48 protein-coding genes and 1 tRNA gene (1 of these 49 running past the window's edge) are annotated in these 57,671 nt (G+C 61.6%); 22 read left to right on the top strand and 27 right to left on the bottom strand.

From position 1 onward, the window contains the following. Together VVD49_RS12760 and VVD49_RS12755 are read left to right on the top strand one after the other, a co-directional pair. On the top strand, window positions 1-157 hold the 3' portion of the coding sequence (locus VVD49_RS12760) for a hypothetical protein (RefSeq protein WP_327599560.1). 245 nt of this gene lie to the left of the window's left edge; the window shows 157 of its 402 coding nt (coding positions 246-402); the start codon falls outside the window, past its left edge; it ends in the stop codon at window positions 155-157. Window positions 158-449: 292 nt separating this feature from the next. Then, window positions 450-1,994 carry a WD40/YVTN/BNR-like repeat-containing protein gene (locus tag VVD49_RS12755; protein WP_327599559.1) on the top strand — a complete coding sequence of 515 codons (1,545 nt, stop codon included), beginning with the start codon at window positions 450-452 and terminating at the stop codon, window positions 1,992-1,994. Window positions 1,995-2,054: 60 nt separating this feature from the next. Here the strand turns inward: VVD49_RS12755 and VVD49_RS12750 are convergent, their stop codons facing one another. After that, window positions 2,055-3,356, bottom strand: a complete 1,302-nt coding sequence (locus tag VVD49_RS12750; protein WP_327599558.1) for a tryptophan--tRNA ligase — start codon at window positions 3,354-3,356, stop codon at window positions 2,055-2,057. A 300-nt stretch (window positions 3,357-3,656) separates the two neighbouring features. On the opposite strand from VVD49_RS12750, the gene VVD49_RS12745 reads away from it, so the two are divergent. From VVD49_RS12745 to VVD49_RS12725, 5 genes are all read left to right on the top strand, one after another. Next, the gene (locus tag VVD49_RS12745) at window positions 3,657-4,835 is read left to right on the top strand and encodes an S-methyl thiohydantoin desulfurase domain-containing protein (RefSeq protein WP_327599557.1); all 1,179 of its coding nucleotides are present in this window, start codon (window positions 3,657-3,659) and stop codon (window positions 4,833-4,835) included. Between the two features lie 121 nt (window positions 4,836-4,956). Then, entirely contained in the window at window positions 4,957-6,735 is a 1,779-nt protein-coding gene (locus tag VVD49_RS12740; protein ID WP_327599556.1) for a putative bifunctional diguanylate cyclase/phosphodiesterase, read from the top strand. A gap of 144 nt (window positions 6,736-6,879) precedes the next feature. Beyond that, a complete protein-coding gene (locus VVD49_RS12735; protein WP_327599555.1) occupies window positions 6,880-7,521 on the top strand; it encodes a glutathione S-transferase family protein in 642 nt (213 codons plus the stop codon). Window positions 7,522-7,712: 191 nt separating this feature from the next. Next, complete coding sequence (locus VVD49_RS12730) at window positions 7,713-8,540, top strand: hypothetical protein (protein ID WP_327599554.1); 828 nt, start codon at window positions 7,713-7,715, stop codon at window positions 8,538-8,540. Window positions 8,541-8,709: 169 nt separating this feature from the next. Continuing rightward, window positions 8,710-9,189: a VOC family protein gene (locus tag VVD49_RS12725; RefSeq protein ID WP_327599553.1), complete on the top strand. Its 480-nt coding sequence runs from the start codon at window positions 8,710-8,712 to the stop codon at window positions 9,187-9,189. Between the two features lie 115 nt (window positions 9,190-9,304). On the opposite strand, the gene VVD49_RS12720 is transcribed toward VVD49_RS12725, so the two are convergent. Further along, window positions 9,305-10,474 carry a pectate lyase family protein gene (locus tag VVD49_RS12720; RefSeq protein ID WP_327599552.1) on the bottom strand — a complete coding sequence of 390 codons (1,170 nt, stop codon included), beginning with the start codon at window positions 10,472-10,474 and terminating at the stop codon, window positions 9,305-9,307. A gap of 289 nt (window positions 10,475-10,763) precedes the next feature. Here VVD49_RS12720 and VVD49_RS12715 point away from each other — a divergent pair, with 289 nt between their 5' ends. The 3 genes from VVD49_RS12715 to VVD49_RS12705 all read left to right on the top strand — a co-directional run bounded on the left by VVD49_RS12715 (window position 10,764) and on the right by VVD49_RS12705 (window position 14,870). Further along, window positions 10,764-11,786 carry an extracellular solute-binding protein gene (locus tag VVD49_RS12715; protein WP_327599551.1) on the top strand — a complete coding sequence of 341 codons (1,023 nt, stop codon included), beginning with the start codon at window positions 10,764-10,766 and terminating at the stop codon, window positions 11,784-11,786. 241 nt (window positions 11,787-12,027) lie between these two features. Then, window positions 12,028-13,803 (top strand): ABC transporter permease, encoded by a 1,776-nt coding sequence (locus VVD49_RS12710; protein WP_327599550.1) that lies wholly within the window; start codon window positions 12,028-12,030, stop codon window positions 13,801-13,803. Then, window positions 13,800-14,870: an ABC transporter ATP-binding protein gene (locus tag VVD49_RS12705; RefSeq protein WP_327599549.1), complete on the top strand. Its 1,071-nt coding sequence runs from the start codon at window positions 13,800-13,802 to the stop codon at window positions 14,868-14,870. The genes VVD49_RS12710 and VVD49_RS12705 overlap by 4 nt, the downstream gene beginning before the upstream one ends. A gap of 19 nt (window positions 14,871-14,889) precedes the next feature. Here VVD49_RS12705 and VVD49_RS12700 read toward each other — a convergent pair whose 3' ends face one another. After that, on the bottom strand, window positions 14,890-16,098 hold the full coding sequence (locus tag VVD49_RS12700; RefSeq protein ID WP_327599548.1) for a hypothetical protein: 1,209 nt from the start codon (window positions 16,096-16,098) through the stop codon (window positions 14,890-14,892). 39 nt (window positions 16,099-16,137) lie between these two features. Next, the gene (locus VVD49_RS12695; protein ID WP_327599547.1) at window positions 16,138-16,455 is read right to left on the bottom strand and encodes a hypothetical protein; all 318 of its coding nucleotides are present in this window, start codon (window positions 16,453-16,455) and stop codon (window positions 16,138-16,140) included. Between the two features lie 754 nt (window positions 16,456-17,209). Here VVD49_RS12695 and VVD49_RS12690 point away from each other — a divergent pair. The 3 genes from VVD49_RS12690 to VVD49_RS12680 all read left to right on the top strand — a co-directional run bounded on the left by VVD49_RS12690 (window position 17,210) and on the right by VVD49_RS12680 (window position 19,431). Then, entirely contained in the window at window positions 17,210-17,716 is a 507-nt protein-coding gene (locus tag VVD49_RS12690; RefSeq protein WP_327599546.1) for a DUF6803 family protein, read from the top strand. 179 nt (window positions 17,717-17,895) lie between these two features. Beyond that, a complete protein-coding gene (locus tag VVD49_RS12685; protein ID WP_327599545.1) occupies window positions 17,896-18,555 on the top strand; it encodes a peroxiredoxin in 660 nt (219 codons plus the stop codon). A 192-nt stretch (window positions 18,556-18,747) separates the two neighbouring features. Continuing rightward, window positions 18,748-19,431 carry a hypothetical protein gene (locus VVD49_RS12680; protein WP_327599544.1) on the top strand — a complete coding sequence of 228 codons (684 nt, stop codon included), beginning with the start codon at window positions 18,748-18,750 and terminating at the stop codon, window positions 19,429-19,431. Window positions 19,432-19,435: 4 nt separating this feature from the next. On the opposite strand, the gene VVD49_RS12675 is transcribed toward VVD49_RS12680, so the two are convergent. Then, window positions 19,436-20,050, bottom strand: coding sequence for a DUF4124 domain-containing protein (locus tag VVD49_RS12675; RefSeq protein ID WP_327599543.1), 615 nt, complete (start codon window positions 20,048-20,050; stop codon window positions 19,436-19,438). A 350-nt stretch (window positions 20,051-20,400) separates the two neighbouring features. Between VVD49_RS12675 and VVD49_RS12670 the strand changes: the two genes are divergently transcribed. Then, window positions 20,401-21,042, top strand: coding sequence for an RpiB/LacA/LacB family sugar-phosphate isomerase (locus VVD49_RS12670; protein WP_327599542.1), 642 nt, complete (start codon window positions 20,401-20,403; stop codon window positions 21,040-21,042). A 124-nt stretch (window positions 21,043-21,166) separates the two neighbouring features. On the opposite strand, the gene VVD49_RS12665 is transcribed toward VVD49_RS12670, so the two are convergent. The 4 genes from VVD49_RS12665 to argG all read right to left on the bottom strand — a co-directional run bounded on the left by VVD49_RS12665 (window position 21,167) and on the right by argG (window position 25,448). After that, entirely contained in the window at window positions 21,167-22,243 is a 1,077-nt protein-coding gene (locus VVD49_RS12665) for an alkene reductase (RefSeq protein WP_327599541.1), read from the bottom strand. A 56-nt stretch (window positions 22,244-22,299) separates the two neighbouring features. Next, the gene (locus VVD49_RS12660) at window positions 22,300-22,659 is read right to left on the bottom strand and encodes an ArsR/SmtB family transcription factor (protein ID WP_327599540.1); all 360 of its coding nucleotides are present in this window, start codon (window positions 22,657-22,659) and stop codon (window positions 22,300-22,302) included. A gap of 231 nt (window positions 22,660-22,890) precedes the next feature. Further along, window positions 22,891-23,931: a PEP-CTERM sorting domain-containing protein gene (locus VVD49_RS12655; RefSeq protein WP_327599539.1), complete on the bottom strand. Its 1,041-nt coding sequence runs from the start codon at window positions 23,929-23,931 to the stop codon at window positions 22,891-22,893. A gap of 173 nt (window positions 23,932-24,104) precedes the next feature. Then, the gene (gene argG / locus VVD49_RS12650; protein ID WP_327599538.1) at window positions 24,105-25,448 is read right to left on the bottom strand and encodes an argininosuccinate synthase; all 1,344 of its coding nucleotides are present in this window, start codon (window positions 25,446-25,448) and stop codon (window positions 24,105-24,107) included. 261 nt (window positions 25,449-25,709) lie between these two features. Between argG and VVD49_RS12645 the strand changes: the two genes are divergently transcribed. Next, window positions 25,710-27,197 (top strand): sensor domain-containing diguanylate cyclase, encoded by a 1,488-nt coding sequence (locus tag VVD49_RS12645; protein WP_327599537.1) that lies wholly within the window; start codon window positions 25,710-25,712, stop codon window positions 27,195-27,197. Window positions 27,198-27,284: 87 nt separating this feature from the next. Here the strand turns inward: VVD49_RS12645 and VVD49_RS12640 are convergent, their stop codons facing one another. Next, on the bottom strand, window positions 27,285-28,928 hold the full coding sequence (locus tag VVD49_RS12640; RefSeq protein ID WP_327599536.1) for a right-handed parallel beta-helix repeat-containing protein: 1,644 nt from the start codon (window positions 28,926-28,928) through the stop codon (window positions 27,285-27,287). Window positions 28,929-29,162: 234 nt separating this feature from the next. Continuing rightward, window positions 29,163-30,464 carry a TolB family protein gene (locus VVD49_RS12635; protein WP_327599535.1) on the bottom strand — a complete coding sequence of 434 codons (1,302 nt, stop codon included), beginning with the start codon at window positions 30,462-30,464 and terminating at the stop codon, window positions 29,163-29,165. Window positions 30,465-30,754: 290 nt separating this feature from the next. On the opposite strand from VVD49_RS12635, the gene VVD49_RS12630 reads away from it, so the two are divergent. Continuing rightward, window positions 30,755-31,795 (top strand): MBL fold metallo-hydrolase, encoded by a 1,041-nt coding sequence (locus tag VVD49_RS12630; protein ID WP_327599534.1) that lies wholly within the window; start codon window positions 30,755-30,757, stop codon window positions 31,793-31,795. Between the two features lie 254 nt (window positions 31,796-32,049). After that, window positions 32,050-33,009 (top strand): alpha/beta hydrolase, encoded by a 960-nt coding sequence (locus VVD49_RS12625; protein WP_327599533.1) that lies wholly within the window; start codon window positions 32,050-32,052, stop codon window positions 33,007-33,009. A 77-nt stretch (window positions 33,010-33,086) separates the two neighbouring features. Here VVD49_RS12625 and VVD49_RS12620 read toward each other — a convergent pair whose 3' ends face one another. Next, window positions 33,087-35,657: an autotransporter outer membrane beta-barrel domain-containing protein gene (locus VVD49_RS12620; RefSeq protein ID WP_327599532.1), complete on the bottom strand. Its 2,571-nt coding sequence runs from the start codon at window positions 35,655-35,657 to the stop codon at window positions 33,087-33,089. Between the two features lie 300 nt (window positions 35,658-35,957). Here VVD49_RS12620 and VVD49_RS12615 point away from each other — a divergent pair, with 300 nt between their 5' ends. Genes VVD49_RS12615 through VVD49_RS12605 form a run of 3 tightly spaced genes read left to right on the top strand, consistent with a single transcriptional unit; the run spans window position 35,958 to window position 40,114 of the window. Then, a complete protein-coding gene (locus VVD49_RS12615) occupies window positions 35,958-38,066 on the top strand; it encodes a tetratricopeptide repeat protein (RefSeq protein ID WP_327599531.1) in 2,109 nt (702 codons plus the stop codon). Beyond that, window positions 38,063-39,241, top strand: a complete 1,179-nt coding sequence (locus VVD49_RS12610) for a hypothetical protein (protein ID WP_327599530.1) — start codon at window positions 38,063-38,065, stop codon at window positions 39,239-39,241. Before VVD49_RS12615 ends, VVD49_RS12610 begins: the two co-directional genes overlap by 4 nt. Window positions 39,242-39,277: 36 nt before the next feature. Next, entirely contained in the window at window positions 39,278-40,114 is an 837-nt protein-coding gene (locus VVD49_RS12605; RefSeq protein ID WP_327599529.1) for an alpha/beta hydrolase, read from the top strand. 75 nt (window positions 40,115-40,189) lie between these two features. Here the strand turns inward: VVD49_RS12605 and aspT (VVD49_RS12600) are convergent, their stop codons facing one another. The 9 genes from aspT (VVD49_RS12600) to pelN all read right to left on the bottom strand — a co-directional run bounded on the left by aspT (VVD49_RS12600) (window position 40,190) and on the right by pelN (window position 51,128). Then, window positions 40,190-41,875, bottom strand: a complete 1,686-nt coding sequence (aspT, locus tag VVD49_RS12600; protein WP_327599528.1) for an aspartate-alanine antiporter — start codon at window positions 41,873-41,875, stop codon at window positions 40,190-40,192. Next, window positions 41,875-43,530, bottom strand: a complete 1,656-nt coding sequence (gene aspD / locus VVD49_RS12595) for an aspartate 4-decarboxylase (protein WP_327599527.1) — start codon at window positions 43,528-43,530, stop codon at window positions 41,875-41,877. Before aspD ends, aspT (VVD49_RS12600) begins: the two co-directional genes overlap by 1 nt. 57 nt (window positions 43,531-43,587) lie before the next feature. Beyond that, complete coding sequence (aspT, locus tag VVD49_RS12590; RefSeq protein ID WP_327599526.1) at window positions 43,588-45,273, bottom strand: aspartate-alanine antiporter; 1,686 nt, start codon at window positions 45,271-45,273, stop codon at window positions 43,588-43,590. A gap of 294 nt (window positions 45,274-45,567) precedes the next feature. Continuing rightward, the gene (gene fucP, locus VVD49_RS12585) at window positions 45,568-46,836 is read right to left on the bottom strand and encodes an L-fucose:H+ symporter permease (protein ID WP_327599525.1); all 1,269 of its coding nucleotides are present in this window, start codon (window positions 46,834-46,836) and stop codon (window positions 45,568-45,570) included. A gap of 150 nt (window positions 46,837-46,986) precedes the next feature. Further along, the gene (locus tag VVD49_RS12580) at window positions 46,987-47,460 is read right to left on the bottom strand and encodes an SRPBCC family protein (RefSeq protein ID WP_327599524.1); all 474 of its coding nucleotides are present in this window, start codon (window positions 47,458-47,460) and stop codon (window positions 46,987-46,989) included. A gap of 33 nt (window positions 47,461-47,493) precedes the next feature. Further along, complete coding sequence (locus tag VVD49_RS12575) at window positions 47,494-47,841, bottom strand: GFA family protein (RefSeq protein WP_327599523.1); 348 nt, start codon at window positions 47,839-47,841, stop codon at window positions 47,494-47,496. 56 nt (window positions 47,842-47,897) lie between these two features. Then, complete coding sequence (locus VVD49_RS12570) at window positions 47,898-48,242, bottom strand: ArsR/SmtB family transcription factor (RefSeq protein ID WP_327599522.1); 345 nt, start codon at window positions 48,240-48,242, stop codon at window positions 47,898-47,900. Window positions 48,243-48,249: 7 nt separating this feature from the next. Continuing rightward, a complete protein-coding gene (locus VVD49_RS12565) occupies window positions 48,250-49,224 on the bottom strand; it encodes an SRPBCC domain-containing protein (RefSeq protein ID WP_327599521.1) in 975 nt (324 codons plus the stop codon). Window positions 49,225-49,457: 233 nt separating this feature from the next. Then, the gene (gene pelN / locus VVD49_RS12560; RefSeq protein ID WP_327599520.1) at window positions 49,458-51,128 is read right to left on the bottom strand and encodes a pectate lyase PelN; all 1,671 of its coding nucleotides are present in this window, start codon (window positions 51,126-51,128) and stop codon (window positions 49,458-49,460) included. A gap of 301 nt (window positions 51,129-51,429) precedes the next feature. Here pelN and VVD49_RS12555 point away from each other — a divergent pair, with 301 nt between their 5' ends. Continuing rightward, window positions 51,430-51,951: a glycine cleavage system transcriptional repressor gene (locus tag VVD49_RS12555; RefSeq protein WP_327599519.1), complete on the top strand. Its 522-nt coding sequence runs from the start codon at window positions 51,430-51,432 to the stop codon at window positions 51,949-51,951. 42 nt (window positions 51,952-51,993) lie between these two features. On the opposite strand, the gene hflX is transcribed toward VVD49_RS12555, so the two are convergent. Further along, window positions 51,994-53,343, bottom strand: a complete 1,350-nt coding sequence (hflX, locus tag VVD49_RS12550; protein WP_416384898.1) for a GTPase HflX — start codon at window positions 53,341-53,343, stop codon at window positions 51,994-51,996. Between the two features lie 305 nt (window positions 53,344-53,648). On the opposite strand from hflX, the gene VVD49_RS12545 reads away from it, so the two are divergent. Beyond that, complete coding sequence (locus VVD49_RS12545; protein WP_327599517.1) at window positions 53,649-54,215, top strand: DUF3568 family protein; 567 nt, start codon at window positions 53,649-53,651, stop codon at window positions 54,213-54,215. Between the two features lie 119 nt (window positions 54,216-54,334). Here the strand turns inward: VVD49_RS12545 and VVD49_RS12540 are convergent. The 5 genes from VVD49_RS12540 to VVD49_RS12520 form a co-directional block, all read right to left on the bottom strand. Continuing rightward, window positions 54,335-54,411, bottom strand: a tRNA-Pro gene (locus VVD49_RS12540). 58 nt (window positions 54,412-54,469) lie between these two features. Further along, window positions 54,470-54,850 (bottom strand): MerR family transcriptional regulator, encoded by a 381-nt coding sequence (locus VVD49_RS12535; protein ID WP_327599516.1) that lies wholly within the window; start codon window positions 54,848-54,850, stop codon window positions 54,470-54,472. After that, on the bottom strand, window positions 54,825-55,136 hold the full coding sequence (locus VVD49_RS12530) for an integration host factor subunit alpha (protein ID WP_327599515.1): 312 nt from the start codon (window positions 55,134-55,136) through the stop codon (window positions 54,825-54,827). The genes VVD49_RS12535 and VVD49_RS12530 overlap by 26 nt, the downstream gene beginning before the upstream one ends. A 28-nt stretch (window positions 55,137-55,164) precedes the next feature. Further along, complete coding sequence (pheT, locus tag VVD49_RS12525) at window positions 55,165-57,540, bottom strand: phenylalanine--tRNA ligase subunit beta (protein WP_327599514.1); 2,376 nt, start codon at window positions 57,538-57,540, stop codon at window positions 55,165-55,167. A gap of 1 nt (window position 57,541) precedes the next feature. After that, on the bottom strand, window positions 57,542-57,671 hold a 130-nt coding region (locus tag VVD49_RS12520; protein ID WP_465189026.1), incomplete at its 5' end, for a tRNA ligase subunit PheS family protein.

Genomic DNA, 57,671 nt, shown 5'->3' with positions numbered 1-57,671 from the left:
TCCGCCGCCAAAGAGGGAGTGTGTTGATCTGGATCGCGAGATCGTTGCGCTGGATGTCAATCTCCGACAACCGCATGATCCACAGACAGGGGATTACTGGACTGCGCAACGCAGACGCGCGACGGACAGAAGATATACGCTCGGCTGTGGGCGATAGCCAACAAGCTGTCAGTTGGCCGGATACAAGCACAGTCAGAATCCGGGGAGGTGCATCACCGTCTGCAGCGCTCCGGATTCCGCTACGCTGCATTCGGACTGCAACTGTGCAACCTTGGCTTTCACTCGAATATCATTCCAGACAAACAACTTCTACGGGGACACCTAACTTGATTCGCCATTTCATTGCACTTCTGTGCCTCGCGTGCGTCGGTCTTTCCGGGTGTGCGACCGGACCCGCTCCAAAACCCGTGTTGCCAAGCAGCTTTGAAGCCGGCAAGGGGCTGGTGCTGATGCGCACGATGACCAACACAGCATCACTGGATCGTGGAAACACGGTGTATTTCAATCAATGGCAGAGTGTCCGTCTGACGGATGCGCAGGGAAAGCAGGTTGAGCTGCTTCCCTGGGGGCAAAGCGGTCAGAGCAATACGCAGATTTTCGCGGCCCAGTTACCAGCAGGCCAATACAAGCTGCATTCACTGTACGCGCGCCTCATCGGTGGCATCACCGTACCGCTGGAGAGTCTTCAAGAGTCCTTCGAGGTTCAGGCTTCGCGTACGACGGGCTTGGGTACCGTCATCGTGCAACCCACGGGAAATCGCGAAACAACTGTCTTGCGCGATTACAACAGCAGTTCGCTGGCGCGTATCTATCGTGAGGCCTATGGGCCGCTGGCGCGTTTGCCAGGCTCCGGTGACCTGCTGGCATCCAGCGGTGCAGGCGGCAACGACGTGGGGGGCGTCAGGAAGGGCGGCGTAGTGGTCGTGAGCAATTCCGTCAGCGTTGGAGCGATCGGCACGCTGTTCCTGGCTGGCATGCAGAGCCTCGTGGACCATGCATCGGCCACCGAGGTAGTGGAGGCCTGGCGCAAGGAGAAAGACCCCAACAAACGCATTGAAATGGCGAAGGACTCCACATACCGATTCAATAGTCCGAAGATGCTGCCCGACGGCTCGCTGATCGCCGGCAGCGGCTTGGGCCAATTGCTACTGCGCTCACCTGATGGCAAGTGGAAGCGTCTGGATACTGGCGATATGCGCGACCTGACAGCGGTGACCCCGCTCGACAACGACCATATTCTGGTGGGCGGTGAGGAAGGATTCGTAATTGAAACTGGGGATGGCGGTAAGTCCTGGCAGGCTCTACCCCCACTCCCCGTCAAGAGCGTAGTAACCAACCTGCAGCGTTATCGAGACTCGACAATGGCACTGGTTGTTGAGGGTGATGATGACGCGGTGCTGTACGAGTTGAAGCCTGGTGCCGCCTGGATCGAACTGAAACGCGAGGCGAAAGTATTTGCCTGGCCGGGTCACCCGCCCACCGCGAACGCTGGCGCCTTGCTGCTGGAAAATCGGTACATCATGCTCACAGGCAACAGCTCTTTGAACATCCTGGATATGAACACGCGCCAATGGACAACCCGCAAGACGCCGTTCAATGCGGCACAGTGGGGACCAAGCTATTCTCTCCGCGCGACGAACAAGGGCGTTGTCTACGCACTAGGGGCACGCACGTCTTATCTGACGAGTGACTGGGGAGCGACTTGGCAAGATCGAGGCAATGCCTGTCTTCGTTTAATGGATGCATGGATCACGGGCACGGATACATCGTTCAACTTCTGTGCAGCCGGTAGCTTCGTCGTATCTACCACGATCGAGCGCAAGCCAACGCCACAAGGTAGCTGGAGCACCGCATCCACCACGCCAGTCCTCACGGGCGGATGGTTCGTGAGCGACGACGCCAAGCTCATCGTCATAGCGGGAACAGAAGGCGTGCTGTACTCAAGTAGCGACAGCGGTGAAACCTGGAAGCTGGAACGCACGCCGTTGAATTGACTTGTGCAGTGATGCGAAAGCGTGGGTGGGCCCTACCCCACCCACACTGTCGTCTCGCAATCAGCCCTGTGCCAGTGCGGTCAACGCCGCCGCCACATCATCCGCGCTCACACCTTCCGCCAGCGATGCGGGCACATCCGGCAATGCAGCCGCCCCATCAGCCTTGAGACGACCGATCCACTGCCCGGCCTCACGGCCCTGTTCGAAGCCTTCGCTTTGCAGCAGCAGGCGGCCGTCGGCGGCGCTGAGCTTGAAGTAGAACTTGCCGTCGGCTTCGCGGTATTGCTTGAACACGGGTAGCGCGGCGCTGGTATCGGCTTTCTTCTCCGCGGCTTTCGCTTCGGGTTTGCGGAAGCGGCGTAGGCCGATGGCTTCGCGCAGTTCGGCGAGCAAGGGCGCTGCGGTGGCGCGCGCCTTCTTCGCACCTTCCTGCAGGATTTCTTCGATCGCGTCGGGCTTGGCGATGAGCTCGTCGTAACGCGCGCGCATCGGTGCGAGATCGCGTTCGAGCACTTCCAGGAAGCGTTGTTTGGCTTCGCCCCAGGCGAGCCCGGCGCGCAGGTCGGTGCGGAACTGTTCGCGCTCCGCAGGCTGTGCGAAGGCGTCGAACAGCGTCACGAGGTGGCTGCTGTCGGGGTCTTTCGCTTCGCCCGGCGCGCGCGAGTCGGTGACGATGCGCGCCACGGCGCTCTTGAGTGCCTTGGCCCCGCCTTCGAACAGTGGAATCGTATTGTCATAGCTCTTGGACATCTTGCGACCGTCCAGCCCCGGCAGCGTGGCGACGCCCTCTTCCACTGCGGCTTCGGGCAGGATGAACAGTTCCTTGCCCGCACCGAACAGGTGGTTGAAGCGCTGTGCGACGTCGCGCGCCATTTCGATGTGCTGGATCTGGTCGCGGCCCACCGGCACCTTGTGCGCCTTGAACATGAGGATGTCGGCCGCCATCAGGATGGGGTAGCAGTAAAGGCCCATCGTCACGCCGGCGTCCTGCTCTTCGCCCGCCGCTTCGTTGGCGTCGGTGGAGGCCTTGTAGGCGTGCGCGCGGTTCATCAGGCCCTTGCTGGTCACACAGGTCAGCAGCCAGTTCAGTTCGGGAATCTCGGGGATGTCGCTCTGGCGGTAGAACACCACGCGCGAGGTGTCGAGCCCCGCGGCCAGCCAGGTTGCTGCGATCTCCAGCCGCGAGCGCTCGATGCGCGCGGGGTCGTCGCACTTGATCAGCGCGTGGTAGTCGGCAAGGAAGAAGAAGCTCTCGACGCCGGGCTGGCGACTGGCCTGGATCGCCGGGCGGATCGCGCCCGCGTAATTGCCGAGATGGGGAGTGCCCGTGGTGGTGATGCCGGTGAGAACGCGATGGGACATAGGCTTGGGGGTCTGGACGGGTAAGAGCCGATGGGCAGAAGGAGCAAAAGTTTACCTTGGGTAGAGGGTCACCGGGCGGATCTGATGTGCGTCATCGCACAGAACCGGGCGGCAAGGCTGCGCGAAGTGCCGCGCGAGGCAGCGCGGCCGGCCCGGCAGAGGCGGGCTGAGGCGCGGCGCCTTCGTTCTCACCACCCTGCCCTTACGGTCAGTCAGGACAGGTTTTCTTAAAGTTTCAGCCCCTCCATCCGCTACGAGGAGTTAGCCAGGATCAAGACCGACAACCAAAAGGGGAACGCATTGCCGGCCAGTACATGGGAGTTGAACGATATTTTCGATGCTGCGTCAGGCGCAGCGATTCTGGGTAGCGGAGGTGGCGGGGGTTATCAGGATGCATTGCTCATCCTTGAGCAGTTGGGGCAGAGCCCCAACTGGAGCGGTACGGTCACCCTCAACGACTATGACGGCACCAGCCCCTGCAGTGTGATCTTCATGATGGGCTCGCCCGATGCGGCGGGCCAGATGAGTCTGGCCGAGTTGTCAGCCTGTATCGGCAATGCCTTGACTGTGCAGAGCGATGTCTGCGGTTTCACGCCTAGCTGCACGATCCCCATCGAGACGGGCCCGATCAACTCCCTGGTGCCAGTGATTGCAGCGGCGCTGAATCTCGGCGGCGTGAGCTGGGTGGTGGATGGCGACGGTGCGGGCCGTGCCGTGCCCGAATTACCGCAGACCACTTTCGCGGGCTCGGCCTTGCCGGTGTCGCCCTGCGTGGTGGCCGACAACGCCGTCATCGCCAGCCAGATGCAGTCCGGCGTGCTCACCACGACCAGCACGCCCAAGGTCGAGTCGCTCGCCGGCGCTGCCGTCAGCGCGTTCGGCTCGTTTGCTGGCGTGTCGATGTGGCAGTCGGCCTCCGGCAACGGCTATGCGCTCACGGGCAACTACATTCCCGGCACGCTGCAACAATGCCGCGCTTTGGGCCAGTACCTGCGCACGGCATCGGCGACGGATACGGCCAGCGTTGCCGCGCAGATCGCGACCTTCACCGGTCGTAGTGCGCGTGCCGTAGTAAGCAACTACTACATCACGCAAGTCACGCAGGCGACCAGCTCGGCCTCGCTCGATGCGGGCGTCATTCGCCTCGACACCGATCCGAACCCGCTCAACAGCACCAATACGGTGTTCCTCTACAACATGAACGAGAACCTGATCGCCTATTCGACGAGTCAGGCGACGCCGCTGATCATTGCGCCGGATTCGATCTGCTACTACTCCGAAGACGAGGTGGCTGGCTTCTCCAATGCCACGCCCGACCTCGCGGTGTACTACGACTTCTCGACAAACCAGAGCACTGGCAAGAAAGTCAGCCTGATCCAGGTGACAGCAGCGGCCCAGCTGGTGGACACTCCGGGAGTGATGCAGTCGTTCACGACCCTGCTGCGCGGCATCGGCTATGCCGGCGCATTGCCTGCATGATCTGATTCGTGAATCAGACGCTCGTGTCGTCATCCTGGCGAGAGCCGGGATGACGATGAATGCTATCGATCCTCCAAGTGAGAAGTGAACGGCAGTGCCCCGCAACCAGGAGTAGAAGTACATGAGTGCCAGCGACGATTACAAACGCCTGCAACTCGCCCTCGAAGCGGCGGGGCTGGACCTGTGGGAGAACGATCTCGTTGCTGGCAAGGTCACCCACCCCGCGACGCGCACCTTCCAGGAGCTGGGCTATACGCTGGAGGAGGTCGGCGACAGCCTCGCGTTCTGGATGGAAATCCTCCACCCCGATGACCTGCCCGGTGTCGGGGCGGCGCTGGAAGCCTACCGCGATGGCCGTGCCGACAACTACCGTAGCGAGTTCCGCTTGCGCAGCAAGGATGGCCAGTGGGTGTGGTATGCCAACTACGGCAAGGTCATGAGTGGCACGGCCGATGTCGGCATGCACCGCTTCATCGGTGTCACCTTCAACATCGATGACCGCAAGCAGCGCGAGGAAGAGCTGACGCGTATCAATCAACTGCTGTCCGCACAGAACCAGCAGCTGGACCAGATGAACGGCCATCTGGAAAAGCTCTCCACCACCGACCCGCTCACCCAGCTCTGCAACCGCCGCGCGATCAACGAGCGCCTGCACCGGCTGGTCAGCACGGGCCAGCCTCCCTCTGCCCTGCTGTTCATCGATCTCGACAACTTCAAGAAGATCAACGACCTCTACGGCCACGATGTGGGTGACATCCTGCTCTGCCAGGTCGCGCAGCGACTGCAAAGCTGCGTCGATGCGGGTGATCTGGTCGCGCGCTTCGGGGGTGACGAGTTCGTGCTGGTGATACGCGAAACGGGGAACTCGGCCTCCCCTTTCCGCACCCGCATCGAATACCTCTGCGCGCGCATCCTGTCCATCCTCGCCCAGCCCTACCTCGTTGGCGACCTGATGCTTTCCACATACGGCAGCATCGGCGTGGTCTGCTTTCCGGATGACGGCTGGACGGTGGACGAACTGACCAAGCGCGCCGACATTGCGCTCTACCGCGCCAAGCACAAGGGGCGCAATCGCTACTGCTTCTTCCAGCCCAACATGGAAACCGAGCTGCAGTACCAGAACAATATCGAGACAGAGCTGCGCACGGCCCTCAAGACACGCCAGCTGGAGCTGCTTTACCAGATCCAGGTCGACCGCAACCTGCGCCCGGTCGGCGCAGAAGCCTTGTTACGCTGGCATCACCCGGTGCGCGGCCTGCTGAGTCCGCTCGCATTCCTGCCTGACGCCATCGCCGGCGGCCTGATCCACGACATCGACGAGCTGGTGCTCGACACCGCTTGCGCCACCCTCGGCAAATGGCAGCAGGACCCCTTGCTGCGCGACCTGACGCTGGCCGTCAACATCACTGCGCGCTCTTTCGAGCATCCCGCGTTCGCCGACACCGTCATGCGCATGCTGGAAAAATACCGCCTGCCCGCCGGCAAGCTGTGCCTCGAACTCACCGAGCACCTCAAGGCGCAATCCTTCCCGGATGCCGCACACATCATCGACCAGCTCCGCGCACATGGCGTGCGCTTCGCGCTCGACGATTTCGGTACGGGCTACTCCTCGCTTGAGGCCCTCAAGCACCTGAAGTTCGACCAGATCAAGCTCGACGCCGCCTTTGTCGCCGACATCACCGACAACACGACCAGCCAGGCCATCGCCACCGGCGTGATCGCGATCGCCAGCGCCATGCAGATCGAGATACTCGCCGAGTGCGTCGAGCGTCACGAACAGCTCGAGCACCTCATGCGCCGGGGTGTCGACCGCTACCAGGGCTATCTCTTCGGCAAGCCTCTGCCGCAGAGCGCCATGGAGGCGGCGATGCACAGCACGCTAGGCGCGCAGATGGCGTAGCGGAGCACGCTCCCGCCAGCCACATCACGGCGCAGGAAGCCCTCTGCCCGTCTCTTACCCAGCATTGCTCCCGGGATTCCGCTAGGCTGCAGCGGGGCGACGCGTTTGCGCGCGCTGCCGGGACTTGATGGAAGGAGCGACACGATGAGCATCACGATTACGGCCTTTGAACGCTCGCCCGATGGCGGCAAGGGGCTGGCGCGCGATACGCGCGTTCGCTGGGCGCTGGAGGAAGTCAGTCAGCCCTACGAGGTGCGCCTGGTGCCGTTCCCTGCGTTGAAGCAAGCGGCACATCTGGCGCTCAACCCTTTCGGCCAGATTCCCACCTACGAGGAAGGCGATCTCGTGTTGTTCGAAACCGGCGCCATCGTCTTCCATATCGCCGAGCAACATGCCGGCTTGATGCCGGGAGATGCCAATGCGCGCGCCCGCGCGGTGATGTGGATGTTCGCTGCGCTCAACTCGGTGGAGCCCGCCATCCTTGAGCTGGTAACGGCCAGGCTGCTGGAGGGCGACAAACCCTGGCGCGAGGCGCGCATGCCGCTAGTCGAGAATCGCCTCCGCAGCCGGCTGGACCAGCTCGCCTCCCGCCTGGGAGAAGCCGACTGGCTGGACGGGGCATTCAGCGCGGGCGACCTGCTGATGGTGTCGGTGCTGCTCAGGCTGAGGCCGTCGGGCATGCTGGATGAGTTCCCGAACCTGGCGGCCTATGTCGCGCGCGGAGAAGCACGGCCCGCCTACCAGCGAGCCTTCGCCGCGCAACTGGCGGTGAATACCCGCGCGTAGCCTGGATGCCGCAGGGAGTCTGAACCCGGGGCCCTTGCCGCATCCATGCGCAGACAGACTCCGCAGCGCTACGACCTTGCAGGCAGATTATCCGGACGGAATTTCACGCAGATTTCCCGATGCGTGGTCGGGTGCGCTTTTTGTCTCACCCGCTAGACTGCTTCTCCTCAAGTCAACGCGTGGAGCGCACCATGGCAACGGGCCCGAAGGAACTCAAACAACTGCTGGATCAACTCATCGCGCGCAAGAACCTGCCATTCGAGGAGGTGCTGGCGATGTTTGCTGGCAAGGGCGGCAAGTTCAATCAGGGCGCTGTGATGGAACGCCTGAACTTCCTGTGGAACAAGAACCTGTTCGTGCTGCTCGACGCCACCGGCCAGGAGGTCTCGTGGAACGACGATGCGCCGTACCGCACGCCCGCCGACTACACCTTGCGCTTCGTGCATATCGCGGGCAAGGAGGAAGTCATTGCCGGCATGAGCGCTGACCGTCTCGACTTGCAGGACATCCAGGAGGTCGTGCCGGGCTATGTGTGGGCCGGCGTTCAGCGGCGACAGGAGTTGCGCATCGTCGGCGAGCAGAAGACCGCCACGCTGCTCGCCGAACGCCTGCGTGCCTTCACGCACCAGTTCGCCTTTCATCTGGTCACGCGACAACACGCGCAGATTGCCGGCCTCTTCTCGCCCCATGCACTCAAGGGCCAGACCCTGGACACCTTGCTCACCCGTATCGCCAACCTGGAAAAAGAATACGGCAGCTTCGACTACTTCGACCGGGTGCAGGTCAATCAGGTCCTCAATGGCGACACCTCGGCCGTGAAGGACTCGGACGGCAATGTGCGCATGGATATTCCGAAGGCCATTCCGCGCGAGGCCATTCGCGGCTGGTCGGAGTTCCAGATGATCAGCGTCCGCACGCCGCACGGCCTGGCCATCCACGAGATCACCGTGTCGCTGAAGATCGTGGAGGAAGACGGCTACTTCCGCATCGCCGACGCATCCGCGAACTCCACCTGCTGAGCCCGGCCCCCGGGGCCTTGCGCCCCCACCTCTGCTTCCACTTCGCTTGTTCCTCGGCGACTGGCTATAACTGTGTAGTCCTGCGACAAACAAATGCGCCCCATGCGATCACACTGATGCGCGAGGCACGGCCTTCGCTCCGGGGGCTGGCAGAACGAGGAGATGCGCCATGAGCAAGAACACGATCTGTCTGTGGTACGACCATGATGCGGAAGAGGCTGCAAACTTTTACGCGCGCACCTTTCCCGACAGTGCCGTCAAAGCACTGCACCGCGCGCCCGCCGACTACCCCGGCGGCCAGGCGGGCAATGTGCTGACAGTGGAGTTCACGGTATTCGGCGTGGCGTGCCTCGGCCTCAACGGTGGCGACACCTTCAAGCACAGCGAGGCCTTCTCGTTCCAGATCGCCACGGAGGATCAGGCAGAGACCGATCGTTACTGGAACGCCATCGTCGGCAACGGCGGCGAAGAGAGCCAGTGCGGCTGGTGCCGGGACAAGTGGGGCCTGTCATGGCAGATCACGCCGCGCGTATTGACCGACGCCATGGCCCAAGGCGGCGAAGTGGCGAAGCGCGCGTTCGAAGTCATGATGGAGATGGGCAAGATCGATGTCGCGAAGATCGAGGCGGCCGTGCGAGGCAAGGCCTGAAGCCGACCTCGATGGCGACGGCATGAGCTCGTCGCCGCGCCCTTCAACATCCGCCCTGCCCGGCGAGTAAGCGGGCGTTTTCTCACCGCCCGCACGACATTCCAGCGGCCCGTCGCTATTGCGGCCCTGCGCCCGCCTTGACTGCCGCCATCAGGCCTTCCGTCTTGTCGGGAGCATAGGGGTAAGGTGGTTTCCAGCCCGCTGGCTGCAGGCCCGCACCGTAGTCCTTGCAGGCGGCCTGCGTATCCATCGGCAGGCCATTGATGAGGCTGCCACGATCCTCGTAGCGCGTGCCGCCAAAGCTCTTCACGACGTCACATACGCTTTTTGTGCCGTCGATCTCGAACAGGTTGGCCTCTGAAATCAGGCTGGACTCGACCCCCAGCCCGTGGCTGTACTGGTAGCGATACACCGCATGCGTCTTGCTGCCGATGTGCACGTTGTTGTACAGATGCACCTGCCCGTATCGCACCCGCGGCGCGCGCTGCGTGACGTTCTCGAACAGGTTGTGATGAAAGGTGGTGCGCAGGTGCCCTGCGTCAGCGCTCTCCTTGTCGCTGTGCCCGATCAGGTTGTTCTTGTCGTGCAGGCGGAAGACGCTCCATGACACAGTGATGTAGTCGCTGGCCTTCTTGATGTCCAGCGCGCCATCATGGTGTTGCACTTCCTGTCCGTTGGCCGTGCCGTTCTGGTCATCCGTGTGACGGCCGTCGGTGATCAGCACATGGTCGACCCACACATGCCGGCTGTCGTCGATGGTGACGCCGTCATACTCCGAATTCCAGTGACCGGTCGGCCCGTCTTTCGGGTCCCACACCGGATACGCATCCCACGGCGTCTCGATGCTCAGGTTGCGGACGATCACGTTCTGCACGCCCTTGAGCACGAGATTCGCGTTGACCAGCCCTGATGCCTTGTCCAGCCCGACAAGGGTGGTGTTCGACGGCACGCGGATCTGTACGCGCGTCGCCTGGTCCTCCGCACTGGCGAAAGGGATGCCACCCGTGCCGTCAATCGTGCCCTCGACCACGACGATGCGTGCCGCGCCGTCCTTGCCTGCCAGCGCCTGACGCAAGCCGGCAATGTCCTTCACGCGGAAGACCCGCTCTGCTGTCGCTGCGGCGCCCCCGCTGGTGCCGCCCTCGGCCGAGGCCCAGCCATCGGCCGGCGCGGTCTTGCGCCAGTCGGCTTCCGTAGAGGCCAGCGCCATGGCGGGTCTGGCCGCAGCGGCGCCGATCAACACCAGGGCAACTGCCCCGCACACCCGATTCCTGACCATGTTCATTTTCAAGTTTCCTGACGACTGTTACGCGCATCCGCCCGCCACGCTGGGGAGGCTTCTCCCCTGTTCGAGACGCCTGGCGCCAGGCGGTTCCCTCGTGGCGCGCACTCAGATAGAAATAATTCGCATTTGAGAGAACTTTTCATTTGGCGCCCTCACTAAAGCCTGAGTTTTTGCAGAGTCTGTTCGTCTGCAGACGCTGCGCGGCGAACCTGCCAGCCCTGCTCTCACGACTCTTTGCTGCTTTTCGGCCTTGCTTCAAATCCAGCCTCACAACCTATCGGGAGACCTCATGAAAGCGCTGTTCCGCCATACCGCACTTGTCCTCGCCAGCACCTCTGCCCTCGCCGGCAGCCTCGCCCACGCAAGCGAGATCAACCTTTACACCACGCGCGAACAAGGCCTGATCCAGCCTTTGCTGGAAGCATACACAGCGAAGACCGGCGTCAAGGTGAACACCGTGTTTCTCAAGGATGGCCTGCCTGAGCGCGTTGCCAGTGAAGGGGCGAAATCGCCTGCCGACGTGCTGATGGCGGTTGATGTGAACGCCCTCGTCGATTTGACGGAAAAAGGCGTGACGCAACCGATCAAGTCGGCCGTGTTGGATAGCGCCATTCCCGCCAACCTGCGCGATGCGCAAGGCAACTGGTTCGCGCTGTCGATGCGCGCCCGCACGCTTTACACCGTGAAGACCGGCGGCCCGACGGCCTTTACCTATGAAGACCTGGCTGATCCGAAATACAAGGGCAAGGTGTGCATCCGCTCCGGCCAGCACCCTTACAACACGGCGCTGATCGCCCACATCATCGCCAAGGATGGTGAAGCAAAAGCCGAGCAGTGGTTGCGCGGCGTCAAGGCCAATCTGGCACGCAAGGCCGGTGGCGGCGACCGCGAAGTCGCGCGCGACATCATGGGCGGCGTATGCGACCTGGGTCTTGCCAACTCCTACTACGTGGGCCTGATGCGCAGCGGCAAGGGCGGCGCCGACCAGCAGAAATGGGGCGACGCCATCAACGTCGTGCTGCCCACCTTCACCAAGGGCGGCACGCACGTGAACGTTTCCGGCGCGGCGATTGCCAAGCACGCACCGAACAAGGACAACGCCGTGAAGCTGCTCGAGTTCCTCGTCTCCGACGAAGCACAGGCCATCTATGCCAAGGCCAACTACGAGTACCCCGTGAAGAAGGGCGCGGCCATCGACCCCATCATCGCCGCACTCGGCCCTCTGAATGTCGACTCGATTCCGCTGACCGAAGTGGCCAAGCACCGCAAGGCTGCCAGCGTGCTGGTGGACAAGGTCGGTTTCGACAACTGATCGCTTTCTGCTCCGAGGTTTCGAGAGCGCGGGGCACAAAGCTGACCGGCAAAGGGCTTGCGCGCTGCGTACACGTCAAGCCCGTCATTCCCGCGTAAGCGGGAATGACGAAACGTAAGCAGGCGGCCCTTCGCAGGTGAGCCACGCAGGGTGCACTTGAAGCGAAGCGCATTGCGTCCCACGCATCTGGCAGACTTGCTGTCGTGCCCGGCAAGGGATGATGAAAAGGTTCTGAAAGGTCATGCAACACGGCCCCGCACTTCCCGCTCACGGCGTAGCGTTCAACTGGCGCTACGCCGTTTCAGTTCGTCTGTCGGGTGGCCTCGGTGCGGGCTGGCTACTCATCGCCGCAATCGTCGCCCTGCTCGTCCTGCTGCCCGTCTTCTCGTTGGGGCATCACGCCCTGCAAGGCTCGGGCGAGCTGTGGTCACACCTCGCCGCCTACGTCCTGCCGCAAGCCCTGCGCGACAGCCTGTTGCTGCTATCGGGCGTCGGCATCATGGTCGTCACGCTTGGCAGCAGCCTCGCCTGGCTCGTCACCGCCTACAGCTTTCCCGGGCGTCGCCTGCTCAGCTGGGCGCTGCTGCTGCCGCTGGCCGTGCCGACCTACATCGTGGCTTTCGCCTATCTCGATCTATGGCACCCGGTCGGCGCGCTGCAGACCGGCCTGCGCGGCCTGCTCGGGTATGAGAGCCCGCGCGACCTGCGCTTGCCCGACATCCGCTCCATGTGGGGCTGCATCCTGCTGCTCGGCCTCGTGCTCTATCCCTATGTCTATCTGCCTGCCCGCGCACTGTTCCAGATGCAGGCCGGCGGCCTCATCGACGCATCGCGCACGCTCGGCGCCGGGCCGTGGCGCAGTTTCTTCCGCGTGGCCCTGCCCCTCGCGCGCCCGGCCATCGCCGTCGGTGCCAGCCTCGCCCTGATGGAAGCGCTCAATGACATCGGCGCGGCAGAGTTCCTCGGCGTGCGCACGCTCACCGTGTCCATTTATGCCACATGGGTCAATCGCTCTAGCCTGCCCGGCGCGGCGCAGATTGCGCTCTTCATGCTCGCCATCGTGCTCTCGCTCATTGCGCTGGAGCGCTGGGCACGACGTCATCAGCGCTACGCCACCAGCGGCCGCCAGGCCAGGCCGCTTGCAGCGCAGCCCCTCAAAGGTTGGCGCGGCCTGCTCGCCTGCGCCTTGGCCAGCGTGCCCCTCCTGCTCGGCTTCGCGCTGCCCGTGGGCTATCTTGTCGTGGAAGCCACCAAGCGTTTCAACTTTGCCGGGCTGGAGGCAAGCATCCTGCGCGAAACGCTCAACACCGTAGGCATGTCTGCACTGGCCACGCTCGTCGCCACCGCCCTGGCCTTCCTCATGGCCTTCATCCTGCGGGTCACGCGCGGGCAAGCGCCACTTGTGAGCATGCTGGTGCGCTGTGCCAGCCTCGGCTACGCCATCCCCGGCACGCTACTCGCCATCGGCCTGCTCGGCCCGCTTGCAGGGTTCGACAACGCGTTCAGCAGCTTCCTCGAACAGTCATTCGGCATCTCCACCGGGCTGCTGCTGTCGGGCTCCGGCGCGGCGCTGGTGTATGCCTATGTCGCACGCTTCCTGGCGGTGGGCAGCGGCAGCATCGAAGCCGGCTTCAGCAAGATTCCGCACTCGCTCGACGATGCCGCGCGCGCGCTCGGCGAACACGCGGGTGGCGTCGCACGCCGCATCCATCTGCCGCTCGGCATGCCGGCCATTGCCGCCGCCATGCTGCTCGTCTTCGTCGACTGCATGAAAGAGCTGCCTGCGACACTGCTGCTGCGCCCGCTCAATTTCGAAACGCTCGCCACGCACCTGTATGGCGAAGCCGCGCGCGGCACCTACGAGAGCGGTGCCATTGCCGCGCTGCTCATCGTCCTCGCCGGCCTGCTGCCCATCATCCTGCTGTCGCGCATCGGCCAGGCCCCTGCGTCGCGCAAGACTGCGCAAGCAGCAGATGCCGCCGCCGCACTTCCTGACCTGCACGCCTACCGCACATGAATACCGAATCCCCCCGGGCGCCGCGCCTCACCGTCAGCGGCGTACATCATCGCTATGGCAACAGCCACGTGCTGCGCGACATCTCGCTCAATGTCGCACCGGGCGAGATCGTCTGCCTCGTCGGCCCCTCGGGCTGTGGCAAGAGCACCCTGCTGCGCCTCATCGCAGGGCTGGAGCTCTTGCAGGCCGGCGAGATACGCATGGACGCGGACTGCGTCGCCTCGGCGCAGCGGCATGTGCAACCGGAGAAGCGCAACACCGGCCTCGTCTTCCAGGACTTCGCGCTGTTCCCGCACATGTCGTTGCAGGACAACGTGGCGTTCGGCCTCGCCCACAAGCCACGCGCACAACGCGAGGTGATTACACGCACCATGCTCGCCCGGGTCGGCCTTGCAGATCGCGCCAGCGACGCGCCGCACACGCTCTCCGGCGGCCAGCAACAACGCGTCGCCCTCGCGCGCGCACTTGCCCCCGGGCCGGGCCTTGTCCTGCTCGACGAACCCTTCTCCAATCTGGACGTGCGCCTGCGCCACCGTCTGCGCACAGACACGCTTGCCCTGCTCCGCGAGCGCAATGCCGCCAGCATCCTGGTCACGCACGACCCGGAAGAGGCCATGTTCATGGCAGACCGCATTGCCCTGATGCACGAAGGCCGCATCGTGCAGATCGGCAGCCCGGCCGAGCTCTACTACCAACCAGTGAGTCCGTTCGCGGCGGAATTTTTTGGCGATGTGAATCGCATCCAGACCCACATCATCGACGGCCATGCCGTCACGCCGGTCGGACGCTTTCCTTCATCTGGATTGGCAGAGGGCAGTCGCGCGGCAGTGCTGATACGGCCGGAGGCCATCACACTCGGTGCGCATGCCGAGGCCGGCAGTATCGCCGCGGAGATCATCGACAGCCATATGCTGGGCGCCACCACGCTTGTCAGCCTGCAGGTATCGGACAGCAGCGGGGGCGACATGACGCTGCAGTCACAACTCACCAGCGGCATCGCTTGCATGGCGGGCGACACGGTATGGCTAAGGATCGATTCCGCCGGCGCGTTTGTCTTCGCGGACTGAGCGCCACCCCGGCGCTGTGCTAGGTCACTGCTTGCGCTGAATACCACTGTGCGGGATCTGGCGACCAGTCTTCGTCGCCCATGTCTTCCAGCAAGACGGAGGCCACTTCGCCGAGATCGGCGCCGAATGCCTCATGCGCTGCTGCAGCGCCGCCATCTTCTCGCTGCGCGGTGTTCACGAACCGTACGAAGCCATCCCACTGCTTGCCCATCTGCTCGACGATGATGCGACCCAGATCGTAGGAAAGCAGGTTGCCGTCATCCGTGCGATCGAATGACTCGCCAGACCAGAACTGCTGAATCATCCCGGCGTTCCAGAACCCCAGGTGCTTGGCATGTAACTCGCGCGGCGTGTAGAGCTGGCCACGAAAGCCGGCAACGCGACGCTCCGTGTTGACGGCAATGCCTTCATCCAGCCACTTGGGAAGATTCAGGCGCGACAGCGACAGATGGGTCATTTCGTGTGCAATGACCGGTTCGACCGCACTCAACTCATTGCGCACGGTCAGAAAGTGCGGGCAGCCCGCATCGATGAACATGCCCCCGCTCATCGCGAACTCGCCGTCTTCGGGATAGAAATTGGCGACGTATTGGTAATAGTCCTCTTCACTATCCATCACGATGAGGATCGTTTTCTCACCCGCCGGCAGTTGCGCAATCCCCTTGAGCACCTTGAGTATCCTCTGCCGCGTCGTGCTGACGTATTCGGCAAGCGCCGCGGCAACGGCAGGCTCCATCGACGTGAGGATCAACGCATCCTGCGTCTCGACCAGCCGCGCATGCGGCCCTGTCGCTTCGCGCAAATGCATCAGCCATATCCGTCGGCCCTGCTCGATGGCCACTTTCGCGGCTGCGGCGTCGAAATGCTCGGCGGCCCAATCGGACAAGGCCTTCCAGTCCATCATCGGCACATTGTTTGCCAGAAACATGTGGGCCAGTACTGGAAAGTCATTCCCCTGCGGTCCCGCAATTTTCTCGGGAATGGGCGTCGCCCCGGGTGATGCCGCTGGGGCAGCAGGTGCGCCCTGCGGCCGGGGTGCACGCACATTGACGTAGGCAGAAAAGGCGCCCATGAACGGCAATAGCCAGATGGCTATCGTAAACAGCAGCTTCTGCGCGCCATGCTCGTCAGCATGCGCTCGCACGTGTCGGGTGGCAGCCACGTTCAGCGCCAGCAGAATGACGATAGCAATGAGCCAGTAAGACATCTGGGGGAAACTACTGTTCATGCGCGAGCCCTTGCACGCCTGCCCGTCGCAACACCCATTTTACTCACGATCGGTTGTACCTTCATCCCGCCTGGCGTGCTCCCGCATCCGACGCTGGTGCTCGGCACGGCGGGCAAAGCGGAACTTCATGATGGCGGCCAAAGTGAAGACGCCGAACAGTCCCCATGAGATCGGTTTGAGAACTGCGGGCAGCTGTGCGAGCACGGGGCTCTGGCGCAACCACACCGGCAACATCCACAAGCCGATCACGGCGACTACGAATGCGAGCGCGACGGCGATCCGCCAGTCACCTTTCTGGACAAGCGCCAGCAAACCCACGTTCTTGCGGCCATGCCTGCCAATGCGTCTATGTGCCATGCCTCCCCCCACTTTTCTTGTTTTGTCTGCGGCCTCTGTCTGTCGCGAGGCTCGCGCGTCATGCCTGGTGTCATCGTGCAGCGCCCTCACGCCGTCAGCGCTGGCTGCATTCCTCCAAGATACGGCATAAACCCGGGCAGAGGAAACTGGCGGAGGAGGAAATCGATCACGCTTCGCGATACCTCTTTCCGCAATGGCGAAGGCCTGAGAGTAGCGGAGCGCGCCGCGCCGAAAAGGCCGCCTCACAGGCGGCGCATGGCCGGCGGGGTTTGATCTGGCTCAGCTCGCGCGGCCACGCAGCGGGTTAGCCTGCCTGACATGAAGCGCCCCGCTCTTGTCGCTCGCCTGCTGATGCTTGCCCTGTGCCTGTTGCTGCTCAGCACGGCCGGTCACGTCATGGGGCAAGCGACGGATCAGTCCCCCCCTGTAGTGACCGCGCATGCGGTGAACTGTCACGCAGAGGGTGGAGACCTTGCTCCCGCTGCCACGACGACTTCCCGAGCTGCCACACCTTGTGCGGATTGCGCGGCCTGCTCCACTTTCCTGCAGCCCGACATGCGGCATCTCCACCGGGTCACACCGGACGCTCGCGTGATGATGCCGCGACTGACTACGCTGCTGGCTGACGCCATCGTCATGCCAGAGCGCAAACCCCCCAGACACTGACCACTCTCCCCCTGCTGCTATTGCCGAGGCGCTTGCGGGCAGATAGCCGCTCGCGCATCGCCTGAATCCACACTTTGGAGAATATGTCATGTCAATGACGCACTACATGGAATTGCTGGCCACCAACCAGCCCTGGAACCTGATCCTGTTCATGGCGATCCCGGTCGTCCTCGCGGAGACGGTGGCCATCACCGAGTTGTTCATTCTTTTCACACGCGCATTCAATGGCACATTGCGGCTGGTCAATCGACTGGCGAGCATCGTCGGCGGCGCGTACTTCTGTGGCGTCTTCATCTGGCTGATGTGGACTGCCGTAATTCCGCTCACGACGGGCGCCGGCTGGCGCGGGCCGGCCGATGTCATCGCGGTCGGATTCTATCTCTCCGGCATAGTGCCTCTCGGCGGTCTTGCACTTCTCGACCTGGGCCTGATCGGCAAGAAGCGGAACGAGGAAGGCAAGCTGAAACTGCATGCCTGCTTCGTCGCGATCTTTCTCGTCGTGGCGCACATCGCGATGATCTTCGGCATGCTCGACCCTGCCGTGCTTGGCGCTGGCCAGCCGATGGATGCCGCCATGCCGGGCATGCATCACTGAGGTCTGCGCAGCGATGGAGCGCTCACTCCATCGCCTTTCACGTGCGCTCGTGCGAAGCGCAATCTGACGGCTACAATAAGCTTCCCGGGCTGCCTGACTGCTTTGCATGAAAAGAGATAAGGATAGTCGCGGGCACGATTTCAGATTTGCAGGCACCCCACTATTCCCAGGAGTTCACCATGTCTTTGCGCATCAACGATACCGCACCGGATTTCACCGCCCAGACGACGCAGGGCACGCTCAAGTTCCACGAGTGGATCGGCGACCAATGGGCGATCCTCTTCTCGCACCCGAAGGATTTCACGCCGGTGTGCACGACCGAACTGGGTTACATGGCGAAGATCGAGCCTGAATTCACCAAGCGCAACGCCAAGCTGATCGGCCTGTCGATCGACCCGGTCGAGAACCACAGCAAGTGGGCTGCAGACATCGAAGAGACGCAAGGCGCAGCCGTGAAGTACCCGATGATCGGCGACACCGATCTGGCCGTGGCCAAGCTGTACAACATGCTGCCCGCCGACGAAGCCGGCACCTCCGAAGGCCGCACCGCTGCCACCAACGCCACGGTGCGTTCGGTGTTCATCATCGGTCCGGACAAGAAGATCAAGCTGATGCTGACCTACCCGATGACCACGGGCCGCAACTTCGATGAAATCCTGCGCGTGCTCGATTCGATGCAACTGACCGCCAAGCACAAGGTGGCGACGCCGGTGAACTGGAAGAAGGGCGATGACGTCATCATCGTTCCATCGGTCAGCGACGATGATGCGAAGACCTTGTTCCCTGAAGGCTTCAAGACGATCAAGCCCTACCTGCGCACCACCAAGCAGCCAGGCTGATCACCCGCGTCGCTGTGTAACGAAGAGCCCGGATGCAGGCCACTGCTTCCGGGCTTTTTCATGGCTGGCAAACCTGGCCAACCTCGCACGGCATGAAACGCCATCGTCCTTCCTGTGCGCCGATACAATGCGGCAGACCCGCGAGCGGCTGTTGCCGCACGCTACCTCCTCCGACCAGGAGCCCGGACGCGCATGCACGCCACCCCCACCAGCCCGACCGACTTCGTGAACCCGCCCGTCAGGAAGCGTGTGCTCGACCCGGTCCGCCGTGTCTCTGAAATGATCTTCGGCCTGCTGATGGCGCTGACCTTCATCGGCGCCCTCAACGTGGCGAGTGCGGGCCAGCAGGAAGTGCGCACGATGATGTTCGCCGCCATCGGCTGCAACCTTGCCTGGGGCCTGACCGATGCGCTGATGTATCTGCTCGCCACCTTCACCGAACGCACACGCAAACGCACGCTCGTCACTCGACTGAAATCGGTTTCCGCCGCCGAAGGCAGTCTGTTATTGCTGGAAGCTTTGCCGCCCAGCCTGGCGGAAGCGGTCGGCCGCCACGGCGTCGAAGGATTGCGACAGGCGCTCATCCACATTCCGGATTCGGCACAAGGTCCGCGCCTGGGAGTGGCGGATGCCCAGACCGCTGCGGGCGTCTTTCTTGTCGTGGTGCTCAGCACCTTCCCCGTCGTATTGCCCTTCATTTTCGTGGACGAGCTGGCGACGGCGATGCGCTTTTCCAACGCCATTGCACTCGTCATGCTGTTTGGCGGCGGCTGGTCGCTGGCGAAGTATTCGGGCGCATCGCCCTGGCAAATGGGGTCCCTGCTGGCCTTGCTGGGCTCGGCACTCACGGCCGCCGTCATCGCGCTCGGCGGCTAAGCGCCTAGAGCATTGGCTTGATCGCCGGCGCGCTCGATTGAGACTGCGACTGCTGCTTGCCCGGCGGCGGTGCCTGTTTGGCTTCCTTGAGGGCGGGTTCGTGTGGCTTCGGCACAGGCTTGTGCGCAGGGGGCGTTACAGGCGCTACCGGACGGTTCGGGCGAATCGGCGGCTGGCTCCAGCCTGGAATAACCCCGCCCTGCACGTAACCCACGCCACCCTCTCCGCTCAGCTGGGCGTCAGCTTCGGCCTCGCAATCGGTGCCCCTGTTGGCCTTGCACCGATCGATCGCCCGCTGACGCGCCTCGGCTCGCGCTGCAACCGCCTGGTCAGCCGGCGTTGGGGCTTGCGCTGTCTGCGAAGCCTGATTCGCTTGCGGGTTCGCATCGCCCTTCGCCGCATTCGCTGCCCCACCCGCCTCGCCCTTGGGGGGCGGTGGCTGGGGCACGACCGTCGCCGGCACCACGGTCACGCCACCCGACACGACCTTGGCCTTGACGTTCTTCGGCGGCGCATCGCCGTACTGGACCTTGCCATCTGCGTCGATCCATTTGTAGACCTCGGCTTGGGCTCCCAGGGCACAACTACACAAGGCGATGAGCAACAGGCTTCGTTTCATGATCATTTCCGGCTCGGATGTCGGGGGATATCGTGACCTGGTGAGGCGAACGGGATGACGTGGAATCATGCTACATGTTCATCGTAGATGCTGAACCTTCCGTAAGGCAGGTTCAGGCGATGATCTGACGGCCGGCACAATTCGTGTCAGACCCTTGCCAGGCCTTTGATTGCTCGCAAGTCCACTTCGGAGAACATGCACCGGATTTGCGTTTACCCGACCCAAAAGGTTACCCTCGCGATCTCCCCGCTGTGTCCGATTCGCCCCTGCAGGTTACGGGCGCGCTGTCCGGCACGTGGCACGATTACCCCCGATTGACGCGAAGCGTCGCTCTTACAAAGGAAAGCCCCATGAAAATCGCAATCATCAGCGAAAACAGCCAAGCCGCCAAAAACGGCGTCATCGAAACCGCTCTGAAGACCGTTGTCGAGCCGCTGGGTCACCAGGTGTTCAACTACGGCATGTACAGCGCCGAAGACGCATGCTCGCTGACCTACGTGCAAAACGGCATCCTGGCCTCCATCCTGCTGAACTCGAAGGCTGTTGACTTCGTCGTGACCGGCTGCGGCACGGGCATGGGCGCGATGCTGGCTTGCAACTCGATGCCAGGCGTGTTCTGTGGTCTCGTTGTCGACCCGACCGATGCATTCCTGTTCGGCCAGATCAACGATGGCAACGCCATCTCGATGCCTTACGCCAAGGGTTTCGGCTGGGCAGCTGAACTGAACCTGCAAGACGTGTACCGCAAGCTGTTCGAAGGCGAGCGCGGTCTGGGCTACCCGAAAGAGCGCGCAGCGATCATGGCGAAGAACCGCGGCATCCTGCGTGACGTGAAGGCTGCTTCGTGCAAGGACCTGATCACCGTTCTGAAGGCAATCGACCAGGACCTGCTGAAGGCTGCAATCGCTGGCGACAAGTTCCAGGAATACTTCTTCAAGAACAGCCAGGACGACGCAATTTCGTCGTACATCAGCGGCGTGCTGGGTCGTTAATCGACGCCAGTGCCTGCCGGCTCCGGCCGGCGACAAAAAAAGCCCCGCGATTGCGGGGCTTTTTGTTTGCGGCGCGCGCCGCACTTCATATGGCGCACGTCATCCGGCGCACTTCATCCAGATTTCAGGCTTCGGCGAGCTGCAGGCTCGGGTAATCCACGTAGCCGACGCGGCGGTCGCTCTGGCCGTAGCCGTAGAACGATTCTGCGCGTTGCGGGTTAAGCGGTGCGCCTTGCAGGAAGCGAGCGGGCAAGTCGGGATTGGCGATGAAGTCCTTGCCCCAGGCGACTGCATCCGCTTCGCCATGGCTCAGCAGCGCTTCTGCCTTGTCGCGGCTGAGACCCTGGTTGGCGATATAGACGCCACCAAAAGCATCCTTCAGCGCCGGTCCGATACGTGGGTCGTCCTGCGATTCCCGTGCGCAGATGAAGGCGATCTTGCGACGGCCGAGCTCACATGCGACATAGCTGAAGGTCGCCAGCAGATTGCTGTCGCCCATGGTGTGCGAATCGCCACGTGGTGCGAGGTGCATGCCGACACGGCCAGCGCCCCACACACCGACGACGGCGTCCGTCACTTCCAGCATCAGGCGGGCACGGTTCTCGATGCTGCCGCCATAGTTGTCGGTACGCTGGTTGGTGCTGTCCTGCAGGAACTGGTCGAGCAGATAGCCGTTGGCGCCATGGATTTCCACGCCATCGAAACCAGCCAGCTTGGCGTTCTCCGCGCCCTTGCGGTAGGCCTCGACAATGGCCGGCAGCTCGGACGTTTCGAGCGCGCGTGGCACGACGTAGTCACGCATCGGACGCAACAGGCTGACGTGGCCTTGCGCAGCAATGGCACTCGGCGCGACAGGCAACTCGCCCCCCAGATGCTCAGGGTCGGAGATGCGACCGACATGCCAGAGTTGCAGGAAGATGCGACCACCGGCGGCGTGCACGGCCTTGGTCACGAGCTTCCAGCCTTCGACTTGCGCGTCGGACCAGATGCCCGGCGTGTCGGGGTAGCCCACGCCCATCGGCGTCACGGAAGTCGCTTCGGAGAGGATCAGGCCGGCGCTGGCGCGCTGGGCGTAGTACTCGGCCATCAAGGCATTGGGCACACGACCTTCGTCGGCGCGGCAACGGGTCAGCGGCGCCATTACGACGCGGTTGGGCCAGGTCAGGTCACCGACCTGGATGGGATCGAACAGCTTGCTCATCGGGTGTTCCTTTTTTGTTGGGGGAGAGAAAACGGAAATGCGATGGAGGCGGTGCGCTACAGCTCCTGCTGCATCTGCTGCAGGAAGGCGGCAATCACCGCTTCGTTACGCGAATAGAAAATCCACTGCCCGACCTTGCGCGTGCTGACGAGGCCGGCACGCTGCAGGCAGGCCAGATGGGCCGAGACGGTGGATTGAGAAAGCTCGGCTTTCTCGTAGATCTTGCCGGCGCAGACGCCGAGATCGAACGGATAGTGTTGTTCGGTGAACTGCCCGGCCGGATCCTTGAGCCAGGCGAGAATCTCCCGCCGCGCCGGACTGGCCAGGGCCTTCATGATTTCGTCCATGGAGGCTTCATCCGGGGCGGGCCCGGATGGCAGGACAGATTCGTCTTCGCTCGAAATTTGATTCGTCATTTAACGAATCTTATTTCGTAAATTAACGAAATACAAGCACTCTGACACTTTGTGACGAAAGCGCCCCTCCCGAGCGCCCTCGCCAATCAGGCAGTGACCGCCTCAGGCTGCCTGTTGCAGCAACCTGATCAGATTGCGCCAAAGCCGGCCCCAGGCATGCAGCCGGGGCTGGTTTGCCCGAAAAAAAAGCCTGGCGCACGGCCAGGCTTTTTCCTTACAGCACGACATGCCTCAAGACAGTCTGCGGCGAACCGTCACGCCGATCAGGCCGAGACCGGCCAGCAGCATGGCAATGTTGGAAGGTTCCGGTACGGGAGAAATCGTCCAGCCCATATCCTGCAACTGCCCCAGAGTAATCGCGTCGGCCCCCATCGCCACGCCCTTGGCAGGAGAACCATAGGACATCAGGTTGCCCACGGTCGGGTCGGTATAGACGATGACATTGCCGTTGATGGTGCCGTCTGAATTGAGAGGCATGGAGTTGAGCTTCACATAGTTGCCGCCGTTGGCCGCAGCTGCGTTCGCCCCCGTCCAGTACAGGTTGGTGCCGGTCACTGCAGCAACGCGCTGGCTATCGGTCATGCTGGTCAGCGCTACGAAAGTATTGTCGGCTTGCCGCTCGGCGAGGAAGCGATCGTAGATGCTCGGCATCGGAGCCTGACCGCCCACCACACCATCATATTGCTTCTGGAATCCGCCCTGCTGCGTACCATCGCTTGCATCCAGTGCGCGGTCGATCTTCGTGTTGAAGCCCAGCGCCCGGACAATGCCGCGCTCGGCGTAGGTCAGAAAATCAAACTGGTTTGCACCGGGGTTGCCATCAAGTCCCAAGTACACAGAAGACGTCATGGCCGGCGTAGAGCTGAAAGTCAGCTTGAAGTCCGCATTCAGGCCGTTCGGATTGACGCCGGAAAGTTGCTCTGCGAGCGCTGCCGTGTAGGAAGTCTGCTGCAGGGCACCCGGCACGGCAGACGTAAAGGAATAGAAACTGGGCGCGGAAGTACTCGAAAGCGGATTTAGGCTGGTAGAAGCCGCGTTCATGTCCACATCGATGCGGAAAGTCTCGCCCGGCGTCTTGGCTACCAGGAGATTGCTCCAGTACTGGCCTGCCGCCTCCATGACGGCGCGACGATCCCCCCCGAGCACGGCATCGTTGAAACCCGTGCCCGGTGCGTCGACGTAGTTGAAAACAAACTGGACCTGCGCGGCGAAAGCGGAGGTGGATGCACAGAAGGCCAGAGCCAGTGCGACGCCTGCGTATTTGATTTTCATAGTCTCCCCGGAGTAACAAGTTTTAACAACGAGGCGGATTATCCCTGCAATTGCGGTCAGCAAACGTGATCGATTACGCATTTATTTCGCGCGCTTCGTCCCATAGCGATTGCTGCAAAAAACAAAGCCCGCCAAAAGGCGGGCCTTGTCCGGACAACGATGCAGATTACGCTTTACTTGCCGTCACCACCGGTCAGCAAGGGGATGCTGCCATCCGAGTCCTTGCCAAGCAGGCCGGCACCGACATAGATGCCGAGCTTCTGGCGCGTATCGGTGATGTCGAGATTGCGCATGGTCAGCTGACCGATGCGGTCGGCTGGCGTGAAGGCGGCGTCTTCCACCTTTTCCATCGACAGGCGCTCGGGCGCGTAGGTCAGGTTTGCGCTGACCGTATCCATGATGGAGTAGTCATTGCCGCGACGCAGTTCCACGGTCACTTCACCGGTAATGGCGCGCGCCACCCAGCGTTGCGCAGTCTCGCGCAGCATCAGGCATTGCGGGTCGAACCAGCGACCCTGGTACAGCAGGCGGCCGAGCTTCATGCCGTTCATACGGTACTGCTCGATGGTGTCTTCGTTGTGGATGCCGGTCACGAGGCGCTCGTAAGCGATGTGCAGCAGCGCCATGCCGGGGGCTTCGTAGATGCCGCGGCTCTTGGCTTCGATGATGCGATTTTCGATCTGATCGCACATGCCGAGACCGTGGCGACCACCGATGATGTTAGCTTCGTTGAACAGCTCGACTGCATTGGCGAAGGTCTGGCCGTTGATGGCAACCGGTACGCCTTCTTCGAAACGCACGCTGACCGTCTCGGCCTTGATGGCGACGTCATCTTTCCAGAACGCCACGCCCATGATGGGTTTGACGATGTGCATGCCGGCGTTGAGGAACTCGAGGTCCTTCGCTTCGTGCGTCGCGCCGAGCATGTTGGAGTCGGTCGAGTAGGCTTTTTCGACGCTCATCTTGTAGTCGAAGCCGTTGGCGATGAGGTATTCGCTCATCTCCTTGCGGCCGCCGAGCTCGTCAATGAAGGTCTGGTCAAGCCAGGGCTTGTAGATCTTCAGCGCCGGATTGGCCAGCAGGCCGTAGCGATAGAAGCGCTCGATGTCGTTGCCCTTGTAGGTCGAGCCATCGCCCCAGATGTTCACGCCATCGGCTTTCATGGCGACGACCAGCGCGGTGCCGGTCACGGCGCGGCCCAGCGGCGTGGTGTTGAAGTAGGTCGCGCCACCGCTCTTGATGTGGAAAGCGCCGGACTGGATCGCAGCAATGCCTTCGGCCACGAGTTGTGGGCGGCAGTCGATAAGGCGGGCGATCTCGGCGCCATAGGCCAGTGCCTTGCGCGGGATCTCTTCGTAGTCGCTCTCGTCGGGCTGGCCGAGGTTGGCGGTGTAGGCACAGGGCACGGCGCCCTTGCCACGCATCCAGTGCACGGCAGCGCTGGTGTCGAGGCCGCCGGAAAAGGCGATGCCGACGCGTTCGCCGGCGGGGATCTTCTGGAGAATGGTTGCGGTCACAGGGACGTCTCGAAATGATGAAAATCAGGCAGGCGCGCATTGTAACGCGCCACCGTAGCCGCCGTCTTCCAAACCGGCCAATGCGGGGCAATCCATCGTCACGGCGGGCAAAACACTTCCGGCTATTCCGCTGTGCAATACGCCCGTCGCCGGCGGCGGCTTGATTTACGCAAGTTGGACGGGGTTTCGCCGTTACAAATGGGGCAAGCTCGTCGGAAGCAAGCCTGTCGCCTCCCGATCACTCCGGAACACGCCCGCTCCATGCCGCAGCCCCATCTCTCTACTCGCTGGGCCACACAGATCCTGAAACGAGGTCTGTGGGTATTCGTGGTCGGCGTGCTGCTCGTGCTGTGGTCGCTTGTACTGAGCTTCAACTACACCTACCGCAGCAAGCTGATCGAAACGAGCACCAAGGAGCTGGTTCAACAGAATAGCCTCGTCGCTCAGCACACCTACTCACTCTTCCGTTCGGTGGAAACCGATCTGAGGGTCGTTGATCGCTGGTTGCAACGCTACCCGGGCAAGGACCCGCTGCATGACCCACAGTTCGTGGCGTTGATCGATGACCTACGCAAGCTCTCAGGGGGTTTGATCGACATCCGCATGGTGAGCTCCGATGGGCAGCTCCACTACATCCCCGATCCGGAACAGCCGCTCGCCGATGTCAGCGACCGCGCCTATTACCGCGCCCAGCTGAATGGTGGGCCACAGGTCCTGCACATCGGCGACCCGGTGCTGGGCCGGGTCACCGGCAAGTGGACCATCCCGGTCTCCTGGCGACTGTCGCAGGAGGTTGCCGGCCTGCAGGTCGTGTTCGCAGCCCTTGAACTGGATCGACTCACCGAACCGCACGATCGCTGGCGCATGAAGGAGCATGGCAGCATCGTGCTGGTTCGCGAGGATGGTCGCTTGCTGTCACGTGCGCCTTTCGATGCACGGCTCATCGGCATGGACTTCAGTGGCACCCCGGAATACAAGATGTTCCACGGCACCGGTCATGGCAGTTTCATCTTCGACAGCCGGACGACCGATCGCATAGCGCGCATCGTCAGCTTCGAGCGCCTGCAGGATGGCCCCCTCGTGGCCGTCACCACGCGCGGCCTGGACGAGGCACTGGCGCCCTACTACACCTTGCGGCGCACTTTGTTATGGACCGCCGCGGCGGTGAGTCTGCTGGTCCTGCTTTTTGCAGTTGTCATTCACCGCACACAGCGATCGCTCTTTCAGGCTCAACGCAGGCTGCAGCGCCTGGCCCTGACCGATGACCTCACCCGTGTCATGAACCGGCGGGCATTCATGATGCAGGCGGGCAAAGAATTCGCGCGTGCCCAGCGCCATCAGGAAGGGCTGGCACTGCTCATGGTGGACATCGACCACTTCAAGCAGGTCAACGACAAGCACGGCCACGCAGTGGGTGACGAAGTGCTCGCCGCCCTGCCCGGCACCTGGTCCCGTACATTGCGGCGCAATGACGTGCTGGGCAGGATAGGTGGCGAAGAGTTCTGCATCGCGTTGCCCAACACCAGCAGCACCGATGCACTCGATATCGCCCAGCGCCTGTGCGAACTCAGCGCACTCGCCCGCGTATCGAAGCAGGTGGCCGGGCTGCGCGTCACGATCAGCATCGGCCTCGCCTGGTCACTGGAAGCGGACAAGGACTGGCTACCGATTCTGGAACGCGCCGATCAGGCGCTCTACCGCGCCAAGGCAAACGGACGCAACCGCGTCGAGACGCAGACAACAGATTGATGCCGCAAAAAAAAGCGCACGCCGGATGTCAGCGTGCGCTTTCACTCCACACACGACCCGCCGAGCAGGCGGATCGCACACAAAGACTTACTTCAGTTCAAAAGCACCCAGGTCTGGCGCACCACCCTTGTAGGCGATGCCGACGTTGACGCCCTTGTCGATCAGATTGCTGCTCGACGACAGACGGAACAGGCTGTTGTTGGGCAGGCTGCCATCTGCATTACGTGCAGCCGTCGCGAGGCTGGTGTCGACGCTGGCGAAGTCCGAGCTGCTGGTCGTGATGCTGTTCCAGGTGTTGTTGGTCGAGGTCGCGTTGGCGATCACGTCGGCACTGGTGCCCGACAGCGAAGCGTTGTTCTTCAGGATGTTCTTCTCACCCGAAGCCAGCGTGCCACCCCAGCTGAAGTTGATCTTGTTCTTGTAGCCGGTGTTGTTGTACAGCGTCACGCCACCCGTGTTGTTGTTCTGGTCGAAGCCCTTGCCGGGATGACCGAAGGCCACGGAGTTCTTGATGACATTGCGCTGCACGGCGCCGTTACCACCGAGCTTGAAGCCGTTGCCATTGCCCGCGAAAGCGCTATCACCATAGATGTTGATGCCGTTGCTGAAAGCCCAGCTCTTCTCGATGGTCACGGCTTGCGGACTGTCGAAGGTGTCGAAACCGTCATCCGAGTTGCTCCAGGCACGGCAGCCGTAGAAGAAGTTGCCGGCGCCCTGGGTCTGCTTGGAAGCAAAACCGTCGGCCATGCTGCCGTTCTTCTTCGGATCGTAGTTGTTGTACGAGTCGACGTTGATCACCTTGGTGTACGAACCGCCCTTGTTGATCTCCAGACCGCTGTTGCGGTTGTTGTAGAAGGCGACATTCTCGAAGGTGTTGTAAGCGCCCGTGACATAGGCGCCCTGATAACCCGCGCGCGTCACGTCGATACCCTTGAAGTACCAGTAGCTACCCGTGAGGGAGAAGCCGTAGGAGTCCTGCAGCCAGGTGTTGGTCGGCCACTGGAAGTCGATCTTGGCGCGACCGCAGTTGGCGGCAACCATGTAGATCTTCGCGCTGGACGTACCGGACTGCGACAAGGTGATGGTGTTCTTCGCTCCTGCGGTGTAAGGCACGGCGTACGTACCGGATTGCAGCAGGATCATCTGGCCGGCGCTGACCTTGGAGATGGCGGCCGTGAGGCTCATCGGCGCGGAGAAGCTGGTACCCGCCCCGCTGGCAGAGCCCGAAGGCGTCACGTAATAGACCTTGCTGGCCGTCAGGTTGCTGGTCTCCGTGCCGCAGCCCGTGACATACGGGTCAGTGCTGGCTACGGAGCTGGCAACAGAGCTGCTCGCGACCGAGCTGCTGGCCACTGAACTGCTTGAGGACGACTTGCTGGAAGAAGAGCTGCTGGCGACCGAGCTTGCAACAGAGCTGCTCGAAGAACTCGACGAAGCTGCGACGCTGGAGCTCGACGAAGAAGTCGTCGTGCCCGCGTAGGAGCACCAGGCACTGGACGTGAAGGTGTTGCTCGGGAAGTTGCTCGACGAGCACACGACGCTATTGGTAAAGGTGCCGTAAACGAAGCTGCCGGACTTGCCCAGCGCGACGGAACGCGTGCCGCTGAAGGAACAGGTTGCGCCCGTGTTCTGCACGCACTTGGTGTAACCGGATGGAGCATCTGTTGCGGCATGCGCGTTGGCAGCCAGCAGCATGGCGGCAGCGCCGCCAAGCAGATATTTGCTAAGCATTTGTGTCTCCTGATTTTATTTTGATTGCAACGCATACCGGCACGTTGCGGCACTACCACCTTGGTTGTAGGACAGACTCCTACAAACCGCAACAATAGTAACACTTATTAACTAAAGGCCAGGAGCACTGCAACACGCGGAAATGCCGACGAGAAGAACGTCGGACTGGCCGCCCGCGCAAGTCGCATCAGCGCGGAACCGGAGGCCCCGCGCGCGCGATCAAAGCTGGCTGACTCACTCCGCCAGTTGTGGCTGCAGACGTGCGGCGAACACATCGGCAACGAGGTCACTCTGCAGCACCAGGGCTGACTTGCCCTGCTCGCCGAGCGCGAACACCCCACGGCCGTTCGAGTACACGATGCGGCCGCGCGCATCGATGTCATACGACGCGACATTCGTCGCCAGCGCCGTATCGACGCCTGCCGGCGTGCGGCTGACCAGGACCCACGATTGCGGCACAAGGGAGGGCACGCCGTGGATGGTGCGCGGGCTACGCAAGAGCTTTTCCGCGTCAATGCGCTTGCCTTGCAACATGATCTGCTTCATGTCCGCTTCCACAGCAGGGCCCGAGGCGCTGGTCAGCGGCTTGCGCGAATACATGAGCGAGAAGAAGTTGAGGTAGTGAAAGACCGCGCGTACGAGGCGGAAGGGGAAGAAGATCGTGTCGAGCACGACGTTGCCCGCACCATATTGCGGCGGCTCGTAGGGGCGGCGGATGAATAGCAGATTGCCCTTGGGGCAGACGCGCGGGTTGATGAAGTCGTAGCGCGCATCCTCGAGCACGGACGACACGGTGCCGGACTGCATGTTCAGCATCTGGATCGTGGCGTTACCCAGTGCAATCACCTGCCCGCTCGCATGCCGCGCCAGCCCTGCGGACTGGAACAACAAACGGTTCTCCACGCCCGGCAACCAGGCCGGTGCCGTGTCGAAGGAATCCCCACCCGTGGCTTCACGCAAGCCGCTGCCATCGCGATTGAGCACCACGATATTGGCGATGCCGCCGCTGATCGAGCTTGCTGCGAGCATCTTGCCGTCGGGCGACAGGCTGAGATCGTCGAGATGCAGCTGCTGCTTGAGCAGGAGACGTTGCTCGGCGCCGGAGCCCGGACGGCAGGAGAACAGGCCGCCGACGGATTCGTCCTTGAGCACGTATAACAAGGTGTTCTCGTGCTCATCGAAAGCGGCAGAGGTGATCGCAATCGGCGTGTCGGCCGCGCTCATCTGGCGCATGCGGCCACCTGCTGCGATGCCGAAGCTGGTGTTCTCCTTCCACGCATTTTTCTGCCGGCTGCGCTCGCGGCGGTCCAGCGCTTCCTCGATGTGCGTACTGTGCAACTGCATGACGGGCGCACCGGGCGTGCGGTAGAAAAGTTTGCCGTCAGCCACGAAGGCTACATCCAGCGTGGCTGCCTCGGCAGCCAGTTCCGAGTTGGCCTGCACGGCCACTGCGGGCGCCCCGCCCGCCGCGGTCGAAGCACGATAGAGAAAGTAAGCGACTGCAACGACGACCAGCAGACCAATCAGAATATGCACTGTATTCCCCCTGTTCCAGACAACGCCCAGACCTGCACGTGGTTCGGCTTGTCGCCGTTTGTGGCGGGATGACGTTGTCGCGCGCCACGCTCGCCTTGGCCACTTCTGCGCTTTGTTCTCATATGACCAAGGCGTATTGTAGCCGTGCTGGCCCGGCGTCATGCCGTGTCATGAGCTCACCCCGGCGAGACGCGACTTGACCGCAGGCCCGGCCCCGATGAAAGTAGCGACAGCCTGTGCGATCCATGTGGCTGACAAACGCACGGCCTTCACCTTAACTGGAGGTAGCCATGATCTTCGAGCAGATTGCGACCGGGGGCTGTCAGTCTTACCTGATTGGCTGCACCGAAACCCATGCCGCCGCGCTGATCGACCCTGAGGTCAGCCAGCTCGATCAGTACCTCGCCCTCGCCGCGCGCGACGGTCTGCACATCCGCTACCTGATCGACACCCACACGCACGCCGACCATTTTTCCGGCACGCACACGCTGGCGAAGCGACTGCATGCGCCCGTCGTCATGCATCGCAACAGCCCGATGCCCTTCGTCGACATGCGCCTCGGCGATGGCGAGATGCTGATGCTAGGCCGCATGCGTATCGAGGCCCTGCACACACCCGGCCACACGCGCGACTCGATGTGCCTGCGCCTCGAAGATCGCGTCTTCACCGGCGACACGCTACTGATCGGCGGCACGGGTCGCACCGACCTGCCGAGTGGCGACCCGCTTGCGCTGCATGACAGCCTGTTCAACCATCTGCTCAAGCTCGACCCGGCGCTCAAGATCTTTCCCGCGCACGACTACAAGGGCCGCAAGAGCAGCACCATTGCCGACGAGTTGAGCAGCAACCCGCGCCTGCAATACACCGACCCCGCCGCCTTCGCCGAGCTGATGAACACGCTCAACCTGTCGATGCCCACACACATCACCGAAGCGCTGCGCGTCAACATGAGCGGCGGCAAGTCGGTCTCACAGATGCTCGACGAAGCCGCGGCCAGCGTGCCCTTCATGTCGCTCGCCGCGCTCAAGGCAAGAGTCGAGCAGGCGGACACCAGCCTGATCGTGCTCGACGTACGCGAACGTGATGCCTATGAAGCCGGCCACATTCCCGGCGCGCGACTGCTGCCGCGCGGTCAGCTCGAATTGCGCGTGAATCAGGAACTGCCCGACCCGACCCGTCGCATCCTTGCTTGCTGCGAGATCGGCAAGGTGTCCACGCTCGCCACCGCCACGCTGCGCGAGATGGGCTTCGCTGGCGCCGTCGCGCTGGACGGCGGCATGAAGGCTTGGCGCGAAGCAGGTTATCCGCTGAAGACGGGCAGCGAGCCCTGACGCTGCCACCAGTTTCGTCATCCCGGCACAGAGCGAGATGACGACGGTTGTTGAGGAACCTCATGCCGTCTCCGCAGGCAGCATCCACCTGCATTGCGCCCTTGCATCCAAGGGCTCGCGGTCGTAACAGGCATTTGCCTCAAGTCACTCCTAGGGCATTCGCGCATATCGCCAGGCAGGCGCTTTGCCCACAATGCCCGCTCCGATTTCCCGAAGCCCGCAACACAGCGGGCACCACCAGCAGGAGGTAGGCAATGCGTAGCAAGTGTTTGACACCGATGTTGTTGCTTGGACTGGTACTGTCCAGCGTGGCGCAGGCAGCACCCTTGAAGACACGCGACGTGCTCGAAATCTGGCCGAATGGCATCGCCCCCGGCTCGGAGAATTCGCCGGCCAAGCTCACGGTGACCGAGCGTAGCAAGGTCGCCTACTGGCCCGACCGCGCGCTCACCGGCGTCACCCGTCCGAACCTGACCGCCATCGTGCCAGACAAGCCCAACGGCACGGCCGTGATCGTTGCGCCGGGCGGCTCATACACGCGCATGGCGATCGACAAGGAATCGGCCGAGATGGCGCGCTGGCTCAACCCCTATGGCGTCACCGTGTTCCTGATGCAATACCGCCTGCCCGCGGAAGGCCATGCCAATGGCAAGGACGCACCCCTGCAGGACGCGCAACGCGCCATCCGCTACGTGCGCGCCCACGCCAAGGAATGGAACTTGAATCCCGCGAAAATCGGCTTCCTCGGCGCATCGGCCGGTGGCCATATGGTCTCCAGCCTCGACGTGCAATTCGCCAAGAAAGTGTATGAGCCGATGGACGAGGCCGACGCCCTCTCGGCGCGCCCCGACTTCACCATCCTGCTCTACCCCGTCACCTCGATGGAGAACGCCAACACGCACATGGAGTCGCGCACCAACCTGATCGGCAAGGATCCCTCACCCGAACTGATCAAGGCCTACTCGTCCGACCAGAACCTCACCAAGGACGCACCACCCACTTTCGTGGTGCTGGCTGAAGACGACCCCGCCGTGCCGCCGAGCAATGGCATCGGCTTCTGCAACGGCCTCAACAAGATCGGTGGCTCATGCGAGCTGCACACCTTCAAGGAAGGCGGCCACGGCTTCGGCATTCGCGATGCACGTCAACTGCCGGTATCGAACTGGCCGAACCTCGCTGCGGACTGGATGAAGAAGCTCGGATACATCCAGTAAGACGCTGCAACGCAAGCAATGCCACGCAAGAAAAAGCCCGCCTGTTGGCGGGCTTTTTCTTGTGCGACCAGACGACATCAGAACTCGTATCTCAACCTCAAGTCTGCTGTTTGAGAGGTGTAACCATTGGCAGCGTTCAAGGTGTAGTGCGCGGCCAGTGTCAGATTCTGGCTGCGCGCCAGCGTAGCGCCCAGGACCAGCACGCCGGTATCCGCCTGACCAGTCGAGCCGCGTGTCGTGAAACTGGTTGCGCCACTGGTATCCGCCGCAAAGTTGGCCACCGACTGCACGCTGGTATCGCGGAATTCATGCCGCCAGCTTACTAGCGCGATCGGCGTGATCTCGCCATACGAGGTCTTGAAGGTACGCTCCAGCTTCGCGCCCAGATCGCTCCTGAGGGACGTGGCACTCGTGGCGTTGACATGCAGGGCGGCAGTGCTGCCGGTCTCGGTATAAGCCTCCTGTATCAGGTGGCTCCAGGTCAGGCCCGTGATCGGCGTAAGCGTCATCGCAGTGTCAAGCTTGACCGGAAAACCAGCCAGTCCCGATGCAATGTATTGCGTGCCCTCGTACTGGCCCGTTGCATTGCCACTGAAGCCCGTATAGCTGACGCTGCGCTGCGTATCGTACTTCTGCTTTACAGCACCGCCCGACAGATTGAGGTACCAGCGCTCTGCTGTATAGCCACCGTAACCAAGCAGTCCATAACCCTTGATGTGCGACGAGCTGCCGGTATTGTCACCAGTGGCGTCGACCGAAGTGTTCGCATAGTTGATCAGGCCACCGACGCGCCACTGAGGGTTGATCGCGGTATCGGCGCCGATCAGCAGGCCGCTGTAGCCAGCGCGATAGCCGCTGGTGTCACTACGGTCGGACTGGTTCGCCTTGCCGCCAAACGCCTGACCCCACGAGGCGATATTGCTGCCTTGCTCGCCGGTCGACACGCCACTGCCGGCAACCTGCGCAGTGCGCAACATATCGACACGGGATGACGCAACGTCGACCACCGCTTGCGTGGGGGCCTGTGCCGATTGAACGGTCGAAGCCGTGTTTGCGGCAGGACTCAATTGCGCCCCGGCGCGGTTGGCTTCTGCTGTGGCGCCAAGGGCTGCTGCAGCATTGAACATGTTGAGCATGTCCGCATTGGTACCGCCATAACGGAACAAGCCCGACAACGACGAAACGGCATCCGGCGTGGTTGCCGCAATGATCGGTGTCGTTGCGCTGGGTGTTGGAGTCGGGGTAGGCGTTGGTGCGGGAGGCGGAGTGCCCAGTGTGACGACCAGATCGGTCTTTGTGCTGTCATCGCTGTCGGTGACGCTCGTACCGTATATGCCGCCGCTGTAACTGTCCGCCGAATAATTCAGCGCACTGGCGTTGAAGTTTGCACTGCCATTGTTTGCCTGCGCCACGACAAACCGCTGGCCTTGTGCGAAGGCATAGCTGCTGAGTTTCTTGAGTGCGACGCCGGAACCTGCATTGAAGGTCGCGACGCCCGATATCACCAGCCGGCCATAGCCACTGTCGGCACTGACGACCCCGGTCGTGACCGCGCCGTTTGCGACGCCGATATTCAAGGTTGCACCAGCATTCTGCGTGTAGTTGCCGGTGATGGCGATCGTGTTATTGACTTGCAGTGTTGCGCCGGAATTGGTCACCGTGTTGCTGCCGACATTGATATGGTCGTTCAGGAGCAGGTTGCCTGAACTGAAGACCAGATTCGATGAAGTGTTAGTGATGGTGCCGATGCTGCTGCCCGACCCCGTCAACGTGCCGAAGGTCGATCCTGTACCGCCGGTGATAGTCAGGGGCGAACCGGATGTGCCCTGGATGTTGCCCGCAATGGTGCCGCCATTGTTGGCGATCGTGCCAAACACCCCATTGAGGGCAAAACTGCTGCCGCTGATAAGGCCTGTATTCGTCAGCGTGCCGATCGTGCCCGCGCTGCTGAGGATCGCGGTCGGGCCACTGATGGTGCCACCGGCATTGTTGATCAGCGAGGTGATGCTGGCCGCAGAGACAAGCTTGATCCCCAGGGTCGTTCCGGTGATCCGGCCGGTATTCGTCAGCGTGCCGATTGTGCTGTTGCTGGCCGAGATTGCTGTCGGGCCGCTGATGGTGCCACCAGTGTTGTTGAGCAGCGAGGTGAAGTTGGCCCCGGAGAGCATGCTGATCCCCCGGGTAGTTCCGCCGATCAAGCCGTTATTCGTCAGCGTTCCGATCGTGCCTCCGCTGCTCAGGATAGCGGTCTGGCCACTGATGGTGCCGGTGAGGGTGCCGTTTACGTTATTGAACAGTGAAGTGATGCGGGATCCCGAGCCAAGACTGATCGCCGATGTAGCGCCGGTGATCCTGCCGCCGTTGTTGTTCAGGAGCGAAATGGTGCCGCTATTCAGGACGCCGATGCTTGCACCGCTGATCAACCCGCGGTTGGTCAAGGTGCCCGGGAGCGACCCGGTTGCTTCCACTTGCGGACTCGAAGGGCCGTTGAGGGTCCCGTTATTGGTGAGACTCAGATTGCCACCGGCCCAGGTCAGGCAAGTTGAGGTCGGACCGGTAACCGTGGCGTTACTGCTTAGGGTTATGCATGCAGCCCTTACTTCGGCAGATGCCATCATCGCCAGCGCTGCGGTAAGCGCCACGCTCATCACAGAGCGTTGGAAAGGGAGAGCGTGCCTTGGCTGGATTTTTGTATGCATGTTCTGGTGACTCTCGACTGATTGCGGGCACAGGTGTCTTCACGTTTATCGACGTTGCCACGGTGTTCTGAAGAGAGGGTTTACCGAAGATTCCAGCCCTGAGCACAATGCGCTACGGGATTGAGAGGGTTTGGCAAATCATTGCGGAGCGTGCTTTTTCGGGCTTTGTTCGCGCGTCAGCACTGCCTGCAGACAAACTAGACTTTGCGGCTTACGTGGCTTAGGTGTCTTGATCGCTGTGGAGCACTCTTGAACAAGAATAACTATCCTGTTGCGTCACCCGTCACGCTCGAAGAGGCGCTCAATCAGGCTTACGCGCACTGGAATGCCGGGCAGGCGCAGCAGGCCGAGTATCGTTGCCTGCAAGTGCTGCAGGTCATTCCGCATCACCCTGATGCGCTGCATCTGCTGGGCCTGATCGCACACGCCTATGGCAAGCTCGACCTCGCCATTGAATATCTGCGCAAGGCTTGCCTGTCACCCGTAGTGCCCGCCACGTATTGCAGCAATCTGGCAGAAATGTGTCGCCAGAAGGGCTTGCTGACAGAAGCGGAACAGGCCGCGCGTCAAGCAGTGCAACGAGAGCCGCAACTGGTCGCAGCCTGGAACAACCTGGGCATCATCCTGCAGGAAAGTGGCAAGTTCGAAGCGAGCCTGGAATGCCTGCAACGTGTCGTGTCGCTACAGCCTGACAACGCAGAGGCGTACAACAACCTTGCCAACACTTACAAGCGCATGGGGCAGCTCGAACTGGCACAAACGGCTTACCAGCGTGCGCTTGCGCTGCGCCCCGACTATGCCGAGGTGTACAGCAACCTCGCATATCTGCTGAACGATCGTGGTCAATTCGATGATGCCATCGCGGCTGCGCAGCGCGCCATCGATATCAACCCGCAACTGGCGGATGCGTATTTCAATCTGGCCCAGATCGAAATGTCGCGCATGCGTTATGCCGATGCCCGCCGCTGGATCGATGCCCTCATTTCATTTGCGCCACAACACACCGGCGCGCTGACCGCGCGAGCGCAACTACTGTTGAAGAGTGACCAGTTTCAGGACGCACTTGCGTACGCGCGCCAGGCTCTGAGCATCGCGCCCGACAATGCGAATGCGCACAATGTGCTGGGGCAGGTTTTGCAGGCGCTGGGGCAGCACGACGAGGCTGGAGTTTCTTTTGAGCGCGCTGCCGCGTTGCCGGGGACGATCGCCGAAGAAGCCCTGGTCGGGCGTGCACTGCTGTTCATGGAAGCCGGGCGTAATGACGATGCCATAGCTGCTTTTGAACGTGCGCTGGAACGTTTTCCCGGTTCGGCGCGCGCGCTCGCTGCGAGCTCCGACACCAAGACCTATCGCAGTGATGATCCGGATATTGCTGCCATGGAAGCGGCGCTTGTTCGTGAGCTGACGCCGACGATCAGTGAGCAGATGAGTCTGCATTTCGCGCTTGGTAAAGCCTATCTGGATACCGGAAATTCGGACCGCGCGTTTTTCCATCTGAACAAGGGCAACGCCATGAAGCGCGCCACGTTCAGCTACGATGCGGCGCAGACCGGCGCATGGATGCAAAAGATTTCTGCGGCCTTTACCCCGGCCCTGATGGACAAGTTCAAGAATGCAGGCGCGGCCTCCGCGCGACCGGTGTTCATCGTCGGCATGCCGCGCTCCGGCACGACCCTGGTGGAGCAGATCCTGGCATCGCATCCCGGCATTCACGGCGCGGGAGAACTGGGCGCCTTGCGCCAGGTCATCGACCGGGCGGGCGCGTTTCCCGATGCGCTGGCGCACTGGGACGCGGAGGACTTTGCACGAATCGGACGCGACTACCTGAGACATACAGAAGGCCTGGCACCCGCTGCGCTGCGCCTGGTCGACAAGATGCCGGGAAATTTCCTGTATGCCGGATTGATACCGCTGATTCTCTCCGGCGCACGCATCATTCATTGTCGTCGCGACCCGGTGGATACCTGCCTGTCCTGTTACAGCAAGCATTTCATGGGCGAGCAGTTTTTTGCATATCGTCTCGATGAACTGGGCGCCTTCCATCGCGACTATCAGGTTTTCATGGAGCGCTTGCGCAAGGTCTTGCCGCCGGAACGTTTCCTTGAAGTCGACTATGAAGTCGTTGTGGACGATCTGGAGGGCGAAGCGCGGCGTCTCGTTGCTTTCGTCGACATGCCGTGGGATGACGCTTGCCTGAGTTTCTACAACACACGCCGCGTGGTGCGTACCGCCAGCGTGAGCCAGGTGCGGAAACCGATCTATGCGACCTCGAAGGGTCGCTGGCATCGCCATGCTTCGCAGCTTGGCCCCTTGCTGGCGGCGCTTGGGGTAGCTCAGCCTGCTGAAGAGGCGAGATGATCGTGCCGACGGGAACCATATTCGACTACGACGCGATTTTTCAGCAAGCAGCTGCCTTGCTCAAGGAAGCGCGTTTCGAGGAAACCGAGGCGCTGCTGCGTCCGGTACTGGCAGGCGGATCGGGCCCTATCCCACTCTGGAAGCAATTCGTGTATGCCATTCGTCCGCAAGGCAAGTTCGACGAGAGTCGGCAGATACTGGAAATGGTCGTACAGACAACTCCGGGCGACATGGGCGCCAGGTTCGACTTGTCGGAGATCCTGCTTTTGCAAGGCGAGTTCACTCGCGGTTGGCGTGAATACCGTTTTCGCTACAAGCTTGACCACACGCTTATGATCGAGCGGCATATGCAGAAGCCGCGCTGGGAGGGCCAGCTCATCAGCGGCAAGACCTTGCTGATTCACGATGAGCAGGGTTTCGGCGACACCTTCCAGTTCCTGCGCCTGGCGGCCTGGGCGCGCGAACGCAGCGGCGCCCGTGTGATTCTGGAGGTTAATGCCGAGAGCCGTGCGCTGGCCAGACGTTGTGCCGGCTATGACGAAATCATCGCGCGAGGCACGATTCCTCCTGCGTTCGATTTTCACTGCGAGCTGATGAGCTTGCCCATGGCTCTGGGCCTGCAATTGAGTGACCTTCCAGTAAGCACTGGTTATCTGAGTGCCGACCCTGCGCGTGTCGAGAAATGGCGTGCGCGCCTGGCATCATTGCCACGTCCCCTGGTCGGACTGGTGTGGGCGGGACGGCCAGCGCATGGCAATGACGCGCGACGCTCAATGACGCTCGCCGACTTCGCGCCGCTGGCTCAGGACGGAATCACATTCGTCGCCTTGCAAAAAGGCCCGGCCGCAGCGCAAAGCGCGAACCCGCCTCCGGGTATGGCACTGGTGTCGCTGAGCGACGAGATTCACGACTTCGACGATACGGCCGCGATCATGACGCTGCTCGACACGCTGGTGTCCGTGGATTCATCGCCCGTGCATCTGGCGGGCGCCCTCGGCTGCCCGGCCTGGGTGTTGCTGCCCTTCCTGCCGGACTGGCGCTGGCTGCTGCAGCGTGAGGACACACCCTGGTATCCGTCAGTACGCCTGTTCCGCCAGCAAACAAGAGGAGAGTGGGGGCCGGTGATGCAATCTGTTGCCGCTGCACTAGGCAAGTTGCGCGACGGTGTGACATGACACGTACTGACACTTCTACTGCACGGTGACTCGCAGATGAAGTTACGGGAAACGTTTGTATGGGCACTCTGCGTACTCGTATCCGCGTGTGCGACGGATCCACGCCTGCACGCAAACGCGATTGCCCGATCAGCCGATCTGCGTCATGAGCAGATAGCGGCCGGGCCGTTTCTTCTCACGACGTATGTGCGCATTTCTGATGTCAGCCGTCCGCTCACTGTCTACATCGAAGGCGATGGCCTGGCATGGCGAACACGCAATCAGCCCTCGGATGATCCGACCCCGCGTCGGCCGGTAGGACTCAGCCTGGCTGCTGCCGATCGCAGCGCGAATGTGGTCTATCTGGCGCGTCCCTGCCAATACATTCCACTGAGTGCCAGCTCGTCTTGCGATGTTGCCTACTGGACCGGCAAGCGTTTCGCCCCGGAAGTCGTCGCAGCGATGAATGACCTTGTCACACACTACATGGCCCGAACTCCCGGGCAACGTGTGGACCTCGTTGGCTATTCCGGTGGTGGCGCAATCGCCGTTCTGCTCGCAGCCCGGCGGCAGGATGTCGCGTCACTGCGTACGGTAGCCGGCAATCTTGATCATGATGCCGTCAACCGCTTTCATCGTGTGTCACTGATGCCGGACTCGCTCAACCCGGCCGATGTCGTGGCAAACGTGGCGAACATTCCGCAAATCCATTTCACAGGTTCGGACGACACCATTGTTCCACCCGCGATCACACGTGGTTTCGTCACCAAGGTCGGCGCGTGCGCGCAAGACAAAGTGATCGAGGGTCTGTCGCACGAAGGAGCGTGGGATGTGCTCTGGCCTCGGCTGCTCGCTTCACAGCCGCGCTGCGTGCCGGAAGAAACGTCACGATAGCCGTGCTGCTGTGAAGATCCGGAATCCGTAACTGATACGGGTAAGCAGCCTCATGGATTGCGCGAACAAACTCGCCTATCCCGCAGTCAGCAACACCATCACCGAGCCCCACAGGGCCAGGAAGACGTTGCCGATGGCATAACTCGCACCGTAACCCAGCGTAGGTATCTTGCTCCTCGCTGCCTCCTGCACGGCAGCCAGCCCGGGTGCGCTGGTGCCGGCACCAGCGCACACGCCGAGCAGTACGCCAGGGTGCATCTTCATCACATAGCGGCCAATGAGGATGGCGACGAGATGCGGCAGCATGGCGCAGAGGATGCCGGCGATGACTAGGCTCACGCCCGACTCCTTGAGCCCGCGCACGAAATCCGGCCCGGCCATGATGCCGGTAGCGGCGAGAAAGACGGTGAGGCCCAGCGAGTCGAAAATCCACAAGGCAGCTTCCGGCACCTGCCCCAGTTGAGGGCGCACCGAGCGCAGCCAACCGAACAGGATGCCGCCCAGCAAGACGCCGACACTCTGCGACAGGCCAATGTCCAGCTTGCCGATGGCGATTGCGGGAATGCCGATGACGCTGCCGAGGAACAAGGCGATCATGACGGGCACCACGTCGGTCGTCGAGCCAGGCCGGTCTGCAAAACCCATCCTTGCGGCGACGCGTTCGACATTGTCTTTGGAGCCTGACAGGGTGACGACGTCACCACGTTCGATCGCGGTATTGAGTGTCAGCGGGAGCTCTTCGCCCGCGCGCACGATCTTCGGCACGAAGACGCTACGGATCGCCGTGTTCGCGCGCGCTTCGCGTATGGTCTTGCCGATCACGGCTTTCTGCGTGACCAGTACATCGAGCGTCAGCATCGGAATGTCGAGCAGCTCCCTGTCCTCGATCTCCTCCGGCTCCACCGTTTTCGCTGCTGCCACGAGCACATCGCGCCGCCCTGAAACGGCCACCCCGTCTCCTGCCTGCAGCATCAACGCCGGTTCAGCCTGCAGCAGCTCCTTGCCGCGACGCACGCGCTCGATGAACACCCGGCGTGGTGCGAACAGGGCTTCAAGCTCCGCCACCGTCTTGCTCTCGAACGTGGCAGGCAGGCGATAGGCGCGCATCGACACCGTGTGATATGCCGATGTCACGCCCTCCTCTTCGTTGATCACGCCCATCTCGCGTTCAAGTTCCGCGCAGGCGCTTGCCAGGTCAACGCCCATGAGCTTCGGCCCGACCTTCGACAGGAATACCACCACCGTCACAACGCCAAGAAAATAAGTCACGGCGAAGGCGACAGCGACATTGCTGAGAAGCAACTCACGCGCGGCCGGGTCGAGTGGCAGATGGTTGATGGCATCGGTCGCGGTACCAACCGTCGCGGACTCGGTCATCGCGCCCGCCACCAGCCCGGCGGCCGTCCCCGCATCGAAACCGAGAATCTTGGCGGCCGCGTAAGAAGCGCCCAGCCCGGTGACGCACAGGATCGTGGTGAGTGCGAGTTGCGGCAGCCCGCTCGATTTCAGCCCGCGGAAGAATTGCGGGCCAGTCTTGTAGCCGATCGCGAAGAGGAACAGCAGGAAGAAGACTGTCTTGAGGTCGGAAGAAATCTTGACCCCGGTCTGCCCGACCAGCACACCAATGATGAGCACACCCGTCACCGAGCCCAGGGTGAAAGTGCCGATCCGCAGTTTGCCGATGAGAAAACCGAGACCAAGAGTCAGGAACAGGGCCATGTCGGGATGGCCCTTGAGTAACTCCACAAACCACGTCCACATCAACTCTTGCCTTTCGGCGTGAGCGTAACGCCAGTCCTCCACGCCTCGACATACTCCTCGGCGGCCTTGCGCATGCAGTTGCCGATCTGCGCGTAGTCTTCGTCATTGAGATTGGCGAGCGACACCCGCACCGACCAGGGCGGGCCACCGAAGCCACCACCATCCATGAGCACGATGGACGACTGCTCGGCAATACGGAACAGGAAGTCCACCGGCTCGTAGTTCTTCGTCAGGTAGGCCACGAACTCCGCACCGTACTTGTATTCCGCCCACACCATGATGTCGAGCTCCACGTAGTACCAGGCGCGCAGCGGGTCGGCAGGTGGCGTGGGAATATCCAGGCCCTTCCACAGCAGGTCGCGCCGCCGGTGGCAGATCTCGACGGTGAGGCGCTTGTAGGCATCGGCCTCATCGAGCAAGTGGGTCAGCGCGAAGAAGCACATCTGCACTTGTTGCGGTAGCGACAGGCCTGCCGTGTGATTGAGCGCGACACAGCGGCTGTCTGCCACCATGCGGTCGATGAAGCTGATCTTGCGCGGCTCCAGCGTGAGCGGCCCGTAACGCTTGTCGAGTTGCTTCTGGAAGGCTTCGGGCAGCTCGGCGATCATGCGGTCGTAGATGTTGTCCTCGTGCACGCCAATGACTCCGAGGCGCCAACCGGTACACCCGAAATTCTTCGAGAACGAATAGACGCAGATCGTGTTGTGCGGCAACTCCGCCATGAGAGAGCGGAAGTTCGGCACGAAGGTGCCATACACATCGTCAGTCACCACCATGAGGTTGGGGTTCTTGTGCTTGACGATGTCTACGATGCGCTTGAGTTCATGTGCCGACAGCGCAACGGAGGGCGGGTTGCTGGGGTTCACCACAGCCACCATCTTGATCTTGGGGTCAGCCAACTGCTCCAGCTGGGCATCGGTGTAGTGCCAGGTGTGCGCACCGTCCTTGCCCACTGCGTCGCCGTGAATGCCAACGACATTGAAACTGAAACGCTCGAGATGACAGATCTCGATGTACGGCGTGAACGTCGGCAGGAACAGCGCAACCGAGTCTCCCTTTTTCAAGAGCCCGTTCTGCATCAACGAGTCGAAGATGTAGCACATGGCCGCCGTGCCGCCTTCTACCGCGAACAGGTCGAAGCTCCCCTTGGGCGGCCGGCCATCGCACATCTCCTTGATCAGGTAGTCGTGCACGATGTCTTCGACGTGCAGCAACATGCGGTCGGGCACCGGGTAGTTGTCGCCGATGATGGAGTCGGTCAGTTCATGAATCCAGGCGTCGCGGTCGAAGCCCTTCTTCTCGACCCCGTAGCTCAACACGCCGCGCAGGAAGTCCACGCCGGGCTCGGTGCGATTGAGATCCAGGAATAGTTCGAAACGCTGCGCGATGCCCTGCCGGGCGGGCATGCCCGCGAGGATCTTGTCATCGCGAATGCGACGACATTCGCCCAGCGCGAAACGCCCGAGAAGGAAGAAGGCCTCGCGCGGCTCGGTCGCCACCCAGTTCGGGTTGCCACGCCCGGCATTGAGCATGGTCGCCGTCGATATCAGCGCCGTGTCCTTGGCCAGATGAATCAGGTTGTCCTTGAGCTCGAAGGGCGAAAGCACCTTGAGAGCTCTTTGTTCCTTGCGACTGGTTTTGAGTGTGAGCGCCATACGATCCTCCTGTAGCGTTGCTGACCCGATGTTGCCCGGCGACTGATCGATGGCCGGTCACATGATGACGACGATAACGATCCCCCATACGATCAGCAGCGTGTTGCTGATGGCATAGGGAACGGTGTATCCCAAGGCAGGGACATTGCTTTTTGCAGCGTCGGTAAGCTGCCCGAGCGCCGCCGTTGTAACCCGCGCGCCCGCATTGACGCCGAGGTTGATGGCCGGGTGGAACTTGAACAGGTAGTGCCCGATATAGAGCCCGGCAATCATCGGCAGCGATGTCGCCACCACGCCAGCCACGAATAGCTTGAGGCCGAGCGCCTGCAGGCCAGCCACAAAGCCCGGCCCGGAGCTGATGCCAACGACCGCGATAAAGGTCGTGAGACCGACCGAGCTCATGAACCACTGCGCCCCGGACGAGATGCGGCCGAAGCGCGGATCGGTCGAGCGCAGGTAGCCCGCGACCAACCCCATGATCAATGCGCCACCGCTGGTCGACAGAGAGATCGGCACGCCACCCACCTTGATGGACTGCGCGCCGATGAGACCGCCGATGACGATGCCCAGGCCAACGAGAATCATGTCTGTCTGGTCATTCACGCGATCGGGATAACCGATCTGCTTGGCGACGCGCTCCACGTCGTGCTTTGCACCGACGATGAACAGGTGATCGCCACGATCGAGCTTGAGCCCCGCGTTGATCGGCAGCGACTGCCCGGCACGCTCGACCTTGCGCAGGAATACGCCACGCGCGAAAGCCGAGCCGGATGCCGTGCCTGCCGCGACCAATTCGCCCAGCGTCTTACCGGCGATGCTCTTGTCGGTGAGAACGACCTCCAGCGCCTCGGCGGGCACCGACAACAGCTCACGGTCTTCGACCTCGGCACCGACGCTGGCGCTGGCGCCGACGAGCACCTCGTGACGCCCGGCCAATGCAATGACATCGCCCTGAAGCAAGGTCGTCGTGGGGTCTGGCTCGACGATCTTGCCCGCACGCCGGATGCGTTCGACGAATACGCGATAGCCGGGAAAACTTGCCTCCAGATCTGCCACGCGCTTGTTCACCAGCGAATCCTGGATCGCGTAGGCGCGTACCGTGATCATGCGATAGCCAGTAAGGCCGCTGCTATCCTCGCCACCAGCCATCTGCGCTTCGTACTCCTTGCACGCCGCAGCCAGATCAACGCCGAGCAGCTTCGGCCCGAGGGTGGCGAGTATCCAGGCAGTCCCTGCTGTGCCGAAGATGTAGGTCACCGCATAGGCCACGGGAATGTGGTCGCTCATCGCCTTCTTCTGTTCCGGCGTGAGGCTGAGACCATTGATGGTGTCTTGCGCTACGCCCATCACGGCCGAGATGGTCTGCGCTCCAGAGAGCAGCCCGGCCGCCGTACCTGCGTCGAAACCCGCGACTTTGGCGCAAGCCCAGGTGACGATCAGGCATAGCACGCAGATGATGACGGCGAACCACACCTGCGGCAGGCCATCGCTCTTCAGCCCGCGGAAGAACTGCGGGCCGACGCCGTACCCAAGCGCAAACAGGAACATGAGAAAGAACACCGACTTCACATTCGCAGAAATGTCGATGTGGAATTGCCCGATCAGCACCCCCACCAGCAAGGTGCCGGTGACTGAGCCGAGACTGAAGCTACCGATCTTGATACTGCCGACCCAGTAGCCGACGCCCAGGGTCAGAAAGATCGCCAGCTCCGGATATTGCCGCAGAAAATTGACCACCCACATTGCTGTCTCCTCTTCATTGCGGGAAGTGCCACCCCGCACGCAGAATCACTCCAACAACAGGCTTGGCACATCGCCAAGGCCAGGTACGTCGTGGGCTCTTTTCAGTTCGACAATGGGGCCCGTCAGGCATTCTAGGAGGAGATTCCACAACACGCATCGCCCTAAGGTGATGAGCAAGTTGCACCAACGTGCAATTCACGGTCGTCGCACCTGCGGCGAGGTGGGCACGCCGCTTGTTACAGGCAACAAAAAGCCCGCCGTCATGGCGGGCTTTTTATTGCCTGAGCAGATATCTCAACGCGGCCGCGACCCCGCAAATCCGTACCAGGCGATGTAGAGGAAGCACACCGCAGGAATGAAGAAAGATGGCATCAAGCCGATGTGGTCAGCACCCAGGCCTTGCAGTACCGGCACGATAGCGCCACCCACGATGGCCATGCACAACACACCCGAGCCTTCGCCGGTGAACTTGCCCAGCCTGGCGAGCGCCAGCGAGAAGATGGTCGGGAACATGATGGAGTTGAACAGGCCGATGGACAGCATGGCCCACATTGCCAGCTTGCCCTGAATCAGCACGGCCAGCGCCAGCAAGACAATATTCACCAGCGCATTGAAGATCAGCAGGCGGTGCGGCGCGATTTTCTGCATCAGCGCGCTGCCGATGAAACGCCCCACCATCGCGCAGCCCCAATAGATCGACAGATAGTGCCCAGCCACGTCTGGCGCGAGCCCGGCTACCTCGGGCAAACCCATCACGCTGACCAGCAGGCTGCCGATCGATACCTCGGCACCGACGTAGGCAAAGATTCCCAATGCGCCAAGCACCAGGTGCGGGTACTGCCAGATGCTGCGACGCACCGGCAAGGCATCATGTGCTTCATCGCTCGCATCGCTGCCCACGCGTGGCAGGCGGTACAAGGCGATGAAAATCGCAATCGCCACCAGCACGCCCGCCAGGATCAGGTAGGGATGCTGCACCGCGCTGACCTGTGCCTGGTTGTAGGCAGCCAGGTCCTGGGGCGAGAGCGCCTGCAATTCAGACGCCGACTTGACCGCCACGGCGAGAATGAAAGTCGCGCCAAGCGCCGGCCCGACAGTGGTACCCAGTGAATTGAACGCCTGGGTCAGGTTGAGACGGCTGGAGGCCGTTTCCGGCGATCCGAGCGCAGTGACGAAGGGATTGGCTGCAACCTGCAACACCGCAATGCCGCTCGCCATCACGAAGAGTGCACACAGGAACAGCGGGTAAGACTGCATGCCCGCAGCCGGATAGAACATCAGGCAACCTGCAGCCGCCACCAGCAGCCCGACGAGAATGCCGCCTTTGTAGCCGATCTTTTCAACCACGAAACCCGCGGGAAAAGACATCACGAAATAGGCCATGAAGAAGCAGAACTGCACCAGCATGGCCTGCAGGTAACTCAGGGTAAAGAGCGCCTTGAGATGAGGAATCAGGATGTCGTTCAGCGAGGTGATCAGCCCCCACATGAAGAACAACACCGTCAGAGCAATGAGCGCACTGCGGTAGCTTTGCGCATTTCCTTGCGGGGCCTGCTGAGTCATGACACGTCTCCTGTCATATACCAGGCACGTGAAACGCCCCTGGCCGAGCGCGCAAGCTTGCCACGCAACGGCCCGAACAGCCATCCCTGCAGCATGAAATCGATGCAGATATCGACTCTGCTGCGGGTGCACACAAGCAGGCGTGTGCGATCAGCTCAATGCCCGCTCGGTCTCCGTCAGCGGCTGCCCGATATTGGGACTCCCTTGCCCCGTCGAAACAAGACTCCGCAAACTGTTGACGTAGGTGCTCCAGCCTTCCGAACAAGCTTCATAGCATTCGTCTTCAGGCACCAGGCCGTCGTGCGTGAAACGCACTTCGGTCTTGCCACCGACGCGCGCGATGTCGAAGCGGATCTTCGTGCCGGTCCACTCGGTCGTGTCCTGCGTGAAGCTGAAGTAGTTGCTCAGCACATGCCAGACGATTTTCTCGCTCGGTACGAACTCGACGATCTTCAGCGTGCAGCGATGTACGTCTTTGTAGTGATACGCGAATACTGCACCTGCCTTGTCGGTATCGCCTTCGATTTCTTGCGACCACCAGCCACGTACGTTGTTGATGGCGGCGAAGACCTGTGCTGGCGTCTGATCGACGCTGAAGCTCCGTGTGAAATCCTGATCGTTCATGATTTTCTCCAGTTCTGTGTTGAAGCCGTGGCTTTAGAGCGCGCGTCCGTTGAAGTGCTGCACCTTCAATGCGGATAGATCTACGCCCTCGAGACAGCGCACATTGATTGCGTAAACCGGATCTCCGTTTGGCGCGCGCGCCTCACCGAAAGTGTGGATGCCACACGCGGCGCAGAAGCGGTGGTTGATCGCGTGCTTGTTGAACATGTAACTGCCCACGTGCTCCGGCGACGTCAGCAAGGCCACGGCTTGCGGCGGCACGAACCACATGAGGACGCCCTTGCGCTGGCAGATGGAGCAATTGCAGGAAGTGACTTCCGGAATCTCGCCTTGCACTTCGAAGGCGACCTGGCCGCAATGGCAACTTCCCTTGTATGTCATATGGGTTACTCCTGGTACTTGTCTGTTGTTGTGGACAGCCTGCATTCGCCAGCTGATCACGGCGCGGACTCGACGAACATCTTCAACTTGCCCAACGCGATGTCCCACTGCTGACCGATTTCTTCGAGCGTTCGTCGCGCAGCTTCGATCTGCGCGGGGTCGAGTTGCCAGAGGCGCTCGCGGCCCGATTTGATATCACGTACGACACCCGCTTCCGCGAGCATCTGCAGGTGCTTGGTCACGCCTTGCCGGCTGATGTCGGTGTGCGCGGTGAGTTGTGCGATCGACAGCGCACTCCCCGCGCAGAGCAAGGCGACGAGCTTGAGGCGTGTGGCATCGCCTAGCGCAGCGAACACGCGCGCGAGTACTTCGTTCGATGGCGCTTCGGGCTTCGAGTCCATGTTCAACTCAGGCTGCGACATGGGCTTCTGCATAGCGTTTGACGTTGTCCAGCTGCCATACCCAGCCGTTGGAATTCATGCGGAACGCTTCCATGCGACGGCTTGGTGGAACGTTGTCGAAACCGGTCTCGACGACGGTCAGCTTCGTCTGATTGCCGGGCAGATCGGCCAGCGTGAAGGTGACCAGCGTGCGCGGCTCCTGCTCGTAGTCGATGGCCGGATCGAGGTTGGCCGGATGCCAACGATATGACATAAGGTTGGTCGGTTCGATACGCTCGATGATCACGTCGAATTTGACATGCTCGAGATTGGGAATGGTGATGGGCCCAACCGTGCGCTGGCCGGGCACGAACTGCTGGCCCTTGAGGTTGGCGCCGAACCAGGTGCCGAAACTCTCGGCATTGGAGAGCGCATTCCACACGCGCTCGCGCGGCGCTTCGATGATGACGCTGCGCTCGATGCGATCGGTGCTGGCCGGCGCTTCCTTGCCCTCGATGTTGTCCATACGTTTCTCTCCATTCAGTTTGCTTGCTTCGCACATCGACCACGGATTGCCGTGGCCGGTCTCGGTGTAGAGCCGCAGGCTCTCGATAAAGGTGTTCCAGCCCGCAACGCAGACCTCATGACACTCGAACGCCGGCACGAGGCCGATGTGCTCGAAGTCGAGCCTCGTCTTGCCACCACGCTCCGGGCTCAGGTGAAAGACGATCTGCGTGCCTACCCACTCATCCTTGCGGCTGAAGCTCTCGACATTGATATGCGCGAGGGTGCACTGCCAGCGCACTTCGCGATCAGGCAGCAACTGCTCGATGCGCATGTGCTTGTAGTGCTCGCCGAAGCGGAATTTGAGCGTGCCACCAACGGCCGTCTCGACATCGCAGTCCTGCGTCCACCAGCCGCGCAGGCCTTGCGGCGTGGTCAGCGCGGCATAGACCGTTTCCGGTTTTGCCTCGATCACGAGGCTTTGTTTGTAATGACTCATGAGACTCCTTCGCTGCAATTTTGTGCAACTTTTTGGTTGCGTAAATGCAGTATGGAATCGCCTTCACGAAAAAGCAACCAAATTGTTGCATTAAGCGTTTGCCACGCTCAGGGCGCCAGCAGTCGACTGCACGGGCAAATCCGTAGCTACAAACAAAAACTCCCCGCCCCAAGCGATATGGGGACGGGGAGTTTTCGCGCGTGCCCCCTTGCGGGAGCTGGCTCAGGTGTCGATCAGTTCTGGATCGAGCACTTGTTCGGGTTGCCGCCGGGATCGCTGCCAAACGCCGCGGCCGTGCAGGCAATGCTCTTGCCGACGCCGACGTTCTTGGTGACCCATTTGCCCTTGCGACCGTACGCCACCCAGCCCGTGCCCTTGCTCACCGAGCAGGTCGCGCCTTCATCTGCGCACTTGCTGAAGCCATCCGGATAGTCGCCCGTACCGGTCAGCACCGGACCGCTGCCCGAGCTGCTGCTCGCGGACGATGCAGCGCTGCTGGAAGCCTTGCTCGAAGAGCTGGACGAAGCTACCGATGACGCAACTGAGGACGAAGAAGCCTTGCTGCTCGACGACGAGCTTGCGGCTGCGCCGGTCTCGAACGCGCCCAGGTCAGGCAGCGCACCGTTGTACGGCAGATTGACGTCGCCGCCCTTGTCGATCAGATCGCTACCGCTGGCCAGATGCAGCATCTTCACGACCGGCAGGCTGCCATCCGACTGACGTGCAGCATCCCAACCCGATGTGGAAACAGACTGGAAGTCCGAGTCCGACACCGTGACGCCGGTGGCGCTGTCCCACGTGTTGTAACGCGTATTGATGCCCGAGCTGTTCGACAACGCGGTGCCCTTGTAGGCGATATTGTTGCGCAAGGTACCGAGGCCCACGTCGTTGCCGCCGGAGTCGATGCCGAGCATGTTGAAGTTCACGTTGTTGTTGAAGCTGGTGTTGTTGAAGTAGTCGTTCGCCACCGTGTGGTGATTGGTGTAGACGCCGGCAGACTTGTTGTTGAACGCGACCGACTGACGCAGCGTGTGCTTGACGCCACCCGACACGTAGACGCCACCATAGCCACCGATCTTGAAGCCGTTACCGTTACCCGCGGCAACCGGCGTATCGGTTCCCGGCAGATAGCCATGGTGCCAGGCCCAGGAGTTCTCGATGGTCACCGACGAATAGGCGTTGATGAGGTCGAAACCGTCATCCGAGTTGTTCCATGCGCGGCAGCCACGAAACACATTGCCCGGGTTGCTGGCCTTGATGTGCGCACCAAAACCGTCGGCACTCTGCCCTGCCCCATTGGAAGTCTTCGGGTCGTAGTTGTCGTGCGAATCCGTGTTCAGCACGAGGTTGTAGCCACCGTTCTGGATGAACACGCCAGCGCCCATGATGTGGTGCACGTTGAGGCGCTCGATGACGTTGTTGCTGCCGTTGATCCACACGCCCCACGACTCGTGGTTGAGGTTGTTGATCTGCGGCACGCCCTTCACTTCCAGCCCCTTGAGCGTGATCCAGGAAGCAGTGATGTTGAAGCCCTTGATGCGGCAATCATCCTTCATGCCGCTGAAGTCGAACACGGGCGTCTCACCCGAATAAGCCGCATAGGTAATCGGCTTGCTGGTGCTGCCGCTCTTGTCGAGCAGGATGGCATTGACCGTATCCGTCTGCGACGCGCAGGTGTTCACACCGGCCTTGATGCTGTAGGTGCCGCCACGGATGTAGACGGTGTCACCCGCCACGGCTGTCGTCTGAGCACGCGTAACCGATTTCCACGGTGCAGCGAGCGTACCCGCAGCGGTGTCACTCCCGCTCGGCGATACATAGTAAGTGCTGGCTGTTGCCGCGAGCGGGCAACCCAGCATGGCGCAGGCAAGCGCCAACCCTGGCAAGCGAAATTGCGTGTTCATGTTCTGTCTCCTGTTTTTTGGGCATGCGCCCTTATATGTTCCGCATCCAGGTGCGGACGCCCAATATAGAGGATCGACCCGGACGGTAGCCTGACTACGATTGCGAAAATTCGTCGCATGAAACAGGGGCGCTCTGCAATCGATGCAGGAGCCCTTTGTCAGCAACATCAGCCTCGCACGGCCAGAAAATGACAAGCGTGTTCCGGAAGAAAATCGGCAACACAGCCCTCTCCCGACGACACGTGACGATGCCTCCGGGAATCCGCTAACATCGTGGGCACATCGACGAATGGAGACTGCAATGAACGAAGATTTCGTGATTACCGCGATCGGCGATGACCGCCCCGGTCTCGTCGAAGAGTTGGCAGCCGTCGTTGTGGCGCATGAAGCGAGCTGGCTGGAGTCTTCACTCGCGCATGTGTCGGGGAAATTCGCCGGCCTCGTCCGCATCCGCGTGCACGCTCAGAACGTCGTAGCCCTGCAGAAAGCGCTCACCGACTTCAAACCCCTGCGCGTCATCGTCGAGCGCGCCGGTCACCCTTCACCCGACAACCTTCCTCAACGCGCCTTGCATCTGTCGCTAACCGGTCACGACCGCGTCGGCATCGTGCGCGAGGTTTCGCAAGTCATTGCCAGGCATGCGGTGAATGTGGAGTCGCTCAATACCTACACGAGCGCCGCAGCGATGTCGGGTGAAACGATGTTCCACGCCGAGGCCGAGTTGCGGGCCGACGCACAACTCGACATCCGGGCACTGCAAGCCGCCCTTGAAGCCCTCTCGAACGAATTGATTGTCGATATTGCTTTGAGCGCACAGGACTAGTCGCACGGACTTCGCTCCTGGCACGCGCATTCCGGAACGCGCTCAGCGCACGAGTTCGAGCTGTTCGCGAAGCTTTTCGACAGCAACAGGCTCACCACGCACCCGAAAGAACGCGCCGGCCTCATCAGCGCGCTCTTCGAGCACCTCGCAATTGCCATAGATTTCCTTGCGCAACTGCTGCGCCGTCCACGGCAGGAACAACTCGGTTTCCACGAAGTCCTGCTGGAAGACGGCGACGATCTTGCCGTGCAGCTTCGCCACGTCGTCCGGGCGACGCGCGCTCATCACGATGCAATCCGGGTATTTCGCACGCAAAGCCGCTTCGTGTTCGGCTTGCCCGGCCTCGTCAAAACCGTTGTCGATCTTGTTGAAGACCCGCATGCGCGGCACTTCATGTGCTCCGATTTCCCTGAGCACCTTGTCAGTGACTTCCAGCTGACGCTCGAAGCCAGGATCGCTGGCATCAATGACGTGCAGCAACAGCGACGCATCAAGCGCCTCTTCCAGCGTTGATTTGAAAGAGGCCACGAGGCCGTGCGGCAGGTTCTTGATGAAACCGACGGTGTCGCTGACCAGCACGCGCGGCACGCTCTCCGGATACAGGGACCGCACCGTCGTATCGAGCGTTGCAAAAAGCTTGTTGGCAACAAGCACCTCGCTGCCCGTGAGCGCGCGCATGAGGGTCGACTTGCCCGCGTTGGTATAGCCCACGAGTGCCACGGTCGCGAGCCCCTCGTTCTCCTGGCGCCGGGCGCGCTGCGTCTTGCGCTCGAGGTCCATTGCCACGATCTCTTTCTGCAGATCGGCAATGCGGTCGCGCACTTTGCGACGGTCCAGCTCGGTATGTGACTCGCCTGCACCACGACCGCCCGTACCCGCGCGTTGCCGACCTTGCGGACCCGCGAGCTTGGCCGCCTCACGCAGATGCGGAGCCATGTAGCCGAGACGCGCAATCTCCACCTGCGCCTTCGCTGCGCGCGAACGGGCATTGCGATGGAAGATCTCGAGGATGACCATGGTGCGGTCCATTACCTCGCAGCCGATCTCGACCTCAAGCGTGCGCGCCTGGAATGGCGATATTTCGTGGTCGATGAACAGAATGTCGATATCACTACCGGCATCGGCTGCATCGACCACTTCCTGCGCTGGGCGGTCAGCGGCGGCATCCGCTTCCTCAGGCGCAAGCGTGTTGTTCACGAAGGCCTGGATCTCCTGGCGCTTGCCGATACCAAGATAGCCCGTCCTGTCGAAACCCGCGCGCTTCTGGATGAAGGTCTGCACGACTTCAAAGCCCAAGGTCTTTGCGAGCTCTCGCAGCTCCATCAAGGACGCTTCAAACTCCAGTTCGCTGACGTTCGGCAACTGCACGGCCGCGATGATGCCGCGTTTCAATTTTGCTTCTTCAGGGGGCATTCCAGCTATTTCTCGTAATCGGCCAAAGGCGGAGTGTACCTGCCAATGCACTCGAGACAGTGACCCGTTTTGTAGCAGAGGTGACGTGAAACGGCAGATCAGCCGACGGCCTTGCAACCAACGACGAACGGCGAAGAACCTTCTGGCCTCGCAACGGAACCGCTTGAGAGTCTTTCTGGCACAACCGTCAGTACGAGCGATGGGCGCGGCCTCTCTGGCCTGCGCGATGCTTCACCCTGAGCAGCCCTCTCGAAGCCTCCACTTCGCCTCATATGCCGTAGATCATGACAACCAGAGTCCACATCCCTCAACTTCATCTCGCCAGCACGATGCGATCTGCCGCTCGACTGAGCCTCGGCGTCTGCGTGCTGCTGCTTCTCAACGGCTGCGCGGCCCTTGCGGTCAGCCTGGCTGGTGCCGGGGCGGGCGCAGGCCTGTCGCATCAAATGAATGGCACAGCGTCACGCACATTCAGCGAGCCCTTCAGCAAAGTCGACGATGCCAGTCGTATCGCTGCCAAGCGGATATTCTTGCAGGTCGATGAGGTCGCCAGCATCAGCAGCAGCCAGGTAACCAAGGCACGCGTCGGCGACATGGACATCACACTGGAGCTCGAAGCGCTATCACCCAACCTTACGCGGGTAAGCGTCAAGGCTCGCAAGGATATGTTTCGCGTAGACGGCGCAACGGCGCAGGAAATAGTCGTGCAGATCGAACGCGCTTTACTTGCCATGAACCTGGCGGATGCTGAAGCCAACCGAAGCAGCATCAACAATGCTGGCTACTCCGGCAGCGACCTCCTTGGTAGCCGCAAGGGCAGCTCCCCACCCAAGAAGAAAGGGACGATCTGAAGTCGCCGCAACATGACTTTGGCATTCCGAGAATCCAGATCCAGCGGCATATCCACTGCAGTCCTGCGACCAGAAACAAAAAGGCCACTCCAAAGAGTGGCCTATCTGCTTGATTCTTTTGGTCGGGGCGGCGGGATTCGAACTCGCGACCCCTTGCACCCCATGCAAGTGCGCTACCAGGCTGCGCTACGCCCCGACGAGGGCGTGATTGTATCAGGGAAGCAGCGCGATTGCACAGGCGAGGCGCCAGAAAATCAGCTCTTGAGAAAGGCCAGCAGATCCAGCAATTCACCGCGCACGCTATGCACGCTATCGCGTGCGCGCTCGGCCTCCTCTGCAACTTCGTGCTCGAAAATTGCGTTCTCTTCGAGTCGGTTGCGCGCACCGCTAATGGTGAAACCGTCGCGATACAGCAGGTCGCGAATCCGACGCACCAGCAGCACTTCATGATGCTGGTAATAGCGCCGGTTACCGCGTCGCTTGACCGGTTTGAGTTGCGTGAACTCCTGCTCCCAATAGCGCAGCACGTGCGGTTTGACCGCGCACAGATCACTCACCTCACCAATGGTGAAGTAGCGCTTTGCCGGGATGGGCGGGAGTTCCCGCGCCTCAGGATTCGGTTGGGGTGTTTGCATGGCTCAGGTCGTCGACCGCGGCCTTCAGTTTCTGGCTGGCATGGAAAGTCACCACACGACGTGCCGTGATCGGAATCTCCTCGCCGGTCTTCGGATTGCGGCCGGGGCGTTGCGGTTTGTCGCGCAGCTGGAAGTTGCCGAAACCCGAGAGCTTCACATCTTCACCACGCGAAAGCGCGTTACGGATTTCGTCGAAAAAACTCTCGACCATGTCTTTCGCTTCACGCTTGTTCAGACCTACTTTGTCAAACAACAGGTCGGAAAGTTCGGCTTTGGTCAAAGTCATAAATCGTTCTCTGTTTTGTTCAGCCAGCTCAGGAGCGCAACTGGGCCCCAAGCTTTTCGCCCGCCGCAGCGATCATGGCTTTCATGGCCTGATCGATTTCGGCGTCCTCCAGCGTGCGTTCAGTGTGCTGAAGCACTACACGCAGCGCAATACTTCGGGTATCCGGTTCGAGACCTTTGCCCGAGTAGACATCAAAAACATCAATCGAACGCACGAGCTCACTGGCTGCCGATTGCAGCACGGCCTGCAGCTGCGCCGCCTGCACGTTGTTGGCAATCACCAACGCGATATCACGTCGCACGGCAGGCTGCTTCATCACATCCACATACGCAGGCAGCTTGCGCGCCAGCACCGCGTCGAGTTCCAGTTCAAACAAAACTGGTGCACTGCCCAGTTCGTATTTCTGCGCCCAGGCAGGATGCAACTCACCTACAAAACCGACGACCGCGCCGCCCAGCGTGACACGCGCGGTGCGGCCTGGATGCAAGGCAGGATGCACAGCGACCTCGAAGCTTGCGCCCGCGCCCAGCAGGGCTTCGACGTCGGCCTTCACGTCATAGAAATCGATCTTGCGCGATGCCTGGCCCCATTGCTCACCGACGGCAGGACCCCATGCAAGCGCAGCAACACGCACCGGTTGATCGTAGCCGGCCACGGGAATGCCACTCGCATCCTTGCGGAAGCAGCGACCAATTTCGAAAATACGCACACGGTCGGCGCGTCGACGCTGGTTGCTTCCAAGTACACCGACGAGGCCGCCAATCAGCGTGGAGCGCATCACGGCAAGCTGGCTGGCAATCGGATTGGCCAGGCGCACAGGGTCCGTATTGCTGGCGAAATCCGCTTCCCACGCCTCTTCAACGAAGGCGTAACTGATGACTTCCTGATAGTCACGAGCCGCAAGCGCACGACGCACGCGATGCGGACTCTGGCGATCTTCCAGCAGCGGCAGCATAGTCGTGCCGGCCACGGGTGCAATCGGCGGAATATTGTCGTAGCCGACAACACGCGCGACTTCTTCGATCAGGTCTTCCTCGATCGCGATGTCGAAGCGGTAAGACGGAGGCGTGACGCTCATGGCCTCGCCTGCAACGCCAACCGACATACCGAGGCGCTCGAATGTCGCACGCATGTTCGCGTCGCTCACATCGATCCCGAGCACGCGACGCACGCGAGCAGGACGCACCGTCACAGCTGCGCGTTGCGGCAAGGCGTCGTTCGCAACGGCCTCGACGACGGGCCCTGCTTCACCACCGCAAATTTCTAACAACAACGCGGTGGCGCGCTCCATCGCCGTACGCGCGAGTTCGAAATCCACACCACGTTCGAAACGATGCGATGCATCTGACGAAAAACCGAGCGCACGCGCACGGCCGACGATGGCATCGGGCTGGAAGAACGCGCTTTCGAGGAACACATCACGCGTCTCGTTCGTCACACCACTCTCGTCGCCGCCCATCACGCCAGCCAGCGCCAACACTCGTGCGTCATCAGCGATCAACAACACGTCAGCTGCCGGCTCAACGGTCTGACCGTTCAGCAGTTTGAGCGAATCACCAGCCTTCGGCATGCGTGCATGCACAGCGCCCGACAACTTGTCATTGTCGAAGGCATGCATCGGCTGGCCGAGTTCAAGCATCACGTAATTGGTGATATCGACAGCAGCACTGATCGAGCGCACACCGCAGCGTTCGAGGCGTTGCTTCATCCACTCCGGCGTAGCAGCTGCCGCATTGACACCACGAACAATTCGTCCGGCATAGCGCGGGCAAGCCTGCGGTGCATCCAGCGACACTTCGCGACGCTCATCGTGCGTCGGGGCAATTGCTCCGACCTTCGGCAGAGCCAGCGGCGTATCCGTCAGCGCGGCGAGCTCGCGTGCAATGCCGGCGATGCTCAGGCAGTCCGCGCGATTCGGCGTGAGTTTGATCGTGATCTTGCGATCATCCAGCGACAGGTACTGGCGGATGTCCGTGCCGACAGGAGCATCGTCCGGCAGCACCAGCAAACCGTCATGTGCCTGCGTCATGCCAAGCTCGTCGGCCGAGCACATCATGCCGAACGACTCGACACCGCGCAGCTTGGCCGCCTTGATTTCGAAGCCCGGCAATTTCGCACCGACGGTCGCGCAAGGCGCCTTCATGCCAGCCACCACATTCGGTGCGCCGCACACGATCTGCTGCAACGTACCCGTACCGATATCGACCGTGCATACGCGCAGCTTGTCGGCGTTCGGATGTTTTTCAAACGAGACGATCTGCGCAACAACTACGCCTGTGAAAGGCGGTGCGACGGGATCGACCTCTTCAACCTCGAGGCCGGCCATGGTCAGCAGATGGCAGAGCGCATCGCTGTCGAGCGCCGGGTTACACAGACTACGCAACCATTGTTCGGAGAACTGCATATCAGTCTTTGAATTGAGTCAGGAAGCGCAAATCGTTCTCGAAGAACAAGCGCAAATCGTTGATGCCATAACGCAGCATGGTGAGTCGATCGAGACCCATGCCGAATGCAAATCCGGTGTACTTCTGTGCA

The sequence above is a fragment of the Uliginosibacterium silvisoli genome, from assembly GCF_036017035.1.
Classification (GTDB): Bacteria; Pseudomonadota; Gammaproteobacteria; order Burkholderiales; family Rhodocyclaceae; genus Viridibacterium; species Viridibacterium silvisoli.
Note: the sequence above shows the minus strand (reverse complement) of the source record. Positions and strands in the feature narration are given on the sequence as shown.

Coding starts and splice junctions, on each gene's coding strand:
- VVD49_RS12695 (WP_327599547.1), bottom strand. CDS start 16,455: ATGGCACATAGACGCATTGGCAGGCATGGCCGCAAGAACGTGGGTTTG.
- VVD49_RS12605 (WP_327599529.1), top strand. CDS start 39,278: ATGAAGTTACGGGAAACGTTTGTATGGGCACTCTGCGTACTCGTATCC.
- VVD49_RS12625 (WP_327599533.1), top strand. CDS start 32,050: ATGCGTAGCAAGTGTTTGACACCGATGTTGTTGCTTGGACTGGTACTG.
- VVD49_RS12735 (WP_327599555.1), top strand. CDS start 6,880: ATGAGCATCACGATTACGGCCTTTGAACGCTCGCCCGATGGCGGCAAG.
- VVD49_RS12570 (WP_327599522.1), bottom strand. CDS start 48,242: ATGGACTCGAAGCCCGAAGCGCCATCGAACGAAGTACTCGCGCGCGTG.
- VVD49_RS12755 (WP_327599559.1), top strand. CDS start 450: ATGCGCACGATGACCAACACAGCATCACTGGATCGTGGAAACACGGTG.
- VVD49_RS12535 (WP_327599516.1), bottom strand. CDS start 54,850: ATGCAAACACCCCAACCGAATCCTGAGGCGCGGGAACTCCCGCCCATC.
- VVD49_RS12645 (WP_327599537.1), top strand. CDS start 25,710: ATGCCGCAGCCCCATCTCTCTACTCGCTGGGCCACACAGATCCTGAAA.
- fucP (WP_327599525.1), bottom strand. CDS start 46,836: ATGACTCAGCAGGCCCCGCAAGGAAATGCGCAAAGCTACCGCAGTGCG.
- VVD49_RS12700 (WP_327599548.1), bottom strand. CDS start 16,098: ATGAACAGTAGTTTCCCCCAGATGTCTTACTGGCTCATTGCTATCGTC.
- VVD49_RS12665 (WP_327599541.1), bottom strand. CDS start 22,243: ATGAGCAAGCTGTTCGATCCCATCCAGGTCGGTGACCTGACCTGGCCC.
- VVD49_RS12580 (WP_327599524.1), bottom strand. CDS start 47,460: ATGAACGATCAGGATTTCACACGGAGCTTCAGCGTCGATCAGACGCCA.
- VVD49_RS12730 (WP_327599554.1), top strand. CDS start 7,713: ATGGCAACGGGCCCGAAGGAACTCAAACAACTGCTGGATCAACTCATC.
- VVD49_RS12530 (WP_327599515.1), bottom strand. CDS start 55,136: ATGACTTTGACCAAAGCCGAACTTTCCGACCTGTTGTTTGACAAAGTA.
- VVD49_RS12575 (WP_327599523.1), bottom strand. CDS start 47,841: ATGACATACAAGGGAAGTTGCCATTGCGGCCAGGTCGCCTTCGAAGTG.
- VVD49_RS12685 (WP_327599545.1), top strand. CDS start 17,896: ATGTCTTTGCGCATCAACGATACCGCACCGGATTTCACCGCCCAGACG.
- pelN (WP_327599520.1), bottom strand. CDS start 51,128: ATGAACACGCAATTTCGCTTGCCAGGGTTGGCGCTTGCCTGCGCCATG.
- VVD49_RS12715 (WP_327599551.1), top strand. CDS start 10,764: ATGAAAGCGCTGTTCCGCCATACCGCACTTGTCCTCGCCAGCACCTCT.
- VVD49_RS12680 (WP_327599544.1), top strand. CDS start 18,748: ATGCACGCCACCCCCACCAGCCCGACCGACTTCGTGAACCCGCCCGTC.
- pheT (WP_327599514.1), bottom strand. CDS start 57,540: ATGCAGTTCTCCGAACAATGGTTGCGTAGTCTGTGTAACCCGGCGCTC.
- VVD49_RS12620 (WP_327599532.1), bottom strand. CDS start 35,657: ATGAGCGTGGCGCTTACCGCAGCGCTGGCGATGATGGCATCTGCCGAA.
- VVD49_RS12705 (WP_327599549.1), top strand. CDS start 13,800: ATGAATACCGAATCCCCCCGGGCGCCGCGCCTCACCGTCAGCGGCGTA.
- VVD49_RS12750 (WP_327599558.1), bottom strand. CDS start 3,356: ATGTCCCATCGCGTTCTCACCGGCATCACCACCACGGGCACTCCCCAT.
- VVD49_RS12545 (WP_327599517.1), top strand. CDS start 53,649: ATGACAACCAGAGTCCACATCCCTCAACTTCATCTCGCCAGCACGATG.
- VVD49_RS12720 (WP_327599552.1), bottom strand. CDS start 10,474: ATGAACATGGTCAGGAATCGGGTGTGCGGGGCAGTTGCCCTGGTGTTG.
- VVD49_RS12555 (WP_327599519.1), top strand. CDS start 51,430: ATGAACGAAGATTTCGTGATTACCGCGATCGGCGATGACCGCCCCGGT.
- VVD49_RS12660 (WP_327599540.1), bottom strand. CDS start 22,659: ATGACGAATCAAATTTCGAGCGAAGACGAATCTGTCCTGCCATCCGGG.
- VVD49_RS12710 (WP_327599550.1), top strand. CDS start 12,028: ATGCAACACGGCCCCGCACTTCCCGCTCACGGCGTAGCGTTCAACTGG.
- VVD49_RS12655 (WP_327599539.1), bottom strand. CDS start 23,931: ATGAAAATCAAATACGCAGGCGTCGCACTGGCTCTGGCCTTCTGTGCA.
- VVD49_RS12640 (WP_327599536.1), bottom strand. CDS start 28,928: ATGCTTAGCAAATATCTGCTTGGCGGCGCTGCCGCCATGCTGCTGGCT.
- aspT (WP_327599526.1), bottom strand. CDS start 45,273: ATGTGGGTGGTCAATTTTCTGCGGCAATATCCGGAGCTGGCGATCTTT.
- VVD49_RS12690 (WP_327599546.1), top strand. CDS start 17,210: ATGTCAATGACGCACTACATGGAATTGCTGGCCACCAACCAGCCCTGG.
- VVD49_RS12725 (WP_327599553.1), top strand. CDS start 8,710: ATGAGCAAGAACACGATCTGTCTGTGGTACGACCATGATGCGGAAGAG.
- VVD49_RS12565 (WP_327599521.1), bottom strand. CDS start 49,224: ATGAGTCATTACAAACAAAGCCTCGTGATCGAGGCAAAACCGGAAACG.
- VVD49_RS12675 (WP_327599543.1), bottom strand. CDS start 20,050: ATGAAACGAAGCCTGTTGCTCATCGCCTTGTGTAGTTGTGCCCTGGGA.
- VVD49_RS12610 (WP_327599530.1), top strand. CDS start 38,063: ATGATCGTGCCGACGGGAACCATATTCGACTACGACGCGATTTTTCAG.
- aspD (WP_327599527.1), bottom strand. CDS start 43,530: ATGGCGCTCACACTCAAAACCAGTCGCAAGGAACAAAGAGCTCTCAAG.
- VVD49_RS12670 (WP_327599542.1), top strand. CDS start 20,401: ATGAAAATCGCAATCATCAGCGAAAACAGCCAAGCCGCCAAAAACGGC.
- aspT (WP_327599528.1), bottom strand. CDS start 41,875: ATGTGGACGTGGTTTGTGGAGTTACTCAAGGGCCATCCCGACATGGCC.
- VVD49_RS12740 (WP_327599556.1), top strand. CDS start 4,957: ATGAGTGCCAGCGACGATTACAAACGCCTGCAACTCGCCCTCGAAGCG.
- VVD49_RS12630 (WP_327599534.1), top strand. CDS start 30,755: ATGATCTTCGAGCAGATTGCGACCGGGGGCTGTCAGTCTTACCTGATT.